The organism is Pedobacter sp. AC402 (assembly GCF_979252805.1).
The window spans coordinates 57,672-115,342 of the sequence record NZ_CEEDAI010000002.1 but is presented as its reverse complement, the minus strand read 5'-3'; the positions used below and the strand labels follow the sequence as shown (position 1 = coordinate 115,342).

Sequence of the window (57,671 nt, the reverse complement as noted above, 5' to 3'; positions counted from 1 at the left end):
TCAAAAATTTCTTCACATCAAAAGGAATCAAATTTGTATCAATAGACCATACGGATTAATTATGAGAGCTTACAACGAAACCCTCGCCCTGCGTGTTGCCGAACGTTTAATGCATATCCCAGATGTTGAAGAAAAAGAGATGTTCAGTGGATTGGTTTTTATGGTGAACGGCAAAATGTGCATTGGTGTTTCTAAAGAAAGTATGATGGTGAGGCTTGATCCCAATATTTTAGAAAATTTATCTGATAAAGATGGCTGGCAGCAGATGGTGATGGGTGATAGACCAATGAAAGGTTATGTTTCGGTATCAGAAGATGTGTTGGTCCGCAATGATGAACTCGATTTTTGGGTAAACCTTGCATTATCCTTTAATCCATTGGCGAAAGCTTCAAAAAAGAAATAAAGCAGCTAACCTGTAAATAAGGCCGAAACTGGCAAATCCATATTTTTTGATTAATTTTATCTTTCTAATCAAATTTTATGAAAAAAGGAGCTGCTGTAGCGGTATTTCTGCTATCTATTTCACTTACTCTTCTGGCTCAGGTTAAAAGATCGACCACGCAAACTTCAGATATTAAAGAAACAAATACACAACAATTAAAAACAGCTGCGCCTGAAGGGCATTACTGTGATTATTGCAAATTAAATTACCCTGAATCGCATTTTCCATGTATTATGAAATCCATCAAAGGCAAACTGGATGTAATAACCGGAGAGATAAGTTTTGCAGCCGGGCAACCCATAGGTGGTATTGTGGTTAAAGGTGGTAAAAATGCCGGAGGGAACGCAATAAACCTGGTTACCAATCAAAACGGGGAAATAGAATTTAACAATGAAACTTCAGGAAATTATAAATTTATCATTACTGTTCCTTCCACCAACCCAAACTCAAGGGTAGCGGGTTCGCCAATTGGTGGTATAATTGTGAAAGGTGGGAAAAATCCGGGTGGCAGTTTAATTACGGTTATTACGAATGAAAATGGCGAAATAGAACTCAATAATCTTTCTGTCGGAAACTATAAATTCACCGCTCTTGGTGCTACGGAAACAGAGAAAAGTAATCCTTTGTACAAATCCAGTCATTCGGATAAGAGCAACCCTTTATATCAGGAGTAAATTCCTTAAATTTACGTTACATTCCATTTTTGGCACCATTATGGAATCTTTCAAGTTTGTGCATCTTTAAATTGTTACACATTTAAAACACACATTATGAAACGTTTAAATTTAATATTGAGCCTTGCCTTTCTTTTGCTTGGATTTCAATCTTTTGCCCAAACCAATAAAGAAACTACAGTCAGAATTGTAGCCGACAAAAATTATACTTTTATTGCCAACTCCGCCATGCCGATGTCTAATAACGATATTAGCAAAATATTAACGATGATGCCTGGCGGACAAGGGGGCGCAACCATTAACCTATCGGGATCACAATACGATGTACGGGTGACTAAAGATAGTGTTGTGGCATATTTACCTTATTACGGAAGATCTTATACTGCGCCGATAGATCCGAGCCAGGGAGGGATTAAATTTACATCAAAAGATTTTACCTACACAGAATCGAAAAATAAAAAAGGATCTTATACCATCCAGATCAATACCAAGGATGTAAAAAGAGAAAACTATCGCTTTACCATCAATATTTCTACCAATGGTTATGCTTCATTAACAGCAAGTAGCGTTAATAAACAACCGATTATATTTAACGGCTATTTAGACGAACCGAAGAAAAAGGATTAATATGTAGATCGTCATTGCTGAGAAGGAACGACGAAGCAATCTTCATGCTGGCGAGCCCTGCTATAAAGATTGCTTCGTAGGCTGAAAAAGCCTTTCAGCAATGACGATTTCACTTACTTCTTCACCAACTCAATTTGAAAAATATGTGGCCACTTTTTACCTGCCACGAAAAGTCTTTTGGTTGCTTTATCATAAGCAATGCCGTTTAAAACATTATTCGCTTTTTCATCTTCAGTTTTAAAGTAATCGGCGGGCAACAATCCTGATAGATCAATTTTGCTTTCTACAGCACCTGTTTCCGGATTGATAATCAGAATTTCGTTTGTTGTATATACGTTTGCATAAATTTTGCCATCAATAATTTCCAATTCGTTCAAGTTTTGAATTGCACCTTTATTGTCGAAAACATCAATTGATCCAATTTTCTGATAAGAATCTTTATCCAGAAAAAATATTGTGTTCGAACCATCAGTATTGTATACTTTCTGACCATCGAAAGCCAAACCCCAACCTTCTCTGCCAGTGGTATAAGAAAATTCAGACAGTTTTTTAAAAGTTGTCTTATCGTAAACGAAGCCAACTTTTTCGCGGTAAGTTAACTGAATAATCTTATTGCCGATTACCGTTATTCCTTCGCCAAAATATTGTTTATCTAAATCTGCTTTCTGTAAGATTTTCCCGGTGGAAGGTTCTACTTTACGTAAGCTCGAATGGCCATAATCTCCTGCACTTTCATAAAAAAATCCGTCATGATATTCAAGGCCTTCTACATAAGAAGCTGTATCGTGAGGCAAGGTTTTAATTACCTTATAACTGTATTCAGTAGGTGCCTGAGCAGCTAAAACATTAATGTTTGAGGTTAAATCTTCTGATTTTCCTTCGCCGAATATTTTTGCTGTGATTAAGTGATTTCCTAATTTTAAACCTACAGTTTTTAGTTTAATGGCTGAAGTATCAGTTTTCGAAAGTACTTTAACGGTATCGATTAAATAAACAACAGAATCTACCTTTTGCTCAGCTCCAAATTGTACTTTAACATCAAATTCATTACCTGATGCCACATTAAGGCCGGTCATAGGTGAAACAAAGCTTCTGTAGGTTGTGGTAGAACTGTCTTTACAAGAACTTACAAAGGCAAGTGCAATTCCGATAAATAAGAAATTTTTGATTGGGTTAATCTTCAGGCCAAAACGCATCTTCAATATGTTTTAAATTATAATTTTTATTTTTTGTAAATGTAATCGCAATAATGTCAAAACGGACATCATTTTGATGATTCATGATTTCAATATAGGCATTCGCTGCCAATTCCATCTGAATTTGCTTCGCTTTTTGTACAAATTCTTCCGGATCGCCAAAAGCTACAGAACTTCGGGTTTTTACTTCCACAAAGGTCATGATTCCGTTTTTATATACAATCAGGTCAACTTCGGCTTTTCCGTGCGTCCAGTTTTCATCTAAAATTTCATAACCTTCAACTTCCAGATATTGCTTGGCAATTCGTTCTCCCTCTTTACCTAAATCATTGTGTAATGCCATAAATGATTAAAACTGGATTTTGATTAAAAATTTCTATAGGATGATACTAGTTTCTTAACTTAAATTGATCGTCATGCTGAATTTATTTTATTAGCAGTTTTTATTGTTTTAAAGGTCTAATAGCTACTTCGTGGTCAGCATCTTCCTGCTATAAAGACCCTAAAATAAATTCAAGATAACAATACTATTATTTAAAGCATGAAGTTATGTTATTTATAAAACTAAGCGATCATTTCTATTAAATGATAATCAACTCTAATTTATTTTACAATCACAGAACCCAAAAACTTCGAAATTTCTCTTTCTACGCCCTTAATCACCCCGTAACGCTGCATCAAAATCATTTGATTGTCCTCATTTTTTTCATCTTTAATTTCCTTCAACAGATTCATCAATATTTTTTCAACTTTTCGTTTTTTAAGGTGAAAAATACCGCCTAAAATCGTAGCTTTTAAATTCATTGATTCATCTTTTACATAAATGAGATGCTTGTTTAACCAATTTTCACTTAAGGCATATTCTGAAGTCGATAATGTAATGGCGAGATCGGCAATTTCTCTATCTTCGTGTTTTACAAAATGGTTGGAAGTAGGCAAACGTCCATTGTCGATTTCTGATTTATAGTAATCAATAATTCTTTTACACAGCGGATCGTCGAATTCTACATCGCTCAGATTCTGCATAATAAAAGAACCGATGTACATGTCATCAATCTTATCCCAATTTACAAACTCGTGTCCGAAAGCCAGTAATAACCTCACGATTTCTTTTTCCTGATGTTCGTTTTCCTCTACAGGTGGCTCTTGCCCCATCGGGCCTGCGCTATCATCCCATAAATCATCTGGCGGACCAAGCGGCTCGGGCGGACCTGACGAATATGGCTTTGAACTTGAAGAAGAATTTGATCGCTGGTTGTTATCAAAACTTTTCTTAAGCTTAGCCGAACGCATTTTATTGAGCTCACTTAATAAAATGTGTTCATCAATTTCGAGCAAACTGCTACACTCACGGATAAAAACCGAAGCTTTAATAGGATCGGGAATTTTCGCAATACTTTCTACAATATCACGGATAATGCCAGCACGTTTAATGGGATCGTTACCAGCGTCTTTTAGCAGTACATTGGCTTTGTATAAAATAAAGTCTTTTCTGTTCTCCTCAAGATAGGTTTTAAAAGCTCCTGCTCCCACATGGTGCATATAAGAATCCGGATCGTGACCATCGGGGAAGGAAACGATTTTCACGTTAAGGCCTTCTTCCAAAATCATATCCAAACCTCGGAGTGAGGCTTTAATACCTGCAGCATCACCATCGAATAAAATGGTAATGTTTTGTGTAAAACGCCCGATCAGTTTAATCTGCTTTCACTTGTTAAAGAAGTACCCGAAGATGCTACCACGTTTTCTATGCCGGCCTGATGAACGGAAAGCACATCGGCGTATCCTTCTGCCAGGTAACAGTTATCTAAATCGCGAATGGCTTTTTTAGCATGGAATAAACCATAAAGCACATTCGATTTATGATAAATTTCACTTTCCGGAGAGTTTACATATTTAGGAACATTTTTATCTGTTTTTAATGTTCTACCACCAAAACCGATAATCCTGCCTGTAAAGTTGTGGATTGGGAACATCACACGGCCACTGGAAGCGATCGTAAATTTTACCGTTATCATTTTTAATTGATAATCCGGTAGCTTCTAAAAATTCTAATTTATGGCCTGCGTTGATCGCGCTTTGCGTCATGGCATCCCAAACATCGGGTGAGTAACCTACCTCGAATTTCTTTAGGATGTCTTCTCTAAAGCCACGCTCTTTAAAATAGCTGAGGCCAATGCCTTTGCCTTCGTCTGTTTCCCAAAGTTGTTTCACAAAAAATGCAGCTGCGTATTGTGAAACAACGTAAAGACTTTCTTTGGCACTTTGTGCTTCGGCATCCTGAGGACTTAATTCAGCTTCCTCAACTTCAATATTATATTTATTGGCTAAAAACTTAAGTGCTTCCGGATATGAATATTTTTCATGATCCATTATAAAGCGCACTGAATCTCCACCTTTACCACAACCAAAACATTTGTAAATGCCCTTGGTTACGGATACGTGAAAGGATGGTGTTTTTTCGCCATGGAAAGGGCAATTGCCAATTAAACTGGTTCCGCGTTTTTTTAAGTGCACAAAATCCCCTACTACCTCCTCAATATGGGCGGTATCCATTATCTTATCTATCGTTTCGCGGTTTATCATATACGCACAGCGCTTTCCTCTTCTTTTTTACCACAAAGATAACAGAGAAAAAACACAAAGAACACAGAGAAAAGTTTCTTTGTGTTCTTTGCGAAATACTTTGCGCGCTTTGCGGTTTAAAACCTTCTACTTCACTAAAGGCAATAACTCATCGGCAACCAATTTATTGCCAGTTTCGTTTAAGTGTACCCTATCAACGGTTAAAACACCTTTTTCTTTATCTTCAGGATTATTTTTTGCTTCGTATTCGGTAAAAATCTTTCTTAAATCGCATACCGGAAGATTGTTTTTTGCAGCCAGTTCTCTAATCCCGGCAGCATATTTATTTAAATCGGCATCCAATTCATTTGTACCATCTTTTTTCTCTCCTAGTACAGAAGGTGTTACCAATACTACTTTGCTTCCTACGCCCTGAATTTTATTGATCAACGCCTGGTAAAACTTTAAATATTTATCGTAATCAGTTCCTGTATGAGAAGATTGCTTGTGCCAAACATCATTAATACCCACATAAATTACCACTAAATCAGGTTTTTTATTCAGAACATCATCTTCTAAACGGAGGTATAAATCGTATACTTTGTTACCGCCTATCCCTGCACCAATTACATTGTATTTAGTAGAATCTAACGCTTGTTTGATCAGGGTTACATATCCCTTTTTTGAAACTCCTTGCTGGGTAATCGAATCGCCGAAAAAGATAATCCGTTTTGGTTTAAATGTCATTGAGGTTAATGCAATTAGGCAAAAGCTTAGTAAAATACTTGTTTTTAATAGTGTTTTCATCTTTTTATAATTGGTTAGGGTTATTTATTGTCGGTCTTTTTAAAATCCAGGTCCTGGAAATCGAAACTAAAATCGGTTAGTGGCGAAATTGCTTCTATTTTAAATCCATTTGCTATGGCATTGTTATCTAAACTGAAATTAACAAAAGCATCTGCATCCAAACTTCTATCGTACCATTTTAAGATGTAGGTATTTCCTTTATAATAAGTCATGTCGCCTTTTAATTTTGGGGCATTTTTAGCCTTGAAATGCATTTTACCATTTACTTCACTAATGGTAACATCGCCAAACCAGGCATCGTGGAAAGTGCCGTAGTAATTTTTAGCATCAGGTTTAGAGGTAGATAGTTTTTGTTGTGCGGCGATATCATTCCACACTTTGCTCACCATTTCATCAGCCTGTTTTTCATTCCTCAACCGGTTATCGTTATAGGTTTTAATTCTATCCTGGGCTTTATATGCCTAAATAACCATCTTTAATTGAATTTGTAATGGCGTTAAATGCAGCACCAGATTGTTGATTGGTTAATACGATAATCCCCAATTTCATTTCAGGCAAAATGATTACCTGTAGTTACAATACCCGATAAACCACCAGTATGCGTTGCCTGAAAATTACCATTAACGTTAGTCAAAAACCAGCCTAAACCATAGCTGCTAAAAGCGGCCGGATTACCACCTGCTATGATGGTTTGAGGGGTCCAAAGTTCTCTGGCTACAGCAGCACTGAATAATTTCTGATCTAATGTTTCTCCGTATTTACCACCGTTAATCATTGCTGTTACCCATTTGCTCATATCGGTAACGTTAGAATAAATGCCTCCTGCTGCATTGGCAATTTCGCCAAAGCTAAGGCCTACCGGAAGCAATTTACCCTGATACGGTGCATGGCCATCAATTACATTCGATTTATCTTTTAAGCGGTACCAAGAGGCTGCAGTTTTCGTCATGCCGAGAGGCTTAATAATTCTGCTTTCTATAAAATCCTCATAAGTACTACCCGAAACCCTTGCCACCACATCACCTGCAACAATATACATAAGGTTGTCGTAATCATATTTTGTGCGGAAAGATGAAACGGGCTTTAAATAACGGAGGTTATGGATTAACTGTTTCTTATCAACTGTTGAAGAATCTGGCCAGATCATTAAATCACCTGCACCCAAACCTAAACCACTGCGGTGTGTAAGCAGATCGCGAATGGTAAATTCGCTGGTAACATAGGCATCATACATTTTAAATTCCGGAATTACATCCGTTACTTTTGTATCCCAGGTAATTTTCTTTTCATCAACCAACATACCCAAGGCAGCCGCTGTAAAAGCTTTTGTATTTGAGGCCACGCCGAAAAGGGTATTTTCATCTACCTTTTTATTGGTTTTGATAGAACTTACCCCGTAACCTTTGAGGTGAATGATTTTACCATCTTTGATAACAGAAACTGCAATTCCAGGTACGTTAAAAGTAGTTAATGTTTTTTCTACAACACTATCAATCTGCTTGGAGGTAAGTACCTGGGCTTGCACCTGGATACCTAAAAACAGTAAAATAGCAAGCGATATTTTGAATTTTAATAAGGAAAAAAGTTGCATTTGTATCAGTTTTAATAATCGGTTAAAGATAATAAGCTGCGTTCGAATAATATTTAACTATGAAGATTAATTTTTATCTCCTCACCTCAACACCATTCGTTATGCTGAATTTATTTTACAACTAAATTGCGTGTTTTAAGTTATCTGGCAGCTATTACGTGCCAGGCAGCTTTCCTGCAAAACAGCGCCTAAAATAAATTAGCTTCTGCGAACTCGCGAAGGTTCAGTTCAGGGAGAAGGCTCTCTGGGTATTAAAAGCAGCTTAATACACGTAGGAGAAAATCAATCTTTATTTTCCTTTTTCGAGTTTGTAATCTTTATGCACGATTAAAAAACTTGCCCGTTCTTCTTTTTTGAAAGGGTAATCCCAGTTGCCCTGATAGGTAATTTTAGTTGGCAGTTTATCATCTCCAAAATAGCCCATTTCGATATTCATCTGCACATCGAAATCGAACAGCATGTTGCTGTATTTCATATCAACATAACGGCCCAAAATATTGAAATTCCGCTTATCAAAAATGGTTACCAGTTCTTTAATCATAATACCATCTTTCGTCCAGCTACTTAAATCGGGTTTTACCGAAACTTTAAAACGGTATACAGGGATAGAATCCAGATAGGTGCCACTTGTAAAACCATAATCGTAATACTGGCGCATATTGGCAGAAAAAATTTCGGTTTTACTCCCAATAAAAGGAACTTTTATCGGTCTGCCAGGATTAAAAATTAATGTTTTCAGCTTGTCTTTATAACTTTCGTTTGTTCCACCTTTGCCATCCGGTTGCGGTGCATTGGGTACAAAATCGGTATTGTAGGCATTCATAAAAATGTAATCGAACATTTCTACGGTATACAATTGGTATTTTCCGTTTTTCTTATAAATTTTACCCGTGTCTTGTTTAACCAGGTACTCCATTTTATAAGGGCCACTGTTGTTGTGTTTTATTTTACGGTAAACCTTTCCGTCAACTTTATTCTTCTTATCGTAGCTATAAATTCTGTTTTCGGCAATGAAGCTATAACGTTTCATATCCCTAAACGATTGATAAAAAGAAGTATCATACATCACTCTTTTAATAAAGGTTTCTACATTCAACTTTTCGGCCTTGATGTTTACTGTAGAATCGAGCGTAATGGTTTTGATCGTATCCGGATTAAAACGGTTAATTTCCTGGGCTAAACCTTTGTAAGAGATTGACGCTAACAGTAAAAGAAAAAAGTATTTTTTCATCGAAGCTGAATAAGTAAATGGTTTTTGCCTGAAATTTAGGGATGTTAAATGGTGAGCGCGAATGGTTTTTTTATACCGTTTCACCCTTAATTTCCTAATTGTTTCAAAGCGATATAAGCCATCAATCCTGTTGATATTTTTAAAGCATCTTCATCTACATCAAATCTTGGCGTATGTACCGAATATTGAGTGTCTTTAGCTGCATTACCAGTACCTAAACGATAAAAACAAGCATCTGTTACCTGAGAATAGAAAGAAAAATCTTCAGCTGCCATCCAGATATCCAAATCCACTACGTTTTCTTTACCTAAAAAATCTTCAGCAAAAGCCCTTGCATTGGCAGTTAATTTTTCTTCGTTAATTAAAAATGGGTATCCCCTATGAATATCGAAATCACAGCTTCCACCCATGCTTTCTGCCATTCCTTCGGCCATTTTTTTCATGCGTTTATGCGCTTCATCTCTCCAGTTTTCATCCAAAGTTCTGAATGTTCCTTCGATTTTAACCTCATTAGGAATAATATTGGTTGCGCCATTAGCAATTACTTTACCAAATGATAAAACTGAAGGCAAACGCGGATCTGCATTGCGACTTACAATTTGCTGTAACGCGATAATAATATGTGATGCAATTACAACAGGATCGATATTTTGGTGAGGCTGCGCACCATGACCGCCTTTTCCGGTTACAGTTACATACAATTCGTCGGTAGAGGCCATATAAATTCCCGATCGGAAACCCACTTTACCAGCATCAATCATTGGCATTACATGTTGGCCAACAATATAATTAGGTTTTGGATTTTCGAGCACACCTTCTTTAATCATAATACTGGCACCACCGGGCAATAATTCTTCTGCTGGTTGAAAAATCAGTTTGATTGTACCACCGAAATCATCTTTCATTTGATTTAAGATATTCGCAGTACCTAAAAGTGAAGATGTATGTACATCATGGCCACAAGCATGCATTACACCATGGTTTTTAGAACGGTAAGGTTTATCGTTCGCTTCATGGATGGGTAAAGCATCCATATCGGCACGCAAAGCAATTACTTTATCAGATGGGATATTTCCTTTAATTAAACCCACAACACCTGTATTGGCGCAATCGGTATATTCTATTCCCCACTTTTTTAATTTATCCTTGATGAATAGTGAGGTTTCGAATTCTTTAAAAGATAATTCGGGATTGGCATGAATATGTTGACGGAAGCCTACAACTTCATTAAAAATGTTGCCGGCCAGTTCTTGTATTTTATTTTTGATCATTGTTTGTTGTGGTATCTAAACTTGGTGCGTTAATTTTTTCCCTGAAAATAAAAAGAGTGGGAAAAGTTGGTCTAAGTTCGTTAATTAGTCGCTGAGCCTCCAATCGACTCCTAAAATCGCCTACCCGAACATAGTAGTTTGGTTCTTTATAAGTAAGGTATGTATTTAATTGTGGATAAAGCCCTTTAAACCTTGCCTGTTGGTTAAAAACCTCACGCCGATCAGAGCCATAAAAAATCTGCACCCTATAACCATAGGCAGAAACGATGGGTTTGCCTGGTTTTACTTCTCCAGAGCTTTTATAAACAGCAATACGTTTGGCTATTAAACTATCAATTAAAGGGTCTTTTATTACCGTTACTTCTCCTTTTTGTGCAAAAGCAGTATTAAAAAGAAACAAAAAACAGATAAAAGTTAATATTTTTTTCATGTGTAAAAACCTGAGCATTTATGAGCAGATGAGTAAAATATCATCTCATATCTTCTTAACAACAAGAATGCCGAAATCGTTGCAAAAATCGGCATTCTTTATGGGTTAAGCAAATTGATATTATCCGAACGAAATATTACCTGTCGAATGGATTGGTAACCTTTAAACTGGAAAGCCTATCAAAGTCTTTAAAATTTCGTGTAATAAGAGTAAGGTTGTTTACAATAGCTGTTGCAGCAATTATTGCATCGGGCAATTTCAGGTTATAATATTTGCGTACCTCTACAGTTTGATTTTTAATTTCCTGGCTTAGTTCATACACATAAGAATCCTTAATAAAGTTTCTTAATATGAGTAAATCGTTTTCAGTAGCAGTTTTCCAGCAAAGAAGTTCAATCTCAGTGATCGCAGAAATGGCAGGCTGGTTAGTAGATATTACATTGTCAATAAACTTTTCAGCTGTTGGTGCAAATTGCCTTTGCAGAAAATAGATTACAGTATTGGTATCCCAAAGATAACTTATTCCCACTCGTTTCGTATACTATTTAATTGTTCATCAACATCTGAAATTGGCTGTTTTTGCATCGAGCCCTTATATTTTGTGATCAGATCGTTACCAGAGAGATCCTGAGTCTTCGAATCTATTCTTAAGCGAATAACTTTAAGCAATTCCAAATCTTTTAAAAGATCTAATGCTTTATCGTTTAAAATATCCACTGTTACAGTTCTCATACTCAAAAATACTAATTTAAATACAAAAACCAGTCAGCTTAATCCAAAATCTGCATTCTTTATGGGTTAAGCAAATTGATATTATGCGGGTTAGTTTTTTCGGTTTGTCATTTCTTCATACCTCAACAATGTCGACCTTTTTTAACAGATCTGTCAATGGTAGCGTAGCCGAAGGATTTTAACCACAGATCTACACAGATCAGTTTGCTACGGAAACACAGAAAAGCACGGAGAATTCATAGATTTTAATCCCTTATTTGGGTCATCCGTAGAAGATCTTGTTTCCTAAGAATTTTAGGTTTTCTCCTCATCTCAATAAAAAAGCCAGATTCGTTTTAAAAACCAGCGTTATAAAAAAAGCCCCAACAATATGCTGAGGCTTAATGTGAAATATTTATTCCGGCTATAAGTTTGCGCCGTGGCAGTTTTTATACTTTTTACCGCTACCACATGGGCAAGGTTCGTTTCTACCAACTGTAGCTTCTTTACGGATGGGCTGTTGTGGAACGGCCTCACGTGTATCGCCAAACTCAATACCTGGTTCTTCTCTGCCAAACTCTTGTTTAGTAGTTTGCAACTTTGGTTGCTTTACCGAGCTGGCGCTTCTCTAACTTCATCTGGCTCTTGCTGAACCGGGATACCACCTTTATATAAGAAACTTACCACTTCTTTATTTACCGCATTAAGCATGTTTTTAAATAAGTTAAAAGCTTCCATTTTATAAATTACCAATGGATCTTTTTGCTCGTAAACTGCATTTTGTACAGATTGCTTTAAATCGTCCATTTCGCGTAAATGCTCTTTCCAGCTATCATCAATTAAGGCCAGAACAATGGTTTTTTCGAACGAACGAACCACTTCTTTTCCCTTATTTTCGATTGCTTTCTTCAAATCAACCGCCACCTGAATACCGCGGATACCATCGGTAAAAGGAACTACAATTTGCTCGATGTGCTCACCACGTTCTTGATAAACCTGGGTTAAAACCGGTAATGACTGTTGAATAATTGCTTCTGATTTACGTGCATAAAATGCTTCAGCTTCATCAAACAACTTTTCAGTTAACTGAGGAGTACTGGTTGAAGTAAATTCTTTTTCGGTAATGGCGGTATCTAAAGAGAAGTTCTTAATCACCTCCAGTTTGAAACCATCATAATTTCCTTCCTGTTTATATTCGCTTACGATATCTTCTGCAACATCGAAAACCATATTGTTCATATCTACATCTAAACGTTCGCCAAACAAAGCGTTTTTACGTTTAGCATAAATTACAGTACGTTGCGAGTTCATTACATCATCGTACTCCAATAAACGTTTACGTATACCAAAGTTGTTTTCCTCTACTTTCTTCTGTGCACGCTCTATAGATTTGGTAATCATTGAATGCTGAATTACCTCACCATCTTCAATACCCATACGCACCATAATGCTCGAGATACGCTCTGAACCAAATAAACGCATCAGGTTATCTTCTAACGAAACAAAGAACTGAGATGAACCCGGATCACCCTGGCGACCGGCACGACCACGTAACTGCCTGTCTACACGGCGAGATTCGTGGCGCTCAGTACCAACGATGGCTAAACCGCCAGCTTCTTTAACACCTGCACCCAATTTAATATCGGTACCACGACCAGCCATGTTGGTTGCAATGGTTACAGTTCCTGCCTGCCCGGCTTCTGCAACAATATCAGCCTCTCTCTGGTGCATTTTAGCGTTTAACACATTGTGTTTAATGCCACGGAGTTTAAGCATGCGGCTTAACAATTCTGAAATTTCTACAGAAGTTGTTCCTACCAATACCGGACGGCCAGCTTTTGGCTCAAGTTGACCTGTTTCAGGATTAACCGCAGGAATTAATGCACCTTTGGCATCAAGTTTTGGTACGGCTCTGCCAGTTTGATCGTATTTAACAACTGGTTTGCCATCTTTTTGCTTTACATTACCTTCTTTATCGGTTTCGTATTCTGTTTCGTAATGAGAATATGGAAAAACAAGGTACTGGATCTCTGCAGCAACAGCGTTGTATTTTTCGCGAACGGTACGATAAACATAATCCTGTTCATCTATTCTTGAAATGTTCCTGTTTGTTGGTATTTCTACAACGTCTAATTTATAGATCGACCAAAACTCGCCTGCTTCTGTTGTTGCTGTACCCGTCATACCGCAAAGCTTGTGGTACATACGGAAATAATTTTGCAGGGTTACAGTTGCATAAGTTTGGGTAGCATCTTCAACCTTAACATTCTCTTTGGCCTCAATTGCCTGGTGCAAACCATCAGAGTATCGACGGCCATCCATAATACGGCCGGTTTGCTCATCAACAATCTTAATTTTGCCTTCATCGATGATATATTCTACATCAATTTCGAATAATGTATAGGCCTTTAACAATTGGTTTACCGAGTGAATGCGTTCTGCCTTAACAGAATAATCGCGCATTAAAGCATCTTTCTCAATTACTTTTTCTTCCAATGGCAAATCAGATTTCTCTAACTCGGCTACTTCCGTACCAACATCCGGCAATACGAAAAAGTGAGGATCTTCTCCCGATTGGGTAATCAGTTCGATACCTTTTTCAGTTAACTCAACCTGGTTATTTTTTTCATCTATATAGAAATACAATTCAAAATCTACCTTAGGCATATTCTTGGATTGATCGGCCATATAGTGGTTTTCTGTTTTTAACAACAAACCACGAACACCGCTTTCACTTAAAAACTTAATTAAGGCTTTGTTTTTTGGTAAACCACGGTAAGCACGCAATAAGGCTAAGCCACCTTCGCCCTCTTCGGTTCCGCTATTACCGGCGTTAATTAATTTTTTAGCTTCGTTTAACGCTTGTGTAACATAAGCTTTCTGTGCATTAACCAAACGCTCAATACGTGGTTTTAACTCATAAAATTCATGCTCATCACCACGGGGAATCGGGCCCGAAATAATTAAAGGTGTACGGGCATCATCAATTAAAACTGAATCGACCTCATCCACCATTGCAAAATGCTGTTTGCGTTGTACCAGTTGATCTGGCGTTTGCGACATATTGTCACGCAGGTAATCAAAACCAAATTCGTTATTGGTACCGTAGGTAATATCTGCGGCATAAAGCTCTTCTTCTTTCTTCGGAGTTTGGCTCATGCTTATCAATACAATCAACAGTTAAGCCATGGAATTCGAACAACGGCCCGTTCCACTCACTATCCCTTCTTGCAAGGTAATCGTTCACAGTTACAATGTGTACACCTTGCCCGGCCAGGGCATTTAAATATGCAGGCAAAGTACTCACTAAAGTTTTACCCTCACCGGTAGCCATTTCGGCAATTTTACCACTGTGTAAAACAATACCACCAATTAACTGCACATCATAGTGAACCATGTTCCAGGCCACTTCAGTTCCTGCGGCATCCCATTTATTGGCCCAGTGTGCTTTATCGCCAACAATTTTAACATTGTTTTTTCTTGCAGCATAATCTCTGTCAAACTGGGTTGCGGTAACTTCTAAATAGTCGTTTTCGCTTAAACGGCGTGAAGTTTCTTTTACAACAGCAAAAGCTTCAGGAAGAATTTCTAAAAGTACTTTCTCCAATTCTGTATCGCGGTCTTTACCTAAAGCATCAACCTGATCATAAATTGCTGTTTTTTGATGAAGATCTAAATCTTCGTTTTCTGCATCAGCTTTTAGGGCTGAAATTTTTCCGTCTATATCGGTTAAGAAAGTAGAAATCCTTTCTTTAAATTCTATGGTTTTACCACGTAACTCATCATTGCTTAGTGCAGATAGTTTACTGTAGTGTTCGTTAATTTTAACAACCAATGGCTGGATAGCCTTTATATCTCTTTCTGATTTACTTCCGAAAACCTTCGCTAAAAATCCTAACATTATAATATTTTAAATCGTATTTATAAAAAAATGGTGTGTTACAACAACCAAGCCATTGTCTGTACTAAGTCAGTTTGGCAGTTATTGCTATCATTGGGGGCTTAAAATCTTTTAAAAGATTCTTTTAACAAAAGGAACTAAGGGCTGTTGTTCTTCGGTTTTTTTCTGATGGTTAAATCGGCAATTACCTGATTTACACTTACGTACTTTGCAACTTTTAATTGTGCTTGTGTGCCAATTAAAGCCAGTTTAGTGTAGGATAACAGGTAAGGATTGCGCGCTTCGTTAAGCTGAACCGAGGCCTTACCAGTTGCATTGATACTAATGTTATGCTCATTACAATATTCATTTAATATTCTAAGCCCTTCAACGCGTTCGGCTTTCGCCAAATGTGTTAAGCTAAAAAATACAAGTGATATGGTTACGAGGTGTTTCATTAATAGCGGCAAAGCTAGTTTTAATTTTTATAAAATGAAATTACATCATCCCAAAAATCGTACCTCATTTTTTAATCCTGTATTTCTTTTATCGCCCCTTGATTCTATTTTGCTGAATTGGCTTTTTATAATGATGCCTCTGCTTTTTATAACGATGCCCCCACTTTTTATAATGATGCCCCCGCTTTTTATAATGATGCCTCCGCTTTTTATAATGACGCCCCCGCTTTTTATAATGATGCCCCCGCTTTTTATAATGATGCCCCCGCTTTTTATAATGATGCCCCCGCTTTTTATAATGACGCCCCCGCTTTTTATAATGATGCCCCCGCTTTTTATAATGATGCCCCCGCTTTTTATAATGATGCCCCCGCTTTTTATAATGACGCCCCCGCTTTTTATAATGATGCCCCTGCTTTTTATAATGACGCCCCCGCTTTTTATAATATTGTTTTATTTTTTAAAAAGACATTAGGAATTCTTACCGTCTTTTTTAATTTTATGGCATGTTGAAAAAAGTAATTACGCTCTGCTACCGAAAAATAATTGATACCACCAACACCAGTGCCTGGGATAAGTTTGTGCATGAAGATAGTTTTGCAGAGTTTAAGATGCAGGCTCAATTTTACAATCAGGAACAACGTTTTACCACTTTTGCCGAAATGTTGATCAATACTCCTGAGGCAGAAAAACTGCACTTTTTGGTAAGCGCAGCCATTACCGGATATTTACGCCAGTTAAATGGCATTATACCGGATATAATGGACAATTTAGGCCGTCGGTTTCTAACTTTTGAAAACTTTAAGTTCGAATTGATCAACTCAGATATCAACGACCTGGAAAAACATAAAATAGCGATCAACTTTTTTTCTAAACCACTTATTTGGCACGATACCGTTGATAACCTGCTTTTAGTATCGCAATTTAAAGAAGCAAATGAAGCTGAGGTTTTTACAAATCTTTTTCAGATTCAACCTTTTGTGAGCATACATGCTCTAAAACATACAGATTAAACGATGGAACTTACACCTGGAAAAATATTTTTGGCAGATCAGCGCGGATTAACCGAAAGTTCAGTTTTAAGAAGTTACAATACCTTTAATTTCGAAAAATATTTTAACGAAAATAAAGAGGCTTTTGGCAATCTGTTTATATGCAATGACGAATCGATTGTTGGCGGCAAGGTTACATTTTTTCTATGTAAAGAAGATTCGCTTCAGCTATTTATGCCCATTACCGGCGGCATTGATATTGTTGCCAATGGAAAAGAATTCGCTTTAGAAACCGGCCAGATACAGGTTTTAAATATGGGTAAAGGTGAAGTGTTGGAAATTAGCAATCCTTACCAGAACGATACCATTAATTACATGCAGTTTGGGATTAAAACCGACATGTTTTTGATGCGTGCAAGTGAAATGCTTTTTGGTTTTGATTTTGAAAAGAGCCCGAATCAACTGATCAAAATTATCGACAACCAGAAATTACCCTTTAAATTAAGCGCAGGTATTTTTGCCGAACGCCAAGCAGCAGTTTATAAAATGCAAAAGGCGGATAACAATTTTTTTGCTTTTATTATTGAAGGTACTTTCGAAAATGAAGGCCGCTTAATGCACGCCAGAGATGGTTTAGCGCTTTGGGATATTGAGCAGGTTGAATTGAAAGCCCTAAGTAATAATGCGATTGTGGTGGTTTTGGAATTTGGGTTTTAGCTTTTAGGTTTTTGCAAACAAATGGTGTGTGAGGACACGAACCATGACGTAAATTTATCCCGCAGATTTTAGAAGATTATTGCTGAGTCGTTCGACAGGCTACCCTATATAGAATCCAAAAAAAAGATCGGCAACGCTGAGGAGGAACGACGAAGCAATCTATCATGCAATTTATTATTAAAAAAGATTGCTTCACGCCTACGCACAACCCCTTCTTCAGTTCGCAATACGAAAACAAGACCCAAAACTCACGTGAATATAGCAGCATTTTCCCTTAATGTTTTTTCGACGCTGGGTTTTGCCTTAGGGATTGGAAGGGTTTGGTACCGAAAAAGCATCTGTTTTTATTTAATTACGGTATGCTTGCTTGTTTACAGGTTTTCATCGGTACCGCAGCGAAGCGCAGCCCTGAAAAGCCCGCCCCTTTTCCGTTCTCAGGGGATTGGGGAACTCCCAAATGATTAAATAAAATAAATTAACTGATGATCTGCCGACAGGCTCAGGATGTTATTTTATTTAAAAACTACCTCTGTAGCCCCGTAGCCAAACTTTTCTTTCCGTGCATCCATATAGGTTTTCACATGTGGATTTTTACTGATCAGTTTATGAATTTTATCCCTCAAAGTACCATTTCCTGAACCATGGATAAAAACAATTTTATCGAAATGATGCACAACCGCAGCATCCATAGCCGTTTGAAAATGATTAATCTGGATCTGCAGCATTTCATCAGCTTCTAAAAAATGATGATCATCTCTGAGTTTTTCGATATGCAGATCGATTTCTTTTTGTGGGGCTGCAACCGTTCTTTTCTCTTCTGTTGATTTAAAAAAGCTTTCTTTCAGTTTCTGAGGATCGATGTTTACAGGCACAAGATCATCTAAACGGATTAACCAGCCTTTATTTTTTAATTGTGGCAATTCTTTTTGCTCTGTACTAAAATCTTTTGCCCTAAATTTTTTGGCAATCACCAATGGGTCAATAGGTTTTACATCGGCTTTACTAAAAACCAAGACCTGGAAATTAAATTCCGGCCAAAGATCTAAATCAGCCAGAGAAGCCGAATAAACCAAGGCAGATGCATAAGATTCTACTACCCCATGAAAGGCACCCGCATATTTTTCTTTACGCGCTGTGGTTAAACTCACTAATAAAATATTGGGCGAATGATTTTGCAGGTGGAAATGCACCACATTACCCGCTTTATCATCTGTAGCTACAGCAACATAAATTCCATTTTCAATTTTACTAATACCGGGAACATTTACCTGGATGGGTTTCGGTATATCAACCTCTTCGGCTACCACACCATGGCCATGTACCGAAGTTAAATTACTAACCGCTACAGGAATTTCGAAACCATCTTCATCAGTTACACCTAAAGTTTGGGCATCGATAATCTTCGTTACATAACCTTCACGTTTTTCATCAACAAAACGCACAAAATCTCCAAGTTTAAATTTCATAGCCCCTAAATCCCCTAAAGGGGAATCTCCATATTATTTAGTAATAGTTATTACAATTTCTCCAAATTTCACTTCACCATGCAGATCCCCTTTAGGGGCTGGGGGTTAATGACGAGTATCGTTTCCGTGATAAATACTCAGGTAACTTTCGTATCTGGATACTGCAATTTCGCCATCATTTACCGCCGCCATAACTGCGCAGCCAGGCTCATTAATATGCCTGCAATTGTTAAACCTGCAACTGTGTGAGGTTTTAAAAATTTCCCTAAAAAAATGTCCCAGCTCTTCTTTTTCAATGTCAATAACACCGAGTTCCCTAATTCCCGGCGAATCTACAATAAAACCACCCTGAGGCAGTTCGAACATTTCGGCAAAAGTGGTGGTATGCTGCCCTTTATCACTCCAATCTGAAACCTCTCCTGTTCTTAAATCGCGATCGGGCAACAATGCATTAATCAAACTTGATTTCCCCACGCCGGAATGACCGGAGATGAGGGTAATTTTATCGGTAATCAGCTCCTGGATCACCGAAATATTGATGCCTTTTAAAGCCGAAACTTCATAGCAGGCATAACCAATATTTTCGTATATATTTTTAAATTCCTGAAGGATTTCTAAACCCTCTTTACTAAACAGATCGAGTTTATTAAATACCAATACGGCAGGCACATCATACGCTTCGGCTGTTACCAAAAAACGATCGATAAAACCTAAAGAAGTGCGTGGCGAGGCCAATGTAACCACCAACATGGCCATATCAAGGTTCGCAGCAAGTATTTGCGCCTGCTTACTCAGGTTAATTGATTTGCGGATGATGTAGTTTTTGCGGGGCAACATCTCGTTAATCAAGCCCTGGTTACTGTCCTTTTCAAGGTCGAATTTCACCCTATCGCCAACCGCAATCGGGTTGGTGGTTTTAAGTCCTTTAATTCTGAATTTCCCTACAATACGACAGTCGTAACGTTCACCATTATCGGCCAAAACGCTATACCAGCTCCCTGTAGACTTAATAACTAATCCCTGCATATTTGCGGTAAAGGTATGAATATGATTTCATTGGTAGAAGCAGCCAGCGTGGATAAAAGTTTGGTTATCCGCAATAAAGATTTAAAGTTTACAGTAATTTTCACCTTATATTTTCCTATCTACCAAATATCTTACATAAATTCAACGCTTTAAAAGGCAAAAAACCTAAATTTGCGACAATAAAAATCAAAAATATAATGAGTTTCAGAATAGAACACGATACCATGGGCGAGGTGCAGGTACCAGCCGACAAATACTGGGGTGCACAAACCGAACCGCTCACGCAATAACTTCAAGATTGGGCCGGAAGGTTCGATGCCAAAAGAAATTATCCACGCTTTTGGATACCTGAAAAAAGCTGCGGCACTTGCCAATACGGAACTTGGCGTATTATCGGCCGAAAAAGCTGAATTAATTGCCAAAGCCTGTGATGAAATTGTTGCCGGTCAACTTGATGATCAATTCCCATTGGTAATCTGGCAAACGGGTTCTGGCACACAGAGTAACATGAATGGTAACGAGGTAATTGCCAACCGTGCGCATGTAATTAATGGTGGTGCACTGGCCGATGATAAAAAAGTACTTCACCCTAATGATGATGTAAATAAATCGCAGTCATCAAACGATACCTTTCCTACTGCAATGCATATTGCGGCATATAAACTTACGGTAGAAACCACTATCCCCGGTTTAGAGAAACTTAGAAATACATTAGCTAATAAAGTTGAAGAATTCAGTTCTATTGTTAAAACTGGCCGTACTCACTTTATGGATGCTACCCCCCTTACCCTGGGGCAGGAATTTTCGGGCTATGTACAACAGATTGATAACAGCATCAGGGCAATTAAAAATGCTTTGGTGATGGTTGCTGAGTTAGCTTTAGGTGGTACCGCTGTAGGTACTGGTTTAAATACACCAAAAGGATACGATGTTTTAGTGGCAAAGAAAATTGCCGATTTAACAGGCTTGCCATTTGTAACCGCCCCGAATAAATTTGAAGCTTTAGCAGCACACGATGCGATGGTAGAACTATCTGGCGCATTAAAACGTACCGCGGTTGCTTTAATGAAAGTAGCAAATGATGTTAGGATGTTAAGTTCTGGTCCACGTTGTGGCATTGGCGAAATTGTAATTCCTGATAACGAACCAGGCTCTTCTATTATGCCCGGAAAAGTAAATCCTACACAACCAGAGGCTTTAACCATGGTTTGTGCACAGGTAATTGGTAACGATGTTGCCGTTTCGGTAGGTGGTATGAGCGGCCATTTTGAACTTAATGTATTTAAACCGGTTATTGCGGCCAACGTATTGCAATCAGCACGTTTAATTGGCGATGCCTGTGTTTCTTTTAATGATAAATGTGCTGAAGGAATTACAGCCAACTTACCAGAAATTGAAAAACATTTACAAAATTCGTTGATGTTGGTAACGGCTTTAAATCCACATGTAGGTTACGAAAACGCAGCTAAAATTGCAAAGAAAGCTCATAAAGAAAATAAAACCTTAAAAGCAGCAGCTGTAGAACTGGGCCTGTTAACTAATGAACAGTTTGATGAGTGGGTACGCCCGGAAGATATGGTAGGCAGTTTGAAATAATTTAGAGGATCGTCATTCCCAACTCGATTGGGAATCTTAAAGCGTATTGCATTAAGATTCCCGCCTGCGCGGGAATGACGTCACTTTGAAAAATTAGTTTTTTAATCAATACCATTAATCAAAACAACTGGTAATATGAATTCGATATTCGCTACAATGATCAGTATGACATCGATCATTGCGCCATGTATTGTACTTGGGGCATGTTGCTATTTTTTATCAAAGAGAACGGTTGTTGAAGCTATTTTAATGACCATTGGGGCTGGAATGGGTTTAGTTATTCATGTGCTTTATCTTTTTATGCCAATGTTAACGAGCTATAAAAATATACCCTACACTGATATCTCTAAGTATTATACCGTAATTGGTATTTTTAATCTCATTGCCAGTCTTTGCTTTGCCATCGGTTTTTTAATACTGGTTACCAACACAGTTAAAAAGAATACTGATTTTACTAATCAATTTCCTAAAAGCATCGATTAACCATACAATGAACAAACTGCAGCCGGGTTTAAAGGGTTTTTACATCATCCTTTTTGCATTATCTATCTTTTATATCGCTTGTAGCCCTAGGCCTAACATACAGGGCAAGGGAGAAGATTTTATGCAGGGCGTATGGAACGAAGATTCGGTTGCCTTTAGCGATAAATTAAGTAATTATACCCAGCACCATTTTCGGTTTAGCTGCGATTCTGTTTACATCGATATGGTTACACACAGTAAAGTAAACCTTTACGAAGATTCGTGCTATCATAATGGCGTTTGGAAAGAATATGCAAAGGGTGTTTATGCCGTTAAAGGCGATACACTATTTGTTGGCGCAACCTTTACGCATGCCAATTACAAACAAAAAATATCGGGCTGTTACCGAATTGGTCGATATGAAAAGAATTTCCTGATTAAAAAGCATACCGCAGATACAATGTCGTTAGAAAGCTTAAGTGATCAGCGTGAAATCAAATTAATCCTCAAAGAAAAAATTACCTGCGTACAAAAAGAATTATAAAATGATTTTTACATCAATTAAAAAGAAACTAACCACAGCTTTAGCACTTGGTTTTTTAGCTTATTTACCAATGCAAGCAAATGCATGGGGCACCATTGGCCACCGAGTAGTTGGTGAAATTGCCGATAGCTATTTAAAGGCCAAAACGCGCAAAGCCATTCAGGGTATTTTAGGTTACGAAACTTTGGCCATGAGTGCCAATTGGGGCGATTTTATTAAATCGGATTCTACCTACAATTATATGTATAATTGGCATTTTGTTAATCTTCCTGCCGGATTGGATAAAAATGGTGTATACAACTTCCTATCTGCCGAAAAAGCACCAAGCCTTTACACTAAAATACCCGATCTTATTGCTGTTTTAAAGAAAACAAGCAGTACAGCCGCCGAAAAAAAACTTGCACTACGCATGTTGGTGCATTTGGCAGGCGATTTATGCCAACCTATGCACGTTGCCCGTAAAGAAGATTTAGGTGGTAACCGTGTTTCTGTTTTGTGGTTTAACGAAAAATCGAATATCCATCGCGTTTGGGATGAGCAGTTAATTGAATATCAGCAGCTAAGTTATACCGAATATGCAAAGGCAATTAATCATGCTTCTGCAATTCAGCTTTATAACTGGCAAAATACAAGCTTAAAAGATTGCATTTATGAATCGTATGGCATTTGCAACAAAATTTACGATAACACAAAACCCGATTCGAAATTGAGCTACCGCTATAACTTTGAATGGGTGGAAACGTTAAACGATCAACTTTTAAAAGGCGGCGTACGCTTAGCCAAAATGTTAAACGACATTTACGGGTAAACCATTTTGATAAGATTTTAATGCCTCAACGCCTAAAAGCTTGAGGCATTTTTTATTTCTTGTAGCATATTAATCGTTACTTTCGTTAAAGGGGTATAAACTAAAACGCTATGAAAAAATTAATGTTGATGTTGCTGGTTCTTTTCTCCCTTTCCTGCAAAAAAAGCCAAAAAGAAGATCCCATTACTAAACAAAAATGGGTATTAGAAACTGCTATTGTTTCTCCAGCTTTAAACATACGAGGCGAATTGGTTAGCGATTATAAGAAATTGGAAGGCAATGATGGCTGTTTATCCAACAACTTTACACTAACATTTCTACCTAAAGGCACCTACCGGCAATCTTCTACCGGATCGCTATGCGATATGGTAGAAAATGATGAAAATCAAAAGTGGAGAAGATCAGGTGAGCAGATCATTTTAGGCCACAGTCCCAATACGGAAAATATTTGCACCATTAATGGTAACAAATTAACTTATACATTGGTAAATTCGCCAGGAATATTTTATTCCAAAGTGGTATATACTTTTAAAGCACAATAATATTGAAAATTTTAATGGTTTGCCTGGGTAATATCTGCCGTTCGCCATTGGCCGAGGGCATTATGCGCCATCTTGCAGATAAAAGCTCTTTAAACTGGGAAATTGCTTCTGCCGGCACAGGCAACTGGCATATTGGTAGTGCACCTGACCATAGGAGTATTGCTGCGGCCAAAGCACTAGGTTACGATATCAGTAAACAACGTGCGCAGCAGTTTAACCATTCTATGTTCGGTTATTACGACCTGATTTTAGTTATGGACCGTAATAATCTCGCTGATGTAATAAGCCTCGCCAAAACCCCTGAAGAAAGAAAAAAAGTTAAACTTTTTCTTGATAACAACGAAGTTACAGACCCATATTGGGATAATGCGCTTTTTAGCCCCGTTTGCAAACAGGTAGAGGAAAGATGTATGGAAATTATCAAACAACTTTCTTAAATTTAAAATTCATAATCACACACTAACCAAGTCTGCAAAATGAAAAAGTACCTTTCCCTCTGTTTATTAATTGCATCCGTTTTTTTACTACAAAGCTTTACCACAGCAAAAAAACAGGCAAGAGTTTTAGTTTTTTCTAAAACCAAAGGCTTTAGGCATAACTCCATTGAAACCGGAAAAGAAGTAATACAAAAATTAGGGCTTGCTCATCATTTTGATATTGATACCACCGAAAATGCTGATGCTTTTACTGAAGATAACCTTAAAAAATATGCTGCTGTAATTTTTTTAAGCACTACCGGTGATGTTTTAGACAGCAAACAGCAAATAGCTTTCGAAAGATACATCCAGGCGGGTGGAGGTTATGTAGGCATCCATGCGGCCACCGATACAGAGTATGATTGGCCTTGGTATGGTAAATTGGCGGGGGCTTATTTTATCAGTCACCCAGCCGTACAAGAAGCAAAATTTATTATTAAAGACAAAAAACATCCCGCTACTAAATTCCTTACTGATTCGGTTTGGATCAGAAAAGATGAATTGTATAATTTTAAAGATATCAATCCAGATATTAAAGTACTAATTACCTTAGATGAGAAATCGTATACAGGTGGTAAAAACGGCGATTTTCACCCATTTAGCTGGTACCACAGTTTCGATGGCGGAAGAGCATTTTATACAGGTATGGGCCATACCAAAGAAGGCTGGGCCGACGAAAAATTTCAGAACCATTTATGGGGAGGAATTGAATACGCAATTGGCAGCCAGAAAAAATTAAACTACAGTAAAGCGCATTCTAAATTTTAAGTAACCATTGCACTTGTTGATTCATCATCAATAAGTGCAATGGTTTTATGTTTGTCGTTTCTTGTAATTAACCAAATAAATATAATTCAACATACAGAACGAAGCCACTGCACCAAAGGTATGCCACAAAAAGTGGGTACCGATGCTCAATATATCCCATTTATCGGCAATACGAAAAGTGAGTGCAAATACAAAAGCAACCAAAGCAAAACCAACCCATTTACCATTTTTCCATTCTGTTTTAATGAGGTAGCCAAACACAGGGAATAAAACAAGTGCTGCCATAAAAGCATAGTTGATGTTGATAAAAATCTGAAAATCGCCGTTACTGAAAAGCCGCCTTACATAAAACTGAAATAAGGCATACACTGCCACAATTAAAGCGGCGAAGTACCATTTTGTAAGTTTGGATAAAAAATAAATCCCCGCAGATAAACACAACAGCATTATAGGCATCCAGTCCATCATAATGAATATTGGCCAGCGCCTTAAGCCATGGTAAGTAGTGCCTCCTATCCCTCCAATATATAGCAATACCAACGCAATGCTGAGAAAAGTGTGCTGTTTAAAATTCCCCCAGAGTTTTATCGTCCAGTAAACGGCAATGGCCAAAAACAAGCAACTTGTTAGGGTATTAAACGGTTCGGGAAAAAGCTGGCTCAAATTGGTTTCGGTGTACATTGTACCGCCATCGGGAGGGTTTTGATTTAAAGCGCTCATGATAAGTTAACGTATACTGAAATTAAATGTTTCATGGATCAGTGTAACGATGAAGATGTAAAAATAATTTCGCATCTACATTTCCGGCAGATTAAATATCAATTAACCTCTACTTCAAAAATCGTATTTATTTGTACTTTAGTTTTAGCTAAGCTATACCATTATGAGCAAATTATTAATTGTTTTTTTATTCCTCTCTACCAGTATTTATGCCCAAACACCTCCTAAACCTTATGGTGCAGTGCCATCGAAAAGGCAATTGGCCTGGCATGATATAGAGGTATATGGCTTAATTCATTTTACACCCACTACCTTCGAAAGTAAGGAATGGGGTTTTGGTGATGCCGATCCGAAAACTTTTAATCCAACCGATTTTAATGCCGATCAGATTATTAAAGCAGCAAAGGCAGGCGGGTTAAGAGGGATTATTTTAGTGGCTAAACACCATGATGGCTTTGCGTTGTGGCCAACCAAAACCACTGAATATAACATTAGTAAAAGCCCATTTAGAGCAGGAAAAGGGAATTTAGTTAAAGAAGTAGAACAGGCTGTACGTAAAAACGGTTTAAAATTTGGTGTGTATTGCTCGCCATGGGACAGGAACAATGCGCTTTATGGCACCGATAAGTATCTTGCCATTTATCAGGCGCAATTAAAGGAACTCTACAGCAATTTTGGTGAGCTATTTATGAGCTGGCATGATGGTGCCAATGGTGGCGACGGATATTATGGCGGCGCAAAAGAAAAACGATCTATTGAAAATACCACATACTACGATTGGAAAAATACCTGGGCAATTACACGGAAAATGCAGCCAATGGCAAATATTTTTAGCGATATTGGTTTGGATATACGCTGGGTTGGCAATGAAGATGGTAATGCTTCAATAACGTCATGGGCCACTTTTACACCAATGGCACCTGATGGAAAAAGTGCAGCCGTACCTGGCCAGGCAAATTACCCGCAAAGCCCCGAAGGAATTAGAAATGGTAAATTCTGGATGCCGGCCGAATGTGATGTTCCTTTGAGGAAAGGCTGGTTTTATCACCCTAATGAAAAACCAAAAACACCAGAAGCTTTATTCGACCTGTATTTAAAAAGCGTTGGCCGTGGTGCAGGATTAGACCTCGGTTTAGCACCCGATACCCGTGGGCAGCTGCACAACGATGATGTTGCTGCACTAAAAACGTTTGGCGACATGGTGAAATATACTTTTGAGCATAATCTGGCTAAAAATGCATCAATCAAAACAAGCAATAGCCGGGGTAAAAAGTATAATGCGGCTAATCTGCTTGATGGCAAAAAGGAAAGTTACTGGGCCACAGAAGATGATGCCCATAAGGCAAGCATAGAACTGGATTTAAAAGCAGCCAAAACCTTTGATATCATTAGCCTGCAAGAATTTATTCCTTTAGGGCAACGAATTGAAGCTTACACTATTGAAATACTCGTAAATAACACCTGGAAAAAAGTTTACGATGGTACGAGCATCGGCGCAAAACGCTTAATTAAACTGGAGAGCCCTGTTACAACTAATAAAGTAAAAATCAACATTACCAAATCTCCGGTTTGTATTACTTTAAGTGAAATTGGGGTCTATAAAACCACCCATTAATTTTGATTTGCCCTGCTCAGGCTATCGCTGAGTTTAAAAGTGAGTTCGGCAACATTCGAAATTGCTTTTGATGTTTGCTTGCTGTATTTTGATACACTGTCTGCTTCAATATCTCTGAGCATCAAGGAAGCCGCGAGAGACATCTGCTTGGCAATTTCAGCTTTCTGAGAACGATCGTAGGCATCCAGTTGCTTAAGTTTAAGTGGCTGCATTTGCTTAATAATTTGCAGATTATTATTACTTGGCAAAGTACCATAATCATTAACTTCCTGTAATTTTTCTGCTTTTGATGAAGATACTTTTAAATATAAAAGCTGATTAAATGAAATTAGATTGTCGCTAAAGCTATCTCTTAACTTTTTATATTGTTCTGTTTGATAATTTGGCGTAAAAAACGCGATTCCGAAGGAGAAAGCAGCAAATAATATGAATACACCTGCATAACGAAGCTGTATGTTTTGCTGAGGTTCGGTTTTTAGCTTAAAACTTAATAGATAACAAAAAATAAAGCCAGCTATCATGCCTGCAATGTGTGTTGCGTTATCTGTTAATCTGGATAGCGAACCATTTAAAATAATTATTGCCGCTACAAAAACAGTACTGATCATTAATGCTTTGGTAGCATTCTTCTCAAAATTATTATTTAGCAAAAGGGCAATAAAAGCCCCCATTACGCCCATAACCGCCCCCGAGGCACCAAAAATATTGCCAGCCTCGTGAAACAGTAAACTGATGAAACCACCACAAATACCACTCAGCAAATAAATAGTAAGGAACTTTTTCCAGCCCAATTTATTTTCGACCATTAAGCCTAAATAGATTAAGGCGTACATATTAAAAAAGAGATGGGAAAATGATCCATGGATAAACAAACTGGATATTAACCTCCAATATTGGCCATCCAGTACCAAAAATTTATTGCTAACCCCAAAGTAAATCAACAGGGTTTGCATTTTCTCTACAAAACTCTCTTTAGAACCTGTTTGATAGGCTTGCGTTAATAAATATTGCCTGTAAACAAAGGTTGCAAAAGTCATTAAAAACCAATAGAGCACATTTAATATGACTAAAATTGGTGTAACCGTGTACCCTTTCTGTGGCAAAAATAAAAATAATGCATTTTTGATCTTATTCTTAATGGCTAGGGGTGCCCTTTCGAAATAAGCATCATCGGAAGTGGCTACAAACTCCTGAAATTTAGTTCTGCTTTCATCCCACGAATCTTTAAGATGAAACTCAACATATTCAAATTCATGAAAGAACTTTTCGAGGTTTAGCTCATTTTTACCATAATCATTCAATAGCAGCTGAATTCCTACACACTCACTTTTTACCACTGCAAAATTACGGACAATCCTGACTGAGATTTCTTCGCTATACGACTGAAAGGATAATGGTGTATAGGCTATAATCCCTGTTTCTGACAAGTGGCTTAACTTCCAACCCAGATTTTCGATCGCCTGCCTGGCAATAATTAAATATTTATCTGCCGGAAAATCGGCCAAAGGAATATATTTTTCAATTTTAGGCGAGTAACCCCAACTTACAGACATAGCGCGTTAATTTTTCTTCGCCACTAATATAATATAAGGTGATAGATTTTTGCTTTCGAAAGGGATAATCTTTGTAAATACTTTACCTGTTAACCAAACTGCTTTTTTAAATAAACGAACACCTGCAGATTTTTGGCTTTCATTCTCCAACCATACGCTAAAACGACCAAAATAGCCCGATTTTACTTCACTGAGACCAGCTTGCTCACATATTGATTTCAATAACGCGGGATCCATGCTATCGATATTATGTTTGTCGTAGTTTTCTTTATCAAAATTCTTTTGAAACCAACCGTTAACCGCTTTAAAATTTGGCAATGTAATAAATAAAGTGCCTCCAGGTTTTACAAAGGCAATGTGGCGGTTAATTATATCAGCAGTATCATTAAAATGTTCAATTAAACCACAGCTTAACACAAGATCGTACTGTTTTTCGGGCGTGTAGTTAAAAAGATCGGTTTCGATGATATGGATATCACTATCAGTTAAATTATTTTTCTCTAAAAGCTCGTTTACAACAGGTGGATGCACAAAGTAATCTAAAAGCGTAACATCAAGCTTAAAGTATTTTTTTAGGAATACCGCATAATAACCCGGGAAACCACCCAACTCAATGGCAGTTTTAACATTATTCTTTTGAATAACATCGGCCAGTTGCTGGTGAAATAAATAGTTTGAAGGTAACTGAACCGCTAGTCCTTTTTTACTTTCCCAATAATTTACCCAAAAAGCCCTGTCGGTTAATAAATTTGCCATGTTTTAAATAATTCCAACCCCAAAGAAACGGAAAAAAATGGTTAATTGTTAAAAGTGGTTAACTGTTTAAACTGTGAAAATGCGTTAAAAGCATATGCTTACTTCAAATCTTTCAATATTTCAGCTACTGCTATTTCCAGTTGAGGATCTTTATCTGCCAGCCGGTCTTCGAAAGTATTTTTTACAAAAATATCTGGTTTAACACCTTCCTTTTCGATATTCTTGCCATCCATAGTATAACAACCCCAGGATGGTAAACGGTATGAAGAACCATCAACCAAACCTTTAGCTGAAGTAAAAATAATCCACCTATAAGTTTCTGTTCCAACAATTTTTCCCAATTTCAGCTGTTTAAAACCCGCAGCAGTCATTTCTGCATCACTTAAAGATTGCTCATTAACCAACAGCACAATTGGCTTAGCCGCCGGACCAAAATTACTCTGCGGAGCCAATTTGCCACCACGGTATTTCCACTGGAGGTACGGCCGCTGAGAAAGAAATTTCAGCACATCATCATGTACATTTCCACCCGTGTTGTAACGCAGATCGAGAATAATAGCCTCTTTGTTTTCTTCCTGTGCAACCATATCCAAAAGAAAAGTTTCCAATTCGCCACCGCTCATATTTTTCATATAAGAATAGGCAATTCGGTTATTGCTCCATTTATCAACATTTATATGGTTTCGACTAATCCATTCATCGTAAAGATTTCCCCTCAAAGTACCCGAACTTTCTGGATGTAAATTAACAAATACATCCTTTCCATTACGTTTAAAGGTTAAGGTAATCTCTTTATCTAACGATGGCTTACTAAAATAATAATCGCGGTCTATTTTTTCATCAACATTAACACCATTCACTTCTGTTAAAATATCTCCTGGTAAAATATTCGTTCCGTTACGTGCAGCATTACTTTTTGCAGCCACACGTACAACCTTTAACGGGTTTTCGTTATCAAAAATAATCCCTGTTTCATTGGTGGTATAATTCAGATTTTTACGTTCTTCTGCGCCGGTACTGTTAAAACCCATGTGCGAAGAATTCAACTCGCCCAACATATCATTTAATAAAATTCTAAGGTCGCTCCGGTTATTTACATAAGGCAAATAAGCAGCATAACGCGTTCTCATTTTATCCCAATCAACACCATGGAATTTTTCATCATAGAAATTCTCATCCAAACCTACCCAGGTTTCGAAAAACATCTGGTTAAATTCTGCATTCAGATTTCTCGTAAATTTATAGTCGTGGTCTACCCGATCAAGTTTATTGCCTTCTAACGAGTACTTGTTAATTGTACCCCGCGATAAGACGTAAAATTTATCACTTGCTGAGATAATTGAATAATCGCCACCATCGGCCACCTTTTCGGTTTTATTGGCTTCGAAAGGCTCAATGGTAGTCCGGTAAAGCCCGGGAGCACCCCCTTCGTGGTTAGAGGAATAAAACACATAGGTTTTATCCCCTTTGGCAAAGGCATCAGTTCCGTATTGGCCACCAAAAGCCGGGCCAACCAGTTCAATGCGATCCAGAATATTCTGGGTATTAATTGTGATGATATTTGCCGGCTTTGGTGTTGGTTTTACCTCTGTTTTCTTTTTAGCGGTATCTGCTTTTGCTTTTTTAGTATTGGTTATTGCAGGCTTAACTTCGGTTGGGGCAGACTTGGTTTCTTTAAATAAATCATCAAATTTATCAGAGCGGTAAGCTTCATCATAATTATCCAATGCCATCCTGTAAATATGTGCATTGGCCATTCCTGTTGGATAAGATGGCTTGGTGCGTGCACTTGTAAAGAAGATATATTTTCCGTCTGGCGACCAGGCCGGCCCGGTTTCGGTAACACCGGTATTGGTTAAATTAATGGTTTTATTGCCTTTAATGTTGTGTACCATGATATCCTGTTCAAAGTTTCGATAAACGGTAAATAGTACATATTCATCATTAGGTGAAAAACTTGGTGCAGCATTTTGTAAAGCCCAAAACTCATCGGTTACTAAGGTTTTAGCTTCGAAAGTTTTAAGGTCCATCAGTTTAAGCTCATTTCTACCGCTCAGATACACGGCCATGGTTTTGGTTTTGTTCAGTGTAACATCGCGCACATTTGCTTTATCTTTGGTAAGCTGTTTTACCGATCCTTTTCCATCACCGGTAATGGTAAACCAATTTTGATAGCCGTTAGCGGTTTCGCTGAATAATATTGTTTTATTATCTGCAAGCCACTTACATTCGAGTGCCCGTTCACCACTATTTGTAATTTTCCGGATAAATTTTCCGTCAGCATCACTTACAAATACCTCACCCCTCGAAACAAAAGCCATTTTTTTACCATCGGTGGATACGTCAAATGCTGAGATATTTCCGCGTACTTCATACTCCTGCTCTTTACTCAAAACCTGGTTGCGGGATGTGCTGATATTCACCCTTTCTGCCTTTTTTGAGGTTACATCATAAGTATACAATTGATAATCCTTTTCAAAAACAACGGTGGTTCCATTGGCCGATACAAAGGGGCGTTTAATAGATGTATCAAAATTAGTAAGTCCGGTTTTTTTACCTCCAATAAACGTGTAAAGATTGTATTCTTCATTGCCTTCATCCGATACGAAAAATATGTTTCCTTTTTGATCGATGCTCGTCCAGAAATCTTTTCCGATATAATCGGTATAGCGTTTATAACTTTTTGATTTTGGATTATACGATTGAATATCAGGATTATATGCCCCTTTATAATGTTTGCGGTTTGCAAATCGATAACTTTCCCATGTATCGTTAAAAAACAGCTCACCATCAGGCGATTCGGCAATATGATGAGTAGTATTAAAATAATTATCGAACAACCGTTTGGCTGTACCTCCAGTTACACTTACTTTATAGCTTGAAAAAGAATTGTATCGGCCGGAAGTAAAATAGATCGTTTTCGAATCCCAGCTCCAGTTGTCTACTTCATCCGCAGCATCATTAAATGTTAGTTGTTTAATGTCGCCACCCGTTAAAGGCATCACATACACATCATAATTGCCAAACTGATTGGATGAAAAAGCCATCCATTTGCCATCGGGAGATATTTTAGGGTTAATTTCTTCGCCCTGCATCGCTGTAACCCTTGCCGCTACACCACCTTTTACAGGTACTTTCCAAATATCACCATCATAGCTGAATACTATTGTTTGTGCATCGGGCGTTAAAGCAGGGTATGCCGCGAAATACGTTTGGTTTTGAGCAAAAGAATGAACAGGCAACAAAAACGCCAGTGTTGCAAGCGATTTTAACAGGGATTTGATCATGATTTATTTTGTTTGGCTTTGATGCATGAACCCGGCTTGTTTAAAATAATCATTAATTTCAAACATGATTATTTTAAACATCAAAGGCTCCATCCTACAATTAAAAAGCATTAAAAAATATTAGGATGAAATTACGCAACAGATTTTATATTCGTAAACAATAAAATGTATTTTTGATTGATTTGAAAGTTGTACACCTAAATACCTATGATGGAAATGGCGGAGCAGGGCGGGCCTGTTTGCGCTTAAGTGACGCCCTAAAGGCCAATGGGATCGATTCAAAAGTATTGGTTTACTACAAATTTGGCCAAAACCCAAAAATAGATACTTTTAGCAATTCGCCTTTCCAAAAAGCAAAAGCAATTTATAACATTTTATCTGAAAGGTATTACGCCAAATGGCTAAGTAAATCGGTAAAAACACCCTTTAGTTTACAGTGGTTTGGCCGTTCGGTAATTAACCATCCCGATGTTAAAAATGCCGATATTATTCATTTACATTGGGTAAACCACGGTTTTCTTAACCCAAAATTTTTAGCGCAGCTTGATGAACTGGAAAAACCAATTGTATGGACATTTCATGATAGTAATGCCTTTACAGGTGGATGCCATGTGCGTTATGGTTGCGAAAACTTTCATCAACAATGTGGCAATTGCCCAATTTTGAAAATTAGCGGCAAAGATGATATTTCGCACAAAACCTGGCTACGCAAGCAAAAAGCTTATACCAGTTTAAACTTTCACATTGTTGCACCAAGCAAATGGATGGCTGCTTCAATAAAATTTAGCAGTTTATTGGGCACCAGAAAAGCCACAGTAATTCCAAATACCATTGAAACAAAAATTTTTAAACCCTACGTTAAATCAGAAGCTAAAAAAATCCTGAAAATTAATCCGGATAAATTTGTGCTGATGAGCGGATTTATGCCCTCAAAAAATGATAAACACAAAGGAACGCCTTATTTAATTGAAGCGTTAGAAATTTTATCCCGAAGGGCTGGAATACAGAAAGAAAATATCGAAATCGTAATCTTCGGCAATAAAGAAAATGCCGAAATGCCAGAATTCCCTTTTAAAACCACTTTTTTAGGCACCATTAATAAAGATGACCATTTAGCCAAATGTTACTCTGCTGCAGATGCTTTTATTACCCCTTCATTAGAAGATAACCTGCCGAATACTGTGATGGAAAGTTTATCATGTGCTACACCTGTTGTTGCTTTTACCACAGGTGGTATTCCAGATATGGTTAAACATATGCAAAACGGTTACCTGGCCGAATATCAGAATGCAGAGGACCTGGCAAATGGAATTGAATGGCTTTACCACCGCCCAAATAAAGAAGAAATACAAAAAGCAGCAAGACTAAGCATTTTAACTGATTTCTCTGAAGAAGTAATTGCGGCAGAACATATTCATTTTTACGAAACATTGATTGATTTACAGCCGAAATAGAGTTAATCTTTTAAGAAATTTATATTTTGGTTTGCAAAATCTCATTTTCGTTTTAACAAACATAAATTCTGTCAACTTTATTAATTTATATCCTCTGAAACTGTTAAATGGAAAGCATCACTAATTATTCTGAAAGTATTAAAGCATTAAAATCAGCAATTTTATCAAGTCGGTATAAAGCTGCTACTTTAGTAAATAAGGAACTTTTACTATTATACTTTACCGTTGGTAAATTCATTTCAGAAAAGATAAAGAAAGAGAAATGGGGTGCAAAAGTTATTGATAACCTTTCTACCGATTTACAGGCTGAACTACCAGGCCTACGTGGATTTTCGGCAACAGGGATTAAAAGAATGAGATTCTTTTTCGAATCATGGCAAGAATATTTTCTTATTGAGCCATTGGTAAAAGGCTCAACTTCAAATATTGACATTGAGGAACTTGTATTTAGTCCAACAGTGTTGACCAAATTACAAAACACTGATCATGAGCTATTTAAAATCAGACCAACACTGTTGGCCCAAATTGAAAATCATTTCTTTAAGCTTAGTTTTTCACATCACATTGAGCTAGTTCAAAGTACTGAAACCTTGGATGAAAAGATATACTACATCCAAAAAACAGCAACCGAATTTTGGAGTTTAGCTACGCTAAAACACCAGCTCAAAAATAAATCATTTAGCAATTTTGGCAGTTTACCTAACAACTTTTCAAAAACAATTTACAATGATGATATAAGACAGAAAGCATTACAAGCTTTTAAAGATGAATATTTACTGGACTTCATCAATATTGAAGATGCTGACGAAAATGATGAACGCGTTTTAGAAAGTGAAATCGTACATAATGTTAAAAAGTTTTTAATGTCTTTAGGTTCTGATTTTGCTTTTATCAGTAACCAGTACAGATTGATTGTTGAAGAAGAAGAATATTTTTTAGATCTATTATTTTTTAACCGCCGTTTACAATGCTTGGTTGTTTTTGAATTGAAAACCGGGAAATTCAAGCCTGAATATTTAGGTAAAATGAATTTTTATTTATCCGCATTGGATGAATACATTAAACAGCCACATGAACAACCCTCAATAGGCATAATACTTTGCAAAGAAAAGAAAAATAAGATTGTAGAATTTTCATTTCGTGATTTTAATAAAGCCATGGGTGTTTCTACCTACAAAACCAGCAATGAATTACCACAAGCCTATAAAGGGCTATTACCGGATGTTGAAACTTTGAAAAAACTAATGGATTAGACTAAATCGCATTTAGTACCCCATTACGCTTAAGAAAAACGAATTGTTTACATAACTTCATTTTTACATCTGGAAAGAAAAATTGAGTAATCTTTATTAAATTTACTCCAATCCAAAAAAGCCATCCCTTGCCAAAGCTAACAGTCATCACTATTGTATACAATAACGTTCGCGATATCGAACGTACCCTCCAATCTGTTCTTAACCAAACATATAAAAAAATTGAATATATTGTAATCGACGGAGCATCAACAGATGGCACTTTACAGGTTGTTCAGCGTTATAAGGATCAGCTTACTAAAATTGTATCGGAGCCCGATAAGGGTATTTATGATGCCATGAACAAGGGGCTGGCACTAGCTACAGGTGATTATGTTTTATTTATGAACTTCAGGAGATGAGATTTATGATAACCATACCGTAGAAGATGTTTTTGCATCGGCTCCAGGTGCCGACATTTATTATGGAGAGACTGAAATGTACAACGACAACTGGGAAAACCTGGGCCGAAGAAGGCATGAAGCACCAGAAAAATTCGATTGGACCAGTTTTAAATATGGCATGAATATAAGCCATCAGGCGATTTATATCAGAAGAAGCATTATTACGCCTTATGATTTAACTTATAAATACAGCTCAGATATTGATTGGATTATAAAAGCAGCAAAAAAAGCATCTAATATTGTAAATGTTCACCGCTATGTAGCCAAATACCTTGTAGGCGGCATGAGCAAGAAAAAACACCGAGAGAGTTTAAAAGAACGGTTTAAAATATTCACCAAATATTATGGCCTAATTCCTAATATTTTTAACCACATCGTTATTGCTAGTAATCTGGCCTTATATTTTGTTAAGCACCGTAGAACAAATGACTAATATTTGTCTGTCATTCTAAACTTACTTCAGAATCTGTCAGGCTTGAAAATAGGCAGAACTGATATCCCTAAACTAAGGTTAACTATTATCTCTAAAAAAAGATGCTGAAACAAGTTCAGCACAACGATCCGGCTAGGCATATCTTCCCCCTAATCTCAAATTTATAAAAACAATAATTTTCCTCAACTGTCTTTAATACATCACCTATTAAAAATTTAAAGATTATGGGACAATTAAGTAACCGCACTATTGCTGTACTTTCAGAAAGCGGATTTGAAGAAGTAGAATTAACCGAACCAGTTAAAAGGTTAAAAGAAGAAGGAGCTACCGTTCACATTATCTCCTCAAAAAGTGGAAAAATTAAAGCTTGGGATCAAGATCACTGGTCGATCGAAGTAGATGTAGATAAAACTATTTCTGAAGCAAATGCAGAGGATTATCATGGTTTGCTTTTACCTGGCGGCGTAATTAACCCTGATCAGTTACGTGTTAATGAAGATGCAATTGCTTTTGTAAAAACATTTTTTGCTGATGGAAAACCTGTAGCAGCGATTTGCCACGGACCACAGACATTAATTAATGCTGATGTACTTCAGGGTAGAAAAATGACATCCGTGAAAAATATTTCACAGGATTTGATCAATGCCGGAGCCATTTGGTCTGATGAAGAAGTTGTGGTAGACCAAGGTTTTGTAACCAGCCGCACACCAAAAGATTTACCTGCTTTTAACGATAAAATTGTAGAGGAATTTGCCGAGGGTGTTCATGAAGGGCAACACGCCTAAAAACTTTGGACGCTCTTTCTAGATTCACTCAAAAACGGTTGGCAAAATTGCCAGCCGTTTTTATTTTTATTTCTGTGTTCCAGAAGATGTTACCTAACCACTTATAATTTAACTTGCCTGATGATATTTTTAATGTTCAATTCAATAATATCGGTCATGGTTTTACAACGCAGGTAGTTTGTATCCTTAAAATAATCACTCATACTTTGTTTTAGCAAAGCGATGTTTTCAGGGGTAGTTAATTCTTCTTTATTCGAAACATCTCTTAAATCGGTTAACCGGTGCCTTTCAGCTCCGTACTCGGTGCACAATCGATGATCTTTCTTCCTGTTGATATTGCAGCACTGTTTTTTCAGTTAACTGTTCCATGCTCATTTTTACATAAGGCAGGTTCTCCTTAAAAAACTGGGGCAGATATACCTTTAAATTTCCCTCATAAAATTGCTGGTCAAAATCAATTGCACGGATCCTGAATTGAATATCATCAAAATCAGGCGTAATCTGTACCACAAAATTATAGGCCCGCATGTCGCCCAAAAGCATAATTAAACAACGCTCGTTAAACTTTACAAACTCTTTTGCAATACGGGTAGGGTTAAATTCAGGAGTATACAGCTGGCCTTTGGTAAAAACATCACCCGGAATTCCTGCAATGTGTTCCTCAACCAAAGTATTGCCATCAACAAGATAATTGACTTGGTTTGGCGAAAGAATTTCTTCCATTTCCAGGCCATAAATACGCGAGGCATCGGCTTTCTTGATATAAAAATAATCGTAAACATCATTTAAACGGTTTACAATGCGGATACGGAAAGGATGGGTATTTCCGAAAGTACAATATTCAATTTTATCAATGTACTTGTGCTCTACAATTCGCAGGTTTCCTGAAGCTTTTAGGTTGGCATAAATTTCCTTCAAACCATCATGTAAAGTTTCAATTAAGTCTTGCGCATAGATAGGGCCTTCCCAAAGTGAATCTTTACCAAACTTATCCATTAAAGGAAAAGCCTCGTTAAACTGCATTAAATCATTGTAACCGATGGGTAGTTTTGCTTCACGCTGGTAAGTGCGCAAATATTTTTGCAAAGCAGGTGTAACCGGAAAAATCGGCTTCTTTTTTGAAATTTTTACATCATTGTTTTCCATGTAGAGGCAATTTACCATTTTAAAAATTTAACCGCAAAGGCCGCTAAGTTTTACGCGAAGAAGTAAAAGAAAAAAACAGTAGTGCGAACTTTGCGGTTAAAACTTGGGATAACTAAATGGCAAGCCGCTTAAATACCTGCTGATTTTACGGTAAGGATAATTGCCGGCACCGTGATCTGCAAACTGTACAATTATGGTATTTGTTTTAGGATCTATATATAACCTTTGCCCAAGCATCCCCTCTGCCGCGTAATCACCATTTTCTCCTTCCTGCGGAATCCACCAGAGATAATGATGTGCAGACTTTTGCCAACCTTTGGCAGAGGCAGGTAGTTCTTTACCGATATTGATTGATTGATTAACCCAACGCTCCGGTACCACCTGTTTTCCGTTATATCTGCCATTATTTAGAAATAATCGCCCAATTTTTGCAAAATCAATGCCCGTAACCTGAAAACGGCTTGCGGTATTTGTTAAACCATCAACCTGATCTAAACCCCAGGTAGCATTATATTCTGCACCAATTTTTTGCCAAACATTCGCCTCAAAGTATTGCGCTACCGATTTCCCAGTTGCATTTTTTAAAACCCAGCCTAACAAAATTGGGTCAATGCTCTTGTATTTCCAAACTGTGCCGGGTTTATTTGCCAGCTTAACTTTCATCAGCTGTGCTTTCATATCATCCGTATAATAATACTTGGCCTCATCCGAAAAAAATGCTTTCACAATTCCACCCAAGGCATCCTGAAATTCCAGTCCGGATTTCATATCCAGAAGATTTTTTAACGTAACCTGCTCAAAAGCTGGATTTGATTCTAATTCGGGAATGTATCTGGTTACTTTATCATTTAAGTTTTTAATTGAACCATCTTCTAAAGCTTGACCAATCATGATGGAAATTATACTTTTAGCTCCAGAAAATATACTTGTTAGCGTGCTATCGCTATATCCATTATGATACCTTTCGTATAGCACACTATCGTTCCTGATCACCATAAAAAGATTGATTTCTCCGTTTTTTATATATTCTTTTAAAGGAATAGATCGATTGTCACCATCCAAAACATGGAGAGTATCTAAGTCATCACGTTGCTTACCAGTTCTGATAAAATGAAAAATGGAGTCACTTTTATGCGAAACTTCCTGAGGAAAGATTTTATACGTTTCTGCATTTGGAGTTCTATACTTTATAACATTTAATAAATAAGGCTTCCAAAGGAATAATACGAACAGCGAGAAGAAAAAAGTATAGATTAAGATTAAAAGCGTTTTTTTTAAGATCTTCATTAGATAGGCGTTGTACAGGCAAATATAAAATATTTAGGTATTTATGCCTGCTTAGCCAATTGATTTATTGCAAAAGAACTTGCATTTTTAGGCTGATATTTCCACCTTTTATGGCTCCACAACCAATATTCAGGCCTGGCCTTGATCATTTCTTCCAAAAAACGGGTATGCATTTCTGTAATTTCAAATTCAGCAGTTCCGGCCGGATTTAAACAAAGCGGTATACAATCTACACTATAAAAGCCCCGTTTAAGTACATTGATTTTAAAATAAAATATTGGCTGATTGGTTCTTTTAGCAATTTTTTCTATACCCAATTGAACAGAACTCGGTTGATTCATAAAAGTTGTCCAATAATGTGATTCATCTTTTGAAGGTGCCTGATCGTTCCCAAAACTAAATATGCTCGGCTTATCTTTGCTCGCCTGTAAAGCCCTCATGGTTTGGCGCATGGCAATTAATTTATTTCCGAATTTACTGCGCACTTTTTTAAACCAGTTATCAAAAGTAGGATTTGTTAATGGCTTATAAATTGGATAATGATCTGCATTAAAATTAAGTCCAATACCCAAAGTACCCCATTCCCAGTTGCCATAATGTGCCGCACAGATCAATACGCTTTGACCCCGATCTAAGTATTTTTGAACTTGCTCCTTGTTGTGAAATGTAAAACGCTTTTCTATTTCCTCTGTCGAAATACTTTTCATCTTAATAACTTCGAAAACCAAAGAAGCCAGATAGCGGTAAAAACGTTTTTCTATAGTGATAATTTCTTTTAATGACTTATTAGGAAGGGCCTTTAACAAATTTGTTCTCACTACTTTCTGCGATAGCCGAAAACAAAATACAGCAGTAAGTAAGCGCCATCAGCCAACACGTATAATACAGATAATGGAAGCAAAGATAATACGCCTAAAAAAAATATCCCCAGATGGGAAATCCCCTTTTTAATCATACCAGAATGAGTTGAAATGCTAATTTAAAAAGCAAGCCAAAAAATTATGCCACGAAAATGTTAGTTTTCCAGATAAGACAAAAAGATGAATTTACGCAATTGCATCCATCATATTTTCATCTCTTTGGATGATTGCAGAAATTTTTGGTTCAGGTTTGTACTTCCATCTGCGGTGGCTCCACAACCAATAAGCAGGCGCGTCTTTAATCATATCCTCTAAGAAATGTGTATGCATTTCGGTGATTTCGAATTCGGCAGTTTCAGAAGGATTTAAGCAGATCGGCACACAATCTACCTCATAATAACCTCGTTTTAAATGGTTTATCTTTAAATAAAAAACCGGACGATTGGTTTTCCTGGCGATTTTCTCTACCCCTAACTGAATAGATGATTCTTGATTTAAAAAAGTTGTCCAATAATTCGATTCCTCTTTTCCAGGGGCCTGGTCGCTACCAAAAGTAAACATGGTTGGTTTATTTTTGCTGGATTGAATAGCCCGTAACGTTTGACGCATGGATACCATATGGTTACCAAATTTACTCCTCATGGTCAAAAACCAATTGTCAAAAACATCACTGCTCAGTGGCTTATAAATTGGGTAGTGTTCGCCCGAAAAGTTTAAGCCAATGGCCATACAAACCCACTCATAATTTCCATAATGGGAAGAGCAAAAAAGTACACTCTCGTTGTTTTTAAGATAAGCCTCTACCAGATCCTTATTTTTAAACCTTACTCTTTTATTCAACTCATTTTTAGAAATACTTTTCATTTTGATCACTTCGATAAAAAGAGACGACAAAAATTTATAAAATCGCTTTTCTATAGCATAAATCTCAGCGGTATTTTTTTCGGGGAATGCATTATTGAGATTTTCTTTGACTACTTTTCTTCTATAACCAAAAACATAAAATATCAATACATAAAAAGCATCTGCCAGTAGGTATAAAATAAATAATGGCAATAGCGAGAGCATATTTAATAAAAATATACCCGCTTTGGATAACCCTTTATTAATCATGATGTGGGATAATTAGTTTGCTTTTATAAATGCAAAATTACAGTCACAGTTAAAATCAATTGCCATCAAACTGTTAGTTTTTTATTCCTACAGGTTTTATGAAAAAACCATGACAAAAAAAGATTGTCCTGATTAAAAATTGCTTATTAACAGGCACTTATCTAATGTTATTGCTCCGCTTAATAGCATCCCAACCTATTTAACGGCCCACATTTTACAAACCTTCTTGTTATGGTATTCGCTGATTTATCAAAGGGAATTTAACGAAAGAAAAACTAACATTAATAAATTTCGGCTATAATTGTCTTCCTAAATATTTACGCTGGTAGCTCAGAAATATTTAACCCCTATAATTAATAACTTCATTGCTGCTTTACTAAAAATTACCAATGCCAAAACCATTAAACGCAAAAAAGCCCCGATTTACATCGAGGCTTTAATTAGCTATATTTTAAGTCTCCTTTAAGACATTAAGCAAATTGCTTTCCTTTAACTTTACGTTCTTGCTCAGTTAAATAGATTTTACGTAAACGCATGCTAGCAGGTGTAACCTCGATATACTCATCAGCTTGGATGTACTCCATAGCCTCTTCTAAAGAGAATTTAATTGCTGGTGCAATACGGGTATTATCATCAGTACCAGAAGCACGCATGTTTGTTAATGCTTTACCTTTTACCACGTTTACCACTAAATCGTTATCGCGGATGTGCTCACCCATAATCTGACCTTCGTAAACATCAGTTCCCGGATCAACAAAGAAACGACCTCTATCCTGTAATTTATCAATTGAATAAGCAGTAGTTTGTCCTTTTTCCATTGAAACCAATACTCCATTCAAACGACCAGGGATTGTACCCTTCCAAGGCTCGTAAGCTTTAAAACGGTGTGCCATAATTGCCTCACCAGCAGTAGCAGTTAATACGTTGTTACGCAAACCGATAATACCACGAGAAGGGATTTCGAATTCTAAGTGCTGTAAATCGCCTTTTGGCTCCATAATTAACAACTCACCTTTACGCTGAGTTACCAATTCAATTACTTTACCAGAAACTTCACCCGGAACATCAACAATTAGTGTTTCAATTGGCTCATGTTTTTTACCATCGATTTCTTTAACGATAACCTGTGGCTGACCAACCTGAATTTCGTAACCTTCACGACGCATGGTTTCGATTAGTACTGATAAGTGGAGAATACCACGACCGTAAACCAACCATGAATCTGGAGATGCTGTTTCAACAACTTTTAAAGCTAAGTTTTTCTCAGTTTCTTTGATCAAACGTTCTTTAATACGTTGAGAAGTTACCAATTTACCTTCTTTACCGAAAAATGGAGAGTTGTTAATGGTAAACAACATATTCATTGTAGGCTCATCGATGCTGATTACAGGTAGTTGTTCTGGTGCTTCAAAATCAGCGATAGTATCACCAATATCAAATCCATCAATACCTACAACTGCACAAATATCACCTGAACTTACTTCTGTGGTACGGATTTTTCCTAAACCTTCGAATGTATATAGTTCTTTTACTCTTGTTTTTACAATTTTACCATCGCGTTTAATTAAAGTAACCGGTTGGTTTTCTTTAATTGTACCACGGTGAACACGACCAATTGCAATACGACCTACGAAAGATGAATAATCCAATGAGGTGATTTGCATCTGTAAAGTACCGTCGTTAATTGGTGCTGGTGGAATGTTAGCCACAACTGCATCCAATAAAGCAAAAATATCAGTAGTTGGTTTTTGCCAGTCAGTACTCATCCATCCTTGTTTAGATGAACCGTAAATTACAGGGAAGTCTAATTCCTCTTCTGTAGCTTCAAGGTTAAAGAACAATTCGAAAATCTGCTCATAAACCTCTTCTGGGCGACAGTTTTCTTTATCCACTTTGTTTACCACCACAATCGGTTTTAAACCAAGGGCTAAAGCTTTTTGCGTTACGAAACGCGTTTGAGGCATTGCACCTTCAAAAGCATCGCAAAGTAAAAGTACACCATCTGCCATTTTCAAAACACGCTCTACCTCACCGCCGAAATCCGCGTGACCAGGAGTGTCAATAATGTTAATTTCCACGTCTTTGTATTGAACCGAAACGTTTTTAGATACAATCGTGATACCACGTTCGCGTTCTAAATCGTTGTTATCCAATATCAAATCTCCTGTTTGTTCGTTGTCACGAAAAATAGAACAAGAATGTAAAATCTTATCAACCAAAGTAGTTTTGCCGTGGTCAACGTGTGCTATAATAGCTATATTTCTAATCTTTTGCATAAAATGCGCCTCAAATTTGGCGCAAAGATAGTGTTTTGAAATGGATTTTCTACTATATCTCTCACTATTTAATATGATGATAATGTTGTAATTATCTCATTTTTAAATGGAACGAAAAGCAATACTTTTTTTATTTCCCAAATGATCTTTTGCAAAAACTTCTTCAAAATATTAAACTTAATTTAGCATAGCGAAACACCTATCCATATTCGAAAACAAATGAAAATTATACCCCATACCGTAAAAGATATTCAAATTGCCGAAGTAGCTTCAGAAGAATTAATTATTAAGCACGCAGAAGATGGATTAGACTTATTGGGCAACCTATATTACCAGGGATTTGACAAAATAATTATCCATCAACAAAACATTATACCTGCTTTTTTTGATCTTAAAAACGGAATGGCAGGAGAAATTCTTCAGAAGTTTTCAAATTATCGGGTAAGCTTGGCCATTATTGGTGATTTTAGCGCATACCAGAGCAAAAGCATTAAAGATTTTATGTACGAAAGCAATAAAGGTAACCACATTAACTTTCTAAGTTCAACCGCCGAGGCTTTATCGAAACTTGCTGGTTAATCATTTGCTAATGCCAACCAATCCTTGTACGAAATTACACCCAAACCTGGCCTTGCCGCCCCTTCCAAAATGGCAATAAACTCCAATGCATGCCCGTCAGGATTATTAAAATAAATAGCCAAAGCGGGCATCCAGGCAAAAACCATCGGTTCGTTATTGCCATTGTTGAGAAAATTATAGGGCTTTAGGTTTTTAGATTCCAGAAAGCCGACAGATTTATTTAGCACATCATCCACATCGCAGCTAAAAGCAAAATGCCTGATATCAATCTCATTCTTTGGCTTTTCCCAAATCCCCAGCATAGCCTCTTTCGGCTTGCCGATCCAGAAAAAAGCAATTTTGCGTTCCTCTTCATAATGGCATTGCGTTAAACCTAAAACATTGCTGTAAAAATTTATCGATCTTGCCAAATCTTCAACATATATATGCGTTTCAAATAGTCCTTTTATCATATTATGAAGGTAGATATAAGTTGTAGCCCCAAAAAATCATGTTTATCGATATACTTATCGACAAAATTGATAGCACCACATTAATTTTATTTCTAGCTTTATTGAATAAGCCAGCTGTTTATAGAAAGTTTTAATTTTTGCCTGATGAAAGTTTTTAAAACCCTAGCATTTATAATTATTGCCAGTTTTATTTTAATGGTTTCTCCTGCTTACGTTTTCGCACAGAAAGCATTTGAATATGAATACTATGTAGGTAAAACCAAAGATATGACCATTAAGCTTTCCTTGGCAGATGGTTATATTGCAGCCAGCGAAATTAGAACCGTTGGTTTTAAAAGCAAAAAAACTTCCCGGTTTTTAACCGAAACAGGTTATGAACAAGCTGACCTGAAAATGAAGTTTTACCACTACTCCGCTTCACAAAAAGAATTTCCTGAATATTTTATCGTTGATAACATTAGAGATGCCTACAGAGCAGCTGCCGAAAGAAATGCATGGCAAATATTATTTTAAAAACGAGGTAATTGCCTTTACCTTAAAAATTATAGCAGGCCATCGTTAGGGGATCAATCAACATTGTGTATATTAATGGCATAGATTGAGAAGTTTATATTAAAAAGCATGACTAAAAAGATTCTCCGCTATACCCGCAATTCGCTTTTTATACTGATAGGTTTTATCCTGTTTTACTTTCTCTGCGCCTTTTGTTTCTCCCGGATAACCATCAATAAAAACCCGGCAAACAAAAAGGAAATTACCATTTATATCATGACGAACGGTGTACATACAGATATCATCGTTCCGGCAGTTACCCAAGAAATTAACTGGACAAAAGAAATCAGTTATAAGAATACGCTGGAAGCCGATAGCACGTACCAATACCTGGCTATGGGTTGGGGAGATAAAAAATTCTACCTCGAAACACCCGAGTTTTCGGATCTAAAACTCAGTAATGGCCTTAGGGCTATTTCTGGCTTAAGCACTTCTGCAATGCACACTACCTATTACCAAAATGTACAGATAGATGTGAACTGTAGAAAAATCCTAATCAGCAAAGCGCAGTACAAACAGCTCATTAATTACATCTTAGCGAGTTTTAAAAAAGATGACGCCGGGCATTTAATCAATGTCAAATCGAACATCCATTACGATATCGGTGATGCTTTTTATGAAGCAAAAGGAAGTTATAGCATTTTTAAAACCTGTAATACCTGGGCAAATGCAGCATTAAAATCATGCGGACAAAAAAGTTGCCTGTGGACCATTTTTGACACCGGTATTTTCCTGAAATACAATGATAAAGATTACGTAAAATAGTTATACAGCATACTTTACACCTTTAAACAATTAGCCGTACAACTTTTAATAAGGTATTAACCAGATAGCTTAAAGCATTAATTTTATTCCTAAACGAAGTATAATTTTAACGCCATGCTGTTTAACTCCTTTAGCTTTGCGGTTTTTTTACCAATTATTTTTGTGCTGTACTGGGCATTAGGAAAAGAACGCTTAAAAGCCCAAAACCTATTATTGTTGGCTGCAAGCTATTTCTTTTATGCCTGCTGGGATTGGCGTTTCCTATTTCTACTCATCTTCTCTACCCTATTGGATTATTTTACAGGTTTAAAGATGGCCGAAAGCAAAAATAGCAAGTCTAAAAAATTTTGGTTCTGGTTAAGCATCTCGATTAACCTGGGCTTTTTGGGTGTGTTTAAGTATTATAATTTCTTTGCAGATTCTTTTGCCGAAGCCATTGCCAATTTTGGCCTTCGGGTAAACCCATGGACGCTAAAAGTGATTTTGCCAGTCGGGATTTCTTTTTATACATTTCATGGTTTATCTTACGTTATCGACATTTACAAAAACCGGATAACCGCAGAGAAAAATTTTGTTGATTATTCATTATTTGTGAGTTTTTTCCCTTTACTGGTAGCCGGGCCAATTGAACGGGCAACACATTTGCTTCCTCAAATAAAAAAAGAACGATCGTTTGATTACAGTAAAGCAATTGACGGTTTAAGACAGATTTTATGGGGATTATTTAAAAAAATTGTGATTGCAGATCAATGTGCCAATTATGCAAATTTAATTTTCAACCATTCTGCAGATTATTCAGGAAGTACATTATTGCTTGGTGCCATCTTTTTTGCCTTTCAGATTTATGGTGATTTTTCCGGTTATTCTGATATCGCCCTCGGTACAGCAAGGTTATTTGGGATAGAACTGCTGAGGAATTTTGCTTACCCTTATTTCTCCAGAGATATTGCCGAATTTTGGCGCAGGTGGCACATCTCACTATCTACATGGTTTAGAGATTATTTATATATCCCCCTGGGAGGAAGCAAAGGCGGCACCTGGATAAAAATACGGAACACTTTTATCATCTTTTTGGTAAGTGGTTTCTGGCATGGTGCAAACTGGACATTCATGATCTGGGGACTGCTGAACGCACTTTACATTATGCCTTCGATTATTTTTAATACCAACCGATCAAACCTTGATACTGTTGCGCAAGGGCGGACGTTTCCAAGCTTAAAAGAATTTATTTCAATGATATTAACATTTGCGCTAACTGTTTTTGCCTGGATATTTTTCAGGGCAAATTCTGTTCAACATGCATTTAATATCCTATCATCAATTGGTTCCGAATCATTTTTCAGCCTTCCAGAAATACTGCCTGTTAAATTATTCCTTTTACTGGCCTTATTTATCCTGATAGAATGGAATGGCAGGATGGAACAATACGCTATATCAAAATTTGCTTTATCGTGGCCAAAACCGATAAGATGGGGCATTTATTATGGCCTTGTATTGGCGATTTTCTTTTTTGCCGGAGCAGAACAGCAATTTATTTACTTTCAATTTTAATGGTGATGAAAAAATTCATTAAATATATAAGCGTTTTCCTCCTTCCGATCATTTTAATGGGTTTTATTTTTGAACTACTGATCAGAAGAATTCCAAACGATTATGAATACAAAAAAAATTACCTCGATCACCATGCGGAGGAAGTAAATACCTTATTTCTTGGCAGTTCTCATGTTTATTATGGCATTGATCCTAAATATATCAAATCGAGTTTTAACGCAAGTTATATTTCACAGTCATTCGATTACGATCTCGAAATATTAAGGAAATATGAGCATAAGTGGAAAAACTTGAAATATATTGTTATTCCGGTGGATTATTTTTCATTTTACGGCCGTTTAGAGAACAGCCCGGAAGCCTGGCGGGCAAAAAATTACCGCATTTATTACGATATCAACACCGATCATAAGATTTTCAACGGTACAGAAATGCTAAGCAACAAACTCGGTGTTAATCTAACTCATCTTTACAGTTATTACCTCAAAGGTGAAAATGATATCAGTTGCAGTAATTTAGGCTGGGGATGGAGCTATAAGGCAGTAAAACATAAAAATCTAATTAAAAGCGGTACAGCAGCAGCAGCAAGGCATACAGCAAAAAATAACCTTCAATATGCTACCAACCTACATTTATTGGATAAAATAATTGCATTTGGTGAGCAAAAACACATCAAAATTTTATTATTTACAAGTCCGGCGTATAAATCTTATGTAACACATTTGAGTAAACAGCAATTAAATGCCACACTTTCTACCATCAAAAAATTAAACAGCGCACATCAAACCATCAAATACTATAACCTATTGCAAGATAGCACGTTCCAGGCACAAGATTTTTACGATGGTGATCACCTGAATGAAATCGGCGCAAAAAAGCTGAGTTTAAAAATGAATGTTCTTTTGGGGAAAATCTAAATTATTCTTAAACCTCAAAGGCCCAATCTAAAAAAGCAGGCATTACGCTTTCCCAGGTAGGAACATCGTGTTTACCTCCCACTTTTTCATAATAAAAAACATTTTCAGGTCTTTTATAACCTTTATTTAAAAGTATTTTAACAATATCGATAGTATCATCGATCGAATCGATAATCATATTTTTATTTCTGTCTGCCTTTTCATCCTCAGTACCTGTCATTAACCAGAATTTCATATCAGGTTTGGTAGATGAACTTTCTAGCTTGGCATGCATAATCCGATCGGCATCGGTATAACCTTCCGCAAGGTCTTTTTTCCTCCACCAAAATGCACCCGAAAAAACACCAACGGCATCAAAAGCAGCAGGATTGTTCAACGCTATATCAAAAGCCGATAAACCACCTAAAGAAAATCCTGCAAAACCCGTTTTACCGATAATTGGCATGGCAATTTTCTTTTTAACAAAAGGTAAAAGTTCTTTAATTACAAAATCGCTATATAAACCGGCTTTGGCACCACGGCCTTTAAAATCAGGCATACCTGCCACACCATATTCCATTACACGATCTTCGGATGCCTTAATGGCTACAACAATTAATCTGTGGTTTCTTTTACCATGGTGGGCATCTTCTAAAATTCGCCTGAAATCCATTTTGGCCACATCCTGCCCATCATTCAATAAAAGGAGCTCTATTTTCTCATTCCCTAAAATACCTTCAGGGGTGTAAATATCTATTTCTACCTCGTGCTTTAAATAAGCAGATGGAATTTTAAAATCGCTTTTATTAACCTTTACCGATAAAATTGTTGTGTACATCATATTCAAAATCCCCTATCACATGGCTATCGCCTCAGAATTCGGGGCAAAGGTACAAATCTTGCTAAACTATCAATTATCATAGGTTAATTTTTACAATACAGTTTTATTTGCTTCAATTTTAGCACTCAAACTGTTCGTTTTACAAATTTTAATTTATACCTTAAATCATTCAATTGTTATTATGGTTAAAGAAGAACATAAGAAATGGTACAGCCCGAATTTAAGTGGCGAAATCGACATGCTCATCTTTGGTCACGGTGGTATCCCTATCCTACTGTTCCCGACAAGCATGGGTCGATATTTTGAAAATAAGGATTTCAAACTGATAGATTCTGTTGAGGGATTTATCAATGAAGGAAAGATTAAAATCTATTGCCCTGATGGTGTTGATAAACTGAGCTGGTACAACAAAAGTATTCATCCCGCAGATCGGGTAAAAAATCACATCTGGTACGACAAGTATTTACTGGAGGAAGTTGCACCATTGGCGCGGCAAGAAACCGGGCATAGCAAAATTATTACCGCTGGCTGTAGTTTTGGAGGTTACCATGCAGCAAACTTTGCGTTTCGCCACCCATGGCTGGTGAGCCACATGTTTAGCATGAGCGGTGCCTTTGATATATCCGGTCAGTTAGATGGTTTTTACAACGATGACGTTTATTTTAACAATCCGGTTGATTACCTTTTAAACAACAGCAATCCGGAGCTGCACTACATGAAAATTGTTTTGGGCACAACTGATCGCGACATGTGTAAACCCGATAACGAACGTTTATCAGAAATCCTTCATAAAAAAGGAATAGACCACTGGCTGGATATCCGCCAAAATGCCGATCACGACTGGCCAATCTGGAGAGAGATGTTTCCAAATTATATCGCACAGCTATAGGAGAGTATTGAGCCGTGAATTTGAAGTTTTGAGTTGATGAACTATAATAATCAAACAATTAACCGATTAACCAGTTAAAGAATTAAACTTAATACTTACCAATGAAGAAAATAGGGATTTTATTCGGACAGGAGCGTTCTTTTCCTGAAGCCGTAATCGAAAGGATTAACCAAAAAGCAGAAAAAGGCATTACCGCCGAAGCTGTTAAAATCGACAAAATATTTCAGAACGCACCATTGGGTTATTCGGTAATTATCGACCGCATTTCACAAGATGTGCCTTTTTACCGTGCATCGTTAAAAAATGCGGCAATTACTGGTACCGCAGTGATCAATAATCCATTTTGGTGGAGTGCAGATGAGAAATTTTTTAATAATGCACTTGCAGAGCAAATTGGCGTACCCGTACCCAAAACAGCTTTAATTCCATCAAGAGAACATCCTACAGGAACAACTGGTGAAAGTTTTTCTAATTTAACCATGCCCTTAGATTGGGATGCCATTTTTGAATACACAGGTTTTCCGGCTTATATGAAACCTTATGATGGCGGTGGCTGGAGAGATGTTTATAAATTGCATGATAAGGAAGACTTTTTCGACAAACATAGCGGCACGCAACAACTCGTGATGCTTTTGCAGGAAGAAATTATTTTCGAAGAATATTTCAGGTGTTATTGCATTGGCGGTAAACACGTTCGTATTATGCAGTACGATCCTCGTAATCCACACCATTTGCGTTATGCCACCGAAGGCAAATCGCCGGATCCGAAACTGCTCAAAACCGTTGAGGAATATACCTTAAAACTATGCAGATATTTAGGTTACGACTTTAATACCGTAGAATTTGCCGTTCGTGACGGTGTGCCAATCGCAATTGATTTTTGTAACCCTGCTCCCGATGCTGATATTAAAAGTGTTGGACAAGAAAATTTCGACTGGGTAGTAGAAACTACTGCTAATTATGCCATAGAAAGGGCTAAAGCCCAAAAAGACGGTCAGGATAATTTAACTTGGGGCGAATACATTAAATCTTCAGTTGGCGGCACACCATTAATAGCTAAAACAGCACCAAAAGTAGCTAAAACCGCGGTTCCAAAAAAAGCCGCAGCAACCGAAAAAACACCAGCAAAACCTAAAAAAGCTGCAGCAAAAAAATAATTGGGATTTATATTTTAATCAAAATTAGGATGAACGAGTTTACGCTGGGCATAGAAGAAGAGTATATGGTGATTGATCCCGTTACCAGAGAGCTTACTTCTCACGACCAAAAAATTGTAGAGGCCGCACAAAAAATACATAAAGACCAGGTTAAAGCAGAAATGCACCAGGCCGTTGTGGAAGTGGGTACCGGAATCTGCAAAAATACAACCGAGGCACGTAAAGAAATTTCGCAGCTGCGTTATACCGTATCGCAGCTTGCCGGCGAGCAGGGTTTAAGAATTGGTGCATCAGGTACTCACCCATTTTCGCATTGGGAGAAGCAATTGATTACAGAACATCCGCGCTACAATGAAATTGTGAACGAGTTGCAGGAAGCTGCCCGTTCTAACCTAATTTTTGGTTTGCATGTACATGTAGGCTTTCAATCGCGCGAGTTGGCCATTCATATCGCCAACCAGGTAAGGTATTTTTTACCCCACGTTTTTGCCTTATCAACCAATTCTCCATTTTGGGAATCGCGGAACACAGGTTACAAATCGTTCAGAACTAAAATTTTTGATAAATTTCCACGTACAGGTATTCCAGATATTTTCAACAGCATAGAAGACTACGACAACTATGTAAAACTGCTCATCAAAACCAATTGCATGGATAATGCAAAAAAAATCTGGTGGGATATCCGCGTACATCCATTTTTTGATACTGTTGAATTCCGCATTTGCGATTGCCCGATGTTGATTGATGAAACAATGGCTTTTACAGCCTTATTTCAGGCACTTTGCGCCAAATTATATAAACTGCGCTTACAGAATATGGAATTTATCAGTTACTCCAGAGCACTGATAAACGAAAATAAATGGCGTGCTGCCCGTTACGGGATTGATGGAAACCTAATCGATTTTGGTAAGGAAATGGAAGTCAACTGCCGCAACCTTGTGCTGGAATTATTGGATTTTGTGGATGATGTAGTAGATGATTTAGGTTGCAGGGAAGACATTAATTATGTGCACAAAATTTTAGAGCATGGTACAGGGGCCGACAGACAGTTGGCGGTTTACCAACAAACTGGTAACTTTGAGGCGGTGGTAGATTACATTACTACTCAAACACTTATAGGCGCAAAGTAATTTTATAATGGATAAAAGTGGCTTAAAGGTAGCCGTTATCGACTTGAATAACGGTGCACCTAATCAGGGTATGCGGGGGATTCAGGAAATTTTATCCCGTTTCAAAAATGAAAATAATATCAACCTAAGTTTCGATATTTTCGATTTAAGGCAGAAAGGCGAAATACCCAACATCGGGTATGATGCTTACATTTCTAGCGGTGGCCCTGGCAGTCCGATTGAAAGCAAAGGTGAAAAATGGGAAAATGATTTTTTTGATCTTTTAGATCAGATTGAAGCATATAATCAGCATCATGAAGAAAGAAAAAAATACGCTTTCCTGATCTGTCATTCCTTTCAACTGGCCTGTAGAAAATATGGATTAGGCAATGTAACTGAAAGGCGTTCTAACGCTTTTGGAATTTTCCCGATTACTTTAACTGAGGATGGGGAAAAAGACGAAATTTTTAATGGCATAACTAATCCTTTCTTCTCTGTTGATAGTAGAGATTGGCAAGTGATTGAGCCAGATTTTGACGCTTTTGAGAAAAAGGGAGCAAAATTATTAGCCATTGAAAAAGAACGGAAACATGTTGATTTAGAACGCTGTATGATGTCGATCCGCTTTACTGACGAAATTATCGGCACACAGTTTCATCCCGAAGCCGATCCGGTAGGCATGAAAATGTATTTACTTCAAGAGGAAAAGAAGAAAGCAATTGTTGATATGCATGGCGAACAAAAATACCTGGATATGTTAAACAGTTTAGACGATCCGGCAAGAATTGTGCTTACTCAAAGTGTTATTTTACCTAATTTCTTGCAAAAAGCAATTGGTAATTTGCAAGTGGTATAAGTCTAAGCGTATGGAAATGGAGGTAGATTATAATCTTAAAGATGTTGAATTACAAGATATTGAATATACACTTGGATGCCTGGCAAAATCCTTCCAGATCACATTTCATCCAAATGCCTTCGAAAAAATAAAAACGTTTGGAGATATCTGTCAAGTATTTGAAAAAAACCTTTTTTATAAAAATGAGGAGAGTTGCACCACTCAACAAGCTTTTTATAAAATCCGAAATGCCATCGCTGTTTCACAAAAAATTGACAGAAAAAATATTAGTCCTGGTACGCGCCTTGATGAAGTTTTCCCTAGGATTAAACGCAGAAAGAAAATAAAAGAATTTCAAAAAGAACTAGGTATACCAGTTAAGTTTTTAACTATGAAAACTTGGCTGCTACTTCTAATTATCTGCAGTTTTATAACCTCATTATTAGCTTTTTTCTTTAGCTGGAAACTCGCCTTGACGGGGATTATTACATGTTTGATTTTTAATTGGGTTGCAACCAAACTTCAGCAAGAAATGGACTTAATTTCAATTGGGAACCTTACTGCAAAGGTAACTAGAGATTACTATATACAGGCACGAAGGAATCATGATACTATAAATAAAGCAGAAATTACAAAGATTATACAATGTGCTTTTATTGCAGATCATGACTTAGAACCAACAGATTTATACCCTGATGCATTACTTTGTAAGTATTGACCTAATACCCACCTTATGATACCTGCTCAACGCCAAAAATACAATCAGCAATTTACAGAAGAGAAATACCAAACTTTTTTAACAGAATTGCAACATGGTTATGCCGAAATTCCGTTCAGGGTTGCAGAAACGCCTGTATTTTTTCCCAAAGTGCTAAAAGAAAAGTTAATTGCAGCAGGAGAAGAAATCATAAATTTGATTAAACAGACCGATTTTAAAACGCTTACTCAACAGGCTATTCCATCAAATTGGAACGTGCCTAATGAAAATGAACAACCACACTTTCTGACGTTTGATTTTGGCATTTGCAAAAATGATGAGGGAGAACTTACACCTATGCTCATTGAAATGCAGGGTTTTCCATCGCTATATGGCTTTCAGCACCATTTAGCCAAAACCTTTCGCGCTAATTTTGAGATCGACGGCTCCTTGAACCATTTATTAAATGGTTTTAATGAAGAGCGATATATTAATCTGCTAAGAGAAGTTATCATCGGCAATCATCAACCAAACGAAGTTGCCCTAATGGACTTAGATGCTCCAAATCAAAAAACAGCTATCGATTTTTTTGTTACCCAAAAATTGTTAGGCATTAAGATTTTAGCACTGGAAGATATCAGAAAAATAGGAAAGCAACTGTTTTATCAAGAAAATGGCCAACAGATTCAATTAAAAAGAATTTATAACCGCTTAATTTTTGATGAAGTTGCAAACAATACCGAAATATTTAATAAAAGTTTTGATCCCCGCGAAGAACTGGATATAGAATGGGTAACACACCCTAATTGGTTCTACCGGATCAGCAAATATACCATGCCATTTTTAAAAAGCGAATTTGTACCCGAAACACGTTTTTTAAATGAATTAAATACAATCCCAAAAGATTTAGAAAACTATGTTTTAAAGCCATTGTTCTCCTTTGCCGGTATGGGGGTAATTATTGATGTAACTGAAACAGACATTATCAATATTAAAGATCCTGAAAATTGGATTTTGCAGAAAAAAGTAAATTACGAGCCGGCAGTACAGGCACCTGATGGTGGCGTAAAAGCTGAAATCAGGATGATGTATTTATGGCCCGATGGTGGCGAACCCCAGCTTTGTATTAACTTGGCAAGGTTAAGCAAAGGCAAAATGATTGGCGTGCGCTACAATGCCGATTTCGATTGGGTTGGTGGTACGATAGGTTTTATGGAGGAATAACTTTACTTTAATCGTAAAGACCGCTAAAGGAAGACCCAAATATTATTTATTTAACAACCGATCGCACAGAGAAGAGGCACAGAGAACATAACAATTATTAACTCAATAATCATTCAGCCACGGAAACACGGATGCCACGGAAACTATGCTAAGTATCTTCGGTGTAAAGATTCGCTTTTGCTGTGGTAAAAATACACTAACCTCATTTCGATTATTAATATTTCTTTAAAAGTCTACCACAGACATTTTTGGTTCATAGCCGTCACCCTGAATTTATTTCAGGGTTTATTTAGCAATAAAGATGCTGAAATAAATTCAGCATGACGATGGCGGTAGTTTCACGGGTTTAAAATTAGTCAGTATTAATCAAAATGAGGGTACTAAAAAAAGGATAGTACACAGTGATACAATCCCTCCGTGTTTTCTGTGACTCCGTGGCAAAAACCGCACTAAAACCCTCTCGGTGCCCTCTGTGTAAAACTCGGTTATCTCTGTGGTAAAATTTAATGATTTCGTATAATCTAAGAAGTTGAAGATTAACCACCGAGTCACGAAGAAAACGGTACAGAGAAACACAGAGAAATAATTTTTCCGTGCTTTCTGTGCATCCGTAGCAAAAACCGCACTAAAAACCCTCTCGGTGCCCTCTGTGTAAAACTCGGTTATCTCTGTGGTAGAACTTAATGTTTCTCTGCGCAATGCTTTGTGCATTTTGCAGTTAATTACACATAGCACTCGAATATATTTACATTCAACTGAACACCAAAATACTAAAAGCCTTTATATTTGTATTATGGATATTCAAACGATTTTAGTCTTTCTACTTTTTGCAGTAGCATTGGTATATGTTGGCCGTTTGGTTTTTAAATCTTTACAGGTAAAAAAAGATGGTTGTGGTGGAAATTGCAAATGTGGTGTAGATTTTTCCGATATTAAGCCCGTAAAAAAATAACATCACAATTTATGATTCATCAGTTCCAAAAATATTTACAGGAAAAAATTGAGATTACTGATGAACAGTTCGAAAGCATATCATCTGTTTTAAAGGTTAAAAAATTCGAAAAAAACGAAATACTTCAGTATACCGGCGATAATTTTAAGCACGGATATTTTGTAGGTAAAGGTTTGCTGCGTGCTTATTCGATTGATGCGAAAGGAAAAGAACATATTTTGCAGTTTGCACCAGAAAACTGGCTGGTATCCGACCGCAACAACATGAACAATGAGCCATCAATATTTTTTATCGATGCCATTGAAACCACAGAAGCTGTATTAATGCCCAATAATTTTATGGAAGAGGCAGCAAGGCAGGTACCTTGTTTACAACCCATGCAAATCAGGCTGTTAAATAATTCTATCCGCTTTATGCAAAAAAGAATTAATATGCTTTTGAGTGCGACTGCTGAAGAACGTTACCTCGATTTTATAAAACTATACCCCAATCTTACCCTTCGTGTACCACAATGGATGATTGCATCATACCTCGGTATTACCCCCGAATCGCTTAGCCGGGTTAGAAAAGAACTGGCAAATAAACATTTCAGGCCATAGCCAACTTTAAATGAGTGAATGGCATATTAAAAGTTGACCTGACAATATTATCTTTCTATCCAGCATTTAATCCTGCTTTCAATCTATCATTCCTTTCTTACCATACATCAATCTCTATTCAAAACCTGCGCTGTACTTTTGTGTTGTAAATATTAAACATCTCAAAAACAAAAAGATATGGCAACTACAAAATGGACATTAGATCCAACCCACAGCGAATTACAATTTAAAGTAAAACACTTAATGATTACCACAGTAACTGGTAATTTAAAATCTTTCTCTGCAGAGTTATCATCTGAAGGTGATGAATTCGAA

Annotated in this window: 56 protein-coding genes and 5 pseudogenes (2 of these 61 cut by a window edge); 34 read left to right on the top strand and 27 right to left on the bottom strand. The window is 37.1% G+C overall.

Translation table 11 applies throughout. The features are described from left to right. The 4 genes from AC0IWE_RS02450 to AC0IWE_RS02435 all read left to right on the top strand — a co-directional run. Positions 1 to 59: the end of a hypothetical protein gene (locus AC0IWE_RS02450; protein WP_471791769.1), read on the top strand. The gene continues 508 nt to the left of window position 1, outside the view; only the last 59 of its 567 coding nucleotides appear in the window; its start codon lies off the left edge, out of view; the stop codon is at positions 57 to 59. Positions 60 to 61: 2 nt separating this feature from the next. After that, complete coding sequence (locus AC0IWE_RS02445) at positions 62 to 403, top strand: TfoX/Sxy family protein (RefSeq protein ID WP_471791768.1); 342 nt, start codon at positions 62 to 64, stop codon at positions 401 to 403. 77 nt (positions 404 to 480) lie between these two features. Next, positions 481 to 1,116 carry a hypothetical protein gene (locus AC0IWE_RS02440; RefSeq protein WP_471791767.1) on the top strand — a complete coding sequence of 212 codons (636 nt, stop codon included), beginning with the start codon at positions 481 to 483 and terminating at the stop codon, positions 1,114 to 1,116. Positions 1,117 to 1,212: 96 nt separating this feature from the next. Continuing rightward, the gene (locus tag AC0IWE_RS02435) at positions 1,213 to 1,743 is read left to right on the top strand and encodes a DUF4251 domain-containing protein (RefSeq protein ID WP_463492414.1); all 531 of its coding nucleotides are present in this window, start codon (positions 1,213 to 1,215) and stop codon (positions 1,741 to 1,743) included. A gap of 113 nt (positions 1,744 to 1,856) precedes the next feature. On the opposite strand, the gene AC0IWE_RS02430 is transcribed toward AC0IWE_RS02435, so the two are convergent. From AC0IWE_RS02430 to AC0IWE_RS02365, 14 genes and pseudogenes are all read right to left on the bottom strand, one after another. Further along, complete coding sequence (locus AC0IWE_RS02430) at positions 1,857 to 2,939, bottom strand: glutaminyl-peptide cyclotransferase (protein ID WP_471791766.1); 1,083 nt, start codon at positions 2,937 to 2,939, stop codon at positions 1,857 to 1,859. Continuing rightward, a complete protein-coding gene (locus tag AC0IWE_RS02425; RefSeq protein WP_471791765.1) occupies positions 2,917 to 3,282 on the bottom strand; it encodes a YraN family protein in 366 nt (121 codons plus the stop codon). The genes AC0IWE_RS02430 and AC0IWE_RS02425 overlap by 23 nt, the downstream gene beginning before the upstream one ends. Before the next feature lie 260 nt (positions 3,283 to 3,542). Then, a pseudogene (dnaG, locus tag AC0IWE_RS02420) lies at positions 3,543 to 5,525 on the bottom strand (DNA primase). 126 nt (positions 5,526 to 5,651) lie between these two features. Next, complete coding sequence (locus tag AC0IWE_RS02415; protein ID WP_471791764.1) at positions 5,652 to 6,311, bottom strand: SGNH/GDSL hydrolase family protein; 660 nt, start codon at positions 6,309 to 6,311, stop codon at positions 5,652 to 5,654. 20 nt (positions 6,312 to 6,331) lie between these two features. Continuing rightward, positions 6,332 to 6,727, bottom strand: a complete 396-nt coding sequence (locus AC0IWE_RS02410; protein WP_471791763.1) for a DUF3471 domain-containing protein — start codon at positions 6,725 to 6,727, stop codon at positions 6,332 to 6,334. Between the two features lie 134 nt (positions 6,728 to 6,861). After that, positions 6,862 to 7,902: a serine hydrolase domain-containing protein gene (locus tag AC0IWE_RS02405; RefSeq protein WP_471791762.1), complete on the bottom strand. Its 1,041-nt coding sequence runs from the start codon at positions 7,900 to 7,902 to the stop codon at positions 6,862 to 6,864. Between the two features lie 289 nt (positions 7,903 to 8,191). Then, positions 8,192 to 9,133 carry a hypothetical protein gene (locus AC0IWE_RS02400; RefSeq protein ID WP_463492408.1) on the bottom strand — a complete coding sequence of 314 codons (942 nt, stop codon included), beginning with the start codon at positions 9,131 to 9,133 and terminating at the stop codon, positions 8,192 to 8,194. 86 nt (positions 9,134 to 9,219) lie between these two features. Next, a complete protein-coding gene (locus AC0IWE_RS02395; protein WP_471791761.1) occupies positions 9,220 to 10,404 on the bottom strand; it encodes a M20 metallopeptidase family protein in 1,185 nt (394 codons plus the stop codon). After that, complete coding sequence (locus AC0IWE_RS02390; protein WP_055908632.1) at positions 10,391 to 10,834, bottom strand: SPOR domain-containing protein; 444 nt, start codon at positions 10,832 to 10,834, stop codon at positions 10,391 to 10,393. Before AC0IWE_RS02390 ends, AC0IWE_RS02395 begins: the two co-directional genes overlap by 14 nt. 136 nt (positions 10,835 to 10,970) lie before the next feature. Then, a complete protein-coding gene (locus tag AC0IWE_RS02385) occupies positions 10,971 to 11,363 on the bottom strand; it encodes a type II toxin-antitoxin system VapC family toxin (protein WP_471791760.1) in 393 nt (130 codons plus the stop codon). Then, entirely contained in the window at positions 11,354 to 11,566 is a 213-nt protein-coding gene (locus tag AC0IWE_RS02380; protein ID WP_471791759.1) for a hypothetical protein, read from the bottom strand. The genes AC0IWE_RS02385 and AC0IWE_RS02380 overlap by 10 nt, the downstream gene beginning before the upstream one ends. A 403-nt stretch (positions 11,567 to 11,969) precedes the next feature. After that, positions 11,970 to 13,384, bottom strand: a pseudogene (locus tag AC0IWE_RS02375) (preprotein translocase subunit SecA); the annotation flags it as partial. 174 nt (positions 13,385 to 13,558) lie between these two features. Next, positions 13,559 to 15,446: pseudogene (locus tag AC0IWE_RS02370) on the bottom strand (preprotein translocase subunit SecA); the annotation flags it as partial. A 137-nt stretch (positions 15,447 to 15,583) separates the two neighbouring features. Beyond that, positions 15,584 to 15,883: a hypothetical protein gene (locus tag AC0IWE_RS02365; protein WP_463492404.1), complete on the bottom strand. Its 300-nt coding sequence runs from the start codon at positions 15,881 to 15,883 to the stop codon at positions 15,584 to 15,586. A gap of 117 nt (positions 15,884 to 16,000) precedes the next feature. Between AC0IWE_RS02365 and AC0IWE_RS02360 the strand changes: the two genes are divergently transcribed. The 3 genes from AC0IWE_RS02360 to AC0IWE_RS02350 are packed head-to-tail and all read left to right on the top strand — an operon-like array spanning position 16,001 to position 17,592. Continuing rightward, positions 16,001 to 16,396, top strand: a complete 396-nt coding sequence (locus tag AC0IWE_RS02360) for a hypothetical protein (protein ID WP_471791758.1) — start codon at positions 16,001 to 16,003, stop codon at positions 16,394 to 16,396. Beyond that, complete coding sequence (locus AC0IWE_RS02355) at positions 16,390 to 16,896, top strand: hypothetical protein (protein WP_471791757.1); 507 nt, start codon at positions 16,390 to 16,392, stop codon at positions 16,894 to 16,896. Before AC0IWE_RS02360 ends, AC0IWE_RS02355 begins: the two co-directional genes overlap by 7 nt. A 3-nt stretch (positions 16,897 to 16,899) precedes the next feature. Continuing rightward, on the top strand, positions 16,900 to 17,592 hold the full coding sequence (locus AC0IWE_RS02350) for a pirin family protein (protein ID WP_471791756.1): 693 nt from the start codon (positions 16,900 to 16,902) through the stop codon (positions 17,590 to 17,592). 512 nt (positions 17,593 to 18,104) lie between these two features. Here the strand turns inward: AC0IWE_RS02350 and AC0IWE_RS02345 are convergent. Both AC0IWE_RS02345 and rsgA read right to left on the bottom strand, forming a co-directional pair. Beyond that, on the bottom strand, positions 18,105 to 19,058 hold the full coding sequence (locus AC0IWE_RS02345; protein WP_471791755.1) for a Smr/MutS family protein: 954 nt from the start codon (positions 19,056 to 19,058) through the stop codon (positions 18,105 to 18,107). A 105-nt stretch (positions 19,059 to 19,163) separates the two neighbouring features. Further along, the gene (rsgA, locus tag AC0IWE_RS02340) at positions 19,164 to 20,084 is read right to left on the bottom strand and encodes a ribosome small subunit-dependent GTPase A (protein ID WP_471791754.1); all 921 of its coding nucleotides are present in this window, start codon (positions 20,082 to 20,084) and stop codon (positions 19,164 to 19,166) included. Positions 20,085 to 20,281: 197 nt separating this feature from the next. Between rsgA and fumC the strand changes: the two are divergent. The 7 genes and pseudogenes from fumC to AC0IWE_RS02305 all read left to right on the top strand — a co-directional run bounded on the left by fumC (position 20,282) and on the right by AC0IWE_RS02305 (position 25,280). Next, a pseudogene (gene fumC / locus AC0IWE_RS02335) lies at positions 20,282 to 21,680 on the top strand (class II fumarate hydratase). A 135-nt stretch (positions 21,681 to 21,815) separates the two neighbouring features. Further along, positions 21,816 to 22,163, top strand: coding sequence for a hypothetical protein (locus AC0IWE_RS02330; protein WP_471791753.1), 348 nt, complete (start codon positions 21,816 to 21,818; stop codon positions 22,161 to 22,163). A 7-nt stretch (positions 22,164 to 22,170) separates the two neighbouring features. Next, the gene (locus tag AC0IWE_RS02325) at positions 22,171 to 22,686 is read left to right on the top strand and encodes a fumarate hydratase (RefSeq protein WP_471791752.1); all 516 of its coding nucleotides are present in this window, start codon (positions 22,171 to 22,173) and stop codon (positions 22,684 to 22,686) included. Position 22,687: 1 nt separating this feature from the next. After that, positions 22,688 to 23,494, top strand: a complete 807-nt coding sequence (locus tag AC0IWE_RS02320) for a S1/P1 nuclease (RefSeq protein ID WP_471791751.1) — start codon at positions 22,688 to 22,690, stop codon at positions 23,492 to 23,494. A gap of 110 nt (positions 23,495 to 23,604) precedes the next feature. After that, positions 23,605 to 24,036 (top strand): hypothetical protein, encoded by a 432-nt coding sequence (locus tag AC0IWE_RS02315; RefSeq protein WP_471791750.1) that lies wholly within the window; start codon positions 23,605 to 23,607, stop codon positions 24,034 to 24,036. Positions 24,037 to 24,038: 2 nt separating this feature from the next. Beyond that, positions 24,039 to 24,473: a low molecular weight protein-tyrosine-phosphatase gene (locus AC0IWE_RS02310; protein WP_471791749.1), complete on the top strand. Its 435-nt coding sequence runs from the start codon at positions 24,039 to 24,041 to the stop codon at positions 24,471 to 24,473. A 39-nt stretch (positions 24,474 to 24,512) separates the two neighbouring features. Continuing rightward, positions 24,513 to 25,280, top strand: coding sequence for a ThuA domain-containing protein (locus tag AC0IWE_RS02305; RefSeq protein WP_471791748.1), 768 nt, complete (start codon positions 24,513 to 24,515; stop codon positions 25,278 to 25,280). 45 nt (positions 25,281 to 25,325) lie between these two features. Here AC0IWE_RS02305 and AC0IWE_RS02300 read toward each other — a convergent pair whose 3' ends face one another. Next, complete coding sequence (locus AC0IWE_RS02300) at positions 25,326 to 26,000, bottom strand: hypothetical protein (protein ID WP_055908680.1); 675 nt, start codon at positions 25,998 to 26,000, stop codon at positions 25,326 to 25,328. A 163-nt stretch (positions 26,001 to 26,163) separates the two neighbouring features. On the opposite strand from AC0IWE_RS02300, the gene AC0IWE_RS02295 reads away from it, so the two are divergent. After that, the gene (locus AC0IWE_RS02295) at positions 26,164 to 27,615 is read left to right on the top strand and encodes an alpha-L-fucosidase (protein ID WP_471791747.1); all 1,452 of its coding nucleotides are present in this window, start codon (positions 26,164 to 26,166) and stop codon (positions 27,613 to 27,615) included. On the opposite strand, the gene AC0IWE_RS02290 is transcribed toward AC0IWE_RS02295, so the two are convergent. From AC0IWE_RS02290 to AC0IWE_RS02280, 3 genes are all read right to left on the bottom strand, one after another. Further along, a complete protein-coding gene (locus AC0IWE_RS02290) occupies positions 27,612 to 29,168 on the bottom strand; it encodes a rhomboid family intramembrane serine protease (RefSeq protein ID WP_471791746.1) in 1,557 nt (518 codons plus the stop codon). The two genes, AC0IWE_RS02295 and AC0IWE_RS02290, sit on opposite strands and share 4 nt — an antisense overlap. 6 nt (positions 29,169 to 29,174) lie before the next feature. Further along, positions 29,175 to 29,924, bottom strand: a complete 750-nt coding sequence (locus AC0IWE_RS02285; protein WP_471791745.1) for a class I SAM-dependent methyltransferase — start codon at positions 29,922 to 29,924, stop codon at positions 29,175 to 29,177. Between the two features lie 98 nt (positions 29,925 to 30,022). Further along, positions 30,023 to 33,211, bottom strand: coding sequence for a S41 family peptidase (locus AC0IWE_RS02280; protein ID WP_471791744.1), 3,189 nt, complete (start codon positions 33,209 to 33,211; stop codon positions 30,023 to 30,025). 182 nt (positions 33,212 to 33,393) lie between these two features. On the opposite strand from AC0IWE_RS02280, the gene AC0IWE_RS02275 reads away from it, so the two are divergent. The 5 genes from AC0IWE_RS02275 (at position 33,394) to AC0IWE_RS02255 (ending at position 37,579) form a co-directional block, all read left to right on the top strand. Continuing rightward, a complete protein-coding gene (locus AC0IWE_RS02275) occupies positions 33,394 to 34,665 on the top strand; it encodes a glycosyltransferase family 4 protein (protein ID WP_471791743.1) in 1,272 nt (423 codons plus the stop codon). Between the two features lie 107 nt (positions 34,666 to 34,772). Further along, positions 34,773 to 35,918 (top strand): PDDEXK nuclease domain-containing protein, encoded by a 1,146-nt coding sequence (locus AC0IWE_RS02270; protein WP_471791742.1) that lies wholly within the window; start codon positions 34,773 to 34,775, stop codon positions 35,916 to 35,918. Positions 35,919 to 36,046: 128 nt separating this feature from the next. Further along, positions 36,047 to 36,319: a glycosyltransferase gene (locus AC0IWE_RS02265; RefSeq protein ID WP_471791741.1), complete on the top strand. Its 273-nt coding sequence runs from the start codon at positions 36,047 to 36,049 to the stop codon at positions 36,317 to 36,319. 76 nt (positions 36,320 to 36,395) lie between these two features. Beyond that, positions 36,396 to 36,794: a glycosyltransferase family protein gene (locus AC0IWE_RS02260; RefSeq protein ID WP_471791740.1), complete on the top strand. Its 399-nt coding sequence runs from the start codon at positions 36,396 to 36,398 to the stop codon at positions 36,792 to 36,794. Positions 36,795 to 37,018: 224 nt separating this feature from the next. Then, positions 37,019 to 37,579 (top strand): type 1 glutamine amidotransferase domain-containing protein, encoded by a 561-nt coding sequence (locus tag AC0IWE_RS02255; RefSeq protein ID WP_471791739.1) that lies wholly within the window; start codon positions 37,019 to 37,021, stop codon positions 37,577 to 37,579. A 101-nt stretch (positions 37,580 to 37,680) separates the two neighbouring features. On the opposite strand, the pseudogene AC0IWE_RS02250 reads toward AC0IWE_RS02255, so the two are convergent. The 5 genes and pseudogenes from AC0IWE_RS02250 to typA all read right to left on the bottom strand — a co-directional run bounded on the left by AC0IWE_RS02250 (position 37,681) and on the right by typA (position 44,261). Then, a pseudogene (locus AC0IWE_RS02250) lies at positions 37,681 to 38,725 on the bottom strand (hypothetical protein). Between the two features lie 96 nt (positions 38,726 to 38,821). Beyond that, positions 38,822 to 40,012, bottom strand: coding sequence for a serine hydrolase domain-containing protein (locus AC0IWE_RS02245; protein WP_471791738.1), 1,191 nt, complete (start codon positions 40,010 to 40,012; stop codon positions 38,822 to 38,824). A 41-nt stretch (positions 40,013 to 40,053) separates the two neighbouring features. Next, the gene (locus AC0IWE_RS02240; RefSeq protein ID WP_471791737.1) at positions 40,054 to 40,830 is read right to left on the bottom strand and encodes a lysophospholipid acyltransferase family protein; all 777 of its coding nucleotides are present in this window, start codon (positions 40,828 to 40,830) and stop codon (positions 40,054 to 40,056) included. A 228-nt stretch (positions 40,831 to 41,058) separates the two neighbouring features. Then, positions 41,059 to 41,985, bottom strand: a complete 927-nt coding sequence (locus AC0IWE_RS02235) for a lysophospholipid acyltransferase family protein (protein WP_471791736.1) — start codon at positions 41,983 to 41,985, stop codon at positions 41,059 to 41,061. A gap of 470 nt (positions 41,986 to 42,455) precedes the next feature. Further along, complete coding sequence (typA, locus tag AC0IWE_RS02230; RefSeq protein WP_471791735.1) at positions 42,456 to 44,261, bottom strand: translational GTPase TypA; 1,806 nt, start codon at positions 44,259 to 44,261, stop codon at positions 42,456 to 42,458. A 219-nt stretch (positions 44,262 to 44,480) separates the two neighbouring features. On the opposite strand from typA, the gene AC0IWE_RS02225 reads away from it, so the two are divergent. Then, entirely contained in the window at positions 44,481 to 44,840 is a 360-nt protein-coding gene (locus tag AC0IWE_RS02225; RefSeq protein WP_471791734.1) for a DUF4180 domain-containing protein, read from the top strand. On the opposite strand, the gene AC0IWE_RS02220 is transcribed toward AC0IWE_RS02225, so the two are convergent. Beyond that, entirely contained in the window at positions 44,837 to 45,292 is a 456-nt protein-coding gene (locus AC0IWE_RS02220) for a VOC family protein (protein ID WP_471791733.1), read from the bottom strand. The genes AC0IWE_RS02225 and AC0IWE_RS02220 overlap by 4 nt on opposite strands. Before the next feature lie 144 nt (positions 45,293 to 45,436). Here AC0IWE_RS02220 and AC0IWE_RS02215 point away from each other — a divergent pair, with 144 nt between their 5' ends. The 4 genes from AC0IWE_RS02215 (at position 45,437) to AC0IWE_RS02200 (ending at position 49,074) form a co-directional block, all read left to right on the top strand. After that, complete coding sequence (locus AC0IWE_RS02215; RefSeq protein WP_471791732.1) at positions 45,437 to 45,805, top strand: hypothetical protein; 369 nt, start codon at positions 45,437 to 45,439, stop codon at positions 45,803 to 45,805. Between the two features lie 108 nt (positions 45,806 to 45,913). Then, entirely contained in the window at positions 45,914 to 46,609 is a 696-nt protein-coding gene (locus AC0IWE_RS02210; protein WP_471791731.1) for a TIGR02117 family protein, read from the top strand. A 114-nt stretch (positions 46,610 to 46,723) separates the two neighbouring features. After that, entirely contained in the window at positions 46,724 to 48,160 is a 1,437-nt protein-coding gene (locus AC0IWE_RS02205; protein ID WP_471791730.1) for an MBOAT family O-acyltransferase, read from the top strand. Between the two features lie 5 nt (positions 48,161 to 48,165). Further along, on the top strand, positions 48,166 to 49,074 hold the full coding sequence (locus AC0IWE_RS02200) for a hypothetical protein (protein ID WP_471791729.1): 909 nt from the start codon (positions 48,166 to 48,168) through the stop codon (positions 49,072 to 49,074). Positions 49,075 to 49,081: 7 nt separating this feature from the next. Here the strand turns inward: AC0IWE_RS02200 and AC0IWE_RS02195 are convergent, their stop codons facing one another. After that, on the bottom strand, positions 49,082 to 49,894 hold the full coding sequence (locus tag AC0IWE_RS02195; protein ID WP_471791728.1) for an alpha/beta hydrolase: 813 nt from the start codon (positions 49,892 to 49,894) through the stop codon (positions 49,082 to 49,084). Between the two features lie 181 nt (positions 49,895 to 50,075). Between AC0IWE_RS02195 and AC0IWE_RS02190 the strand changes: the two genes are divergently transcribed. The 9 genes from AC0IWE_RS02190 to AC0IWE_RS02150 form a co-directional block, all read left to right on the top strand. Further along, positions 50,076 to 50,783: an esterase family protein gene (locus tag AC0IWE_RS02190; RefSeq protein WP_055908738.1), complete on the top strand. Its 708-nt coding sequence runs from the start codon at positions 50,076 to 50,078 to the stop codon at positions 50,781 to 50,783. A gap of 101 nt (positions 50,784 to 50,884) precedes the next feature. Next, positions 50,885 to 51,940, top strand: coding sequence for an ATP-grasp domain-containing protein (locus AC0IWE_RS02185; RefSeq protein WP_471791727.1), 1,056 nt, complete (start codon positions 50,885 to 50,887; stop codon positions 51,938 to 51,940). A 29-nt stretch (positions 51,941 to 51,969) separates the two neighbouring features. After that, positions 51,970 to 53,070, top strand: coding sequence for a carboxylate-amine ligase (locus tag AC0IWE_RS02180; RefSeq protein ID WP_055908745.1), 1,101 nt, complete (start codon positions 51,970 to 51,972; stop codon positions 53,068 to 53,070). Positions 53,071 to 53,077: 7 nt separating this feature from the next. After that, a complete protein-coding gene (locus tag AC0IWE_RS02175; protein ID WP_471791726.1) occupies positions 53,078 to 53,905 on the top strand; it encodes a type 1 glutamine amidotransferase in 828 nt (275 codons plus the stop codon). 16 nt (positions 53,906 to 53,921) lie between these two features. Then, a complete protein-coding gene (locus AC0IWE_RS02170) occupies positions 53,922 to 54,602 on the top strand; it encodes a hypothetical protein (RefSeq protein ID WP_471791725.1) in 681 nt (226 codons plus the stop codon). 15 nt (positions 54,603 to 54,617) lie between these two features. Further along, entirely contained in the window at positions 54,618 to 55,805 is a 1,188-nt protein-coding gene (locus AC0IWE_RS02165) for a hypothetical protein (protein WP_471791724.1), read from the top strand. Between the two features lie 793 nt (positions 55,806 to 56,598). Beyond that, positions 56,599 to 56,757 (top strand): FeoB-associated Cys-rich membrane protein, encoded by a 159-nt coding sequence (locus AC0IWE_RS02160; RefSeq protein ID WP_082458743.1) that lies wholly within the window; start codon positions 56,599 to 56,601, stop codon positions 56,755 to 56,757. 11 nt (positions 56,758 to 56,768) lie between these two features. Next, positions 56,769 to 57,356, top strand: a complete 588-nt coding sequence (locus AC0IWE_RS02155; protein ID WP_055908753.1) for a Crp/Fnr family transcriptional regulator — start codon at positions 56,769 to 56,771, stop codon at positions 57,354 to 57,356. 177 nt (positions 57,357 to 57,533) lie between these two features. Further along, positions 57,534 to 57,671, top strand: partial view of a YceI family protein gene (locus tag AC0IWE_RS02150; RefSeq protein ID WP_463492369.1) — the start only. 393 nt of this gene lie beyond the right edge of the window; only the first 138 of its 531 coding nucleotides appear in the window; the start codon lies at positions 57,534 to 57,536; the stop codon falls past the right edge of the window.

Coding starts and splice junctions, on each gene's coding strand:
- AC0IWE_RS02355 (WP_471791757.1), top strand. CDS start 16,390: ATGTTGAAAAAAGTAATTACGCTCTGCTACCGAAAAATAATTGATACC.
- AC0IWE_RS02305 (WP_471791748.1), top strand. CDS start 24,513: ATGAAAAAGTACCTTTCCCTCTGTTTATTAATTGCATCCGTTTTTTTA.
- AC0IWE_RS02225 (WP_471791734.1), top strand. CDS start 44,481: ATGAAAATTATACCCCATACCGTAAAAGATATTCAAATTGCCGAAGTA.
- AC0IWE_RS02180 (WP_055908745.1), top strand. CDS start 51,970: ATGAACGAGTTTACGCTGGGCATAGAAGAAGAGTATATGGTGATTGAT.
- AC0IWE_RS02235 (WP_471791736.1), bottom strand. CDS start 41,985: ATGATTAATAAAGGGTTATCCAAAGCGGGTATATTTTTATTAAATATG.
- AC0IWE_RS02365 (WP_463492404.1), bottom strand. CDS start 15,883: ATGAAACACCTCGTAACCATATCACTTGTATTTTTTAGCTTAACACAT.
- AC0IWE_RS02220 (WP_471791733.1), bottom strand. CDS start 45,292: ATGATAAAAGGACTATTTGAAACGCATATATATGTTGAAGATTTGGCA.
- rsgA (WP_471791754.1), bottom strand. CDS start 20,084: ATGCAGGGATTAGTTATTAAGTCTACAGGGAGCTGGTATAGCGTTTTG.
- AC0IWE_RS02205 (WP_471791730.1), top strand. CDS start 46,724: ATGCTGTTTAACTCCTTTAGCTTTGCGGTTTTTTTACCAATTATTTTT.
- AC0IWE_RS02315 (WP_471791750.1), top strand. CDS start 23,605: ATGAAAAAATTAATGTTGATGTTGCTGGTTCTTTTCTCCCTTTCCTGC.
- AC0IWE_RS02430 (WP_471791766.1), bottom strand. CDS start 2,939: ATGCGTTTTGGCCTGAAGATTAACCCAATCAAAAATTTCTTATTTATC.
- AC0IWE_RS02330 (WP_471791753.1), top strand. CDS start 21,816: ATGAATTCGATATTCGCTACAATGATCAGTATGACATCGATCATTGCG.
- AC0IWE_RS02290 (WP_471791746.1), bottom strand. CDS start 29,168: ATGTCTGTAAGTTGGGGTTACTCGCCTAAAATTGAAAAATATATTCCT.
- AC0IWE_RS02190 (WP_055908738.1), top strand. CDS start 50,076: ATGGTTAAAGAAGAACATAAGAAATGGTACAGCCCGAATTTAAGTGGC.
- AC0IWE_RS02325 (WP_471791752.1), top strand. CDS start 22,171: ATGAACAAACTGCAGCCGGGTTTAAAGGGTTTTTACATCATCCTTTTT.
- AC0IWE_RS02195 (WP_471791728.1), bottom strand. CDS start 49,894: ATGATGTACACAACAATTTTATCGGTAAAGGTTAATAAAAGCGATTTT.
- AC0IWE_RS02185 (WP_471791727.1), top strand. CDS start 50,885: ATGAAGAAAATAGGGATTTTATTCGGACAGGAGCGTTCTTTTCCTGAA.
- AC0IWE_RS02270 (WP_471791742.1), top strand. CDS start 34,773: ATGGAAAGCATCACTAATTATTCTGAAAGTATTAAAGCATTAAAATCA.
- AC0IWE_RS02280 (WP_471791744.1), bottom strand. CDS start 33,211: ATGATCAAATCCCTGTTAAAATCGCTTGCAACACTGGCGTTTTTGTTG.
- AC0IWE_RS02320 (WP_471791751.1), top strand. CDS start 22,688: ATGATTTTTACATCAATTAAAAAGAAACTAACCACAGCTTTAGCACTT.
- AC0IWE_RS02400 (WP_463492408.1), bottom strand. CDS start 9,133: ATGAAAAAATACTTTTTTCTTTTACTGTTAGCGTCAATCTCTTACAAA.
- AC0IWE_RS02390 (WP_055908632.1), bottom strand. CDS start 10,834: ATGAAAAAAATATTAACTTTTATCTGTTTTTTGTTTCTTTTTAATACT.
- AC0IWE_RS02295 (WP_471791747.1), top strand. CDS start 26,164: ATGAGCAAATTATTAATTGTTTTTTTATTCCTCTCTACCAGTATTTAT.
- AC0IWE_RS02405 (WP_471791762.1), bottom strand. CDS start 7,902: ATGCAACTTTTTTCCTTATTAAAATTCAAAATATCGCTTGCTATTTTA.
- AC0IWE_RS02345 (WP_471791755.1), bottom strand. CDS start 19,058: ATGAAATTTAAACTTGGAGATTTTGTGCGTTTTGTTGATGAAAAACGT.
- AC0IWE_RS02255 (WP_471791739.1), top strand. CDS start 37,019: ATGGGACAATTAAGTAACCGCACTATTGCTGTACTTTCAGAAAGCGGA.
- AC0IWE_RS02160 (WP_082458743.1), top strand. CDS start 56,599: ATGGATATTCAAACGATTTTAGTCTTTCTACTTTTTGCAGTAGCATTG.
- AC0IWE_RS02175 (WP_471791726.1), top strand. CDS start 53,078: ATGGATAAAAGTGGCTTAAAGGTAGCCGTTATCGACTTGAATAACGGT.
- AC0IWE_RS02380 (WP_471791759.1), bottom strand. CDS start 11,566: ATGAGAACTGTAACAGTGGATATTTTAAACGATAAAGCATTAGATCTT.
- AC0IWE_RS02155 (WP_055908753.1), top strand. CDS start 56,769: ATGATTCATCAGTTCCAAAAATATTTACAGGAAAAAATTGAGATTACT.
- AC0IWE_RS02415 (WP_471791764.1), bottom strand. CDS start 6,311: ATGAAAACACTATTAAAAACAAGTATTTTACTAAGCTTTTGCCTAATT.
- AC0IWE_RS02440 (WP_471791767.1), top strand. CDS start 481: ATGAAAAAAGGAGCTGCTGTAGCGGTATTTCTGCTATCTATTTCACTT.
- AC0IWE_RS02445 (WP_471791768.1), top strand. CDS start 62: ATGAGAGCTTACAACGAAACCCTCGCCCTGCGTGTTGCCGAACGTTTA.
- AC0IWE_RS02200 (WP_471791729.1), top strand. CDS start 48,166: ATGAAAAAATTCATTAAATATATAAGCGTTTTCCTCCTTCCGATCATT.
- AC0IWE_RS02395 (WP_471791761.1), bottom strand. CDS start 10,404: ATGATCAAAAATAAAATACAAGAACTGGCCGGCAACATTTTTAATGAA.
- AC0IWE_RS02260 (WP_471791740.1), top strand. CDS start 36,396: ATGTACAACGACAACTGGGAAAACCTGGGCCGAAGAAGGCATGAAGCA.
- AC0IWE_RS02435 (WP_463492414.1), top strand. CDS start 1,213: ATGAAACGTTTAAATTTAATATTGAGCCTTGCCTTTCTTTTGCTTGGA.
- AC0IWE_RS02300 (WP_055908680.1), bottom strand. CDS start 26,000: ATGAGCGCTTTAAATCAAAACCCTCCCGATGGCGGTACAATGTACACC.
- AC0IWE_RS02210 (WP_471791731.1), top strand. CDS start 45,914: ATGACTAAAAAGATTCTCCGCTATACCCGCAATTCGCTTTTTATACTG.
- AC0IWE_RS02170 (WP_471791725.1), top strand. CDS start 53,922: ATGGAGGTAGATTATAATCTTAAAGATGTTGAATTACAAGATATTGAA.
- AC0IWE_RS02245 (WP_471791738.1), bottom strand. CDS start 40,012: ATGAAGATCTTAAAAAAAACGCTTTTAATCTTAATCTATACTTTTTTC.
- AC0IWE_RS02215 (WP_471791732.1), top strand. CDS start 45,437: ATGAAAGTTTTTAAAACCCTAGCATTTATAATTATTGCCAGTTTTATT.
- AC0IWE_RS02165 (WP_471791724.1), top strand. CDS start 54,618: ATGATACCTGCTCAACGCCAAAAATACAATCAGCAATTTACAGAAGAG.
- AC0IWE_RS02425 (WP_471791765.1), bottom strand. CDS start 3,282: ATGGCATTACACAATGATTTAGGTAAAGAGGGAGAACGAATTGCCAAG.
- typA (WP_471791735.1), bottom strand. CDS start 44,261: ATGCAAAAGATTAGAAATATAGCTATTATAGCACACGTTGACCACGGC.
- AC0IWE_RS02350 (WP_471791756.1), top strand. CDS start 16,900: ATGGAACTTACACCTGGAAAAATATTTTTGGCAGATCAGCGCGGATTA.
- AC0IWE_RS02285 (WP_471791745.1), bottom strand. CDS start 29,924: ATGGCAAATTTATTAACCGACAGGGCTTTTTGGGTAAATTATTGGGAA.